Origin of the sequence: Agromyces seonyuensis (assembly GCF_009789225.1) — a bacterium.
GTDB classification, from domain to species: Bacteria; Actinomycetota; Actinomycetes; order Actinomycetales; family Microbacteriaceae; genus Agromyces; species Agromyces seonyuensis.
On record NZ_WSTA01000026.1, the window covers coordinates 1 to 43,466 of the forward strand.

A 43,466-nucleotide genomic window follows, 5' to 3' on the forward strand; every position below is an offset into this window, starting at 1 on the left:
CCGGGCGCCTACGCGCCCGGGCCTCAGGCGTCCCCTCCTCCGACCTCAGCAGCGCGCCGCGCGACGTGCGGCCCCGCCGACCGGTCCGGGGGCTCCCACCGGTCCCGGGACGCCGCAGCGACCCGCGGGCGGGCCTCCGCCGCGCACGACCGTCGTGCCCCCGGAGCGCACCCTCACCCGACGCGAGCTCCGTGCGATGCTCACGGGCGAAGACGACGGCGACGAGTTCGAGGACGAGCCGGCCGAGCCGACGGGTCCGGTCCGCGCCGCCGGGGCTCCGGTCGCCGCGCCGGTCGCGCCCGCTCCGGCGCGTGCCGAGCCGCGCACGATCACGCCCGTGACGACGACCGTCTCCACAGGGCACTGGGCCGACGGCCTCGCCGTCGACGACTCCGAGTCGCCGCAGCCGTTCGACCAGTTGCTGGCGCGCGGGGGACTGTCCGGCGTTCCGACCACCACGACGAGCGCGCTCATCCTGCCGGCCTTGCCCGACGGCGGACCGCTCACGACGCCGCATCCGTTGACGGGCGAGATCATCGTCACGGGTTCGATCGATCTGCCCCGCAGCTTCGGCGCCACCGGCGCCCACCCCGATCAGGTCGATTCCTCCGACATCGATCGGCTCTTCGACCAGGTCGAGGATTCGCCCGCGACCGGCGTCGCGCCGGTGGCGGCCAAGCGCGCCGTGTCGACGCAGGGTTCGACCCGCGACTACATCACGGCGCCCAAGAAGGAGGGGGCGAGCATGCCCCTCATCCTCGCGATCACCGCCGGCGTGCTCGCCCTCGGCGTCGTGGCGGCGCTCGTCGTGGGCGTCGTCGCGGGCCTCATCTGATTTCCGATACCGACCGCCTCGAGTTCCGCCGTCCGGCGGCTCGCGCGGGTTCCACGAAAGCGAGAACATGACCGCATCCGACCAGGCCCTCGAGCTGCTGGCCCTCGCCGCGCAGGCCGCGGACAAGACCGGCGGCGAGGAGTTCGTCGCCCTCGACGTCTCCGAGCACCTGCCGTTCGCCGACGTCTTCCTCCTCGTGACCGGCAACTCCGAGCGCAACGTCACGGCGATCGCGGACGCGATCGACCGCGCGCTCGGCGAGGCCGGCGCACCTGCGCCTCGCCGGGAAGGCCGCGCGGGCGGGCATTGGGAGCTGCTCGACTTCAACGGACTCGTCGTGCACGTCTTCCACAGCGAAGACCGCCTGTATTACGGCCTCGAGCGCCTCTGGCGCGACTGCCCCGTGCTCCCGGTGGAGCTCGCACCGGTCGCAGGCGAGAGCGACTGACGACTCGCGCCGCCGGCAGCCCCGGCGGGCGGAGGTGAGGCGCACTCGATTTCGTTTCACGGAATGCGTGCGCTAGATTGGATGAGTCGCCGCGAGAGCGGAGGACGAACCGGGCGAGAGCCCGAACGGGTCTGTGGCGCAGCTGGTAGCGCACCTGCATGGCATGCAGGGGGTCAGGGGTTCGAGTCCCCTCAGATCCACACCGAACCGACGATCATCCCGAAACGGGCGCGATTCTTCGCGTGCGCGACCGGATGTCGACGGCGAGGCCACCGGGTCGACCGAGGTCGTCCGGGAAGACGGTATACTCGTCTGGTTGCCCGGAGGAATGGGCGGCCGAACAACCGAATACGGGTCTGTGGCGCAGCTGGTAGCGCACCTGCATGGCATGCAGGGGGTCAGGGGTTCGAGTCCCCTCAGATCCACCGAGAGCCCCCGAACGAATCGGAAGATTCGTCGGGGGCTTTTCCGTTGCCGGTCCTGCTGATCGCCCTCGCTCCGGCTGTTGCGGACCGGAGCGCCCGCGACCTGTGCGATCGGCTCAGGTCGTTCCCCCCTGGATGATGCGGAGCTGCAGCGGGGGAGCCTCTGCACTCACCTCGGACGGCTGCTCCAGCACGGCGAGCGCCCAACGGCCGGCTCCCTCCGCGACCGTCGTCTGGTCGTACTCGATCGTCGTCAGGGGCGGCGAGGTGAGCTGTCCGAGCAGCAGGTGGTCCATGCCGATGATCGCGAGATCGTCGGGAACGGCCCAGTCGATCTCGCGCGCCGCCGCCAGGAGCGCGATGGCGACCTCGTCGTTGTAGCAGGCCACGCCGAAGCCGCGTGCGGGCAGCATCCGCAATGCCTCGACGGCATCGGGGAGGCCGAGGTCGAGGGAGAGCACCTCGGGAGCGGGCAGCCCCTCGGCGAGGCAGACGGCGGCGAACGCTTCCTCGCGGGCGCGACCGTAGAATTCCTGCCGCTCGTCGCGCAGGTGGGCGAAGGCGAGCCGGCGATGGCCGCGGTCGATGAGATGCCTCGCCTGGACCTTCGCGATGTCGTGGATCGGGCTTCCTCCCGTCGGTGCGGGGCTCTCGAGTCCGCGGATTCCGCGCTCCTCGAGCACCGCCCGCTCCTCGTCCGAGAACCCGGTGAGCGAGAGCACCGCCCGTGGCTTGATGCCCGTGAGCAGGTGGTCGAGCGAGGTCGTCGAGGTGCCCGAGAGGCGGAGGAGGAGGGTGAGTCCGTGGCCGGCGAACTCATCGGTCATGGACTCGAAGAGGTCCTGCAGGTTGCCGCCGAAGGTGGTGTCCGGAATGAGGGCGATCACGATGTCGCTCGAGCCCCGTGCCAATGCGCGGCCGGCCACCGAGGGGCGGTAGTCGAGTTCTGCCGCAGCCAGCTGCACCCGTTCGCGCGTGCCCGCGGAGAACCGAGCGCCACGTCCGTTGAGGATCTGGCTGACCGCTCCGCGCGACACTCCGGCGCGCCGCGCGACGTCTTCGCTCGTGGCGACCATCGAACTCCTCCAAGCCGCGTCAGGATTCGACGATCGGCTCCCGCGATCGTATCGCGAGGAGTTTTCGGTGGGGCATCGCCGCGCCCGCACGGCGCTTCGCCTCGGTATCCCGCGCTACCCCAGTGTCGAGGCGGAGCGCGGTCGGCTTGACAGCGAGCGCCGGTCGTGGTTCGATGCCTGTTATCGCGCGTTACGTAACGCGCGTTACCTAGCGCTTCGCCACCCTCAATGGAGAGACCATGCCGAACTCGAACCCCGCCGCCCCCGCCGAGGCTCCCGAGCCGCCGCTCACGACCGTCCTCGACGAGCGCGATGACGTGCGCGACGCCGCCAAGCTTCCTCCCGCGTTCTCGCTGAGGTTCTCCACGCGCGGCGTCTCGCTGGCGCTGAACGTCATCGTCGTGATGCAGCTGACGTTCTACGCGACCGACATCGTCGGTCTCCCGGCGGCCCTCGTCGGCGGGCTCTTCCTCGCGGCGAAGCTGTTCGACGGTCTCACCGACCTCGCCGTCGGCTTCGTCATCGACCGCACGAACTCCCGCTGGGGCCGCGCTCGCCCGTACGAGCTGTTCATCATCCCGCTCTGGGTGCTGACCGTCGCGATCTTCTCCACGCCCGAGATGAGCACGTTCTGGCAGGCGACCTACCTGTTCGTGCTCTACGTGCTCATCCAGTCGGTCTGCGCGACGTTCCTGAACGGTTCCGAGGCCCTGTACCTCAAGCGGGCGTTGCAGGGCGAGGAGCGCTACGCCAAGCTCCTCTCGCGTCAGGGCGTGATCATCATGATCGTCGCGGCCGTCGGCAGCGTGATGCTCCCGCAGCTGATGGCGAGCTGGGGCACGCAGCCCGGTGGATGGACGCTCATCGCCGCCGTGTACGCGGTGCCGATGATGGTCGTCGGCCTCATCCGGTTCTTCACGGTCAAGGAACTCTCGCCCGAAGAACTCGGCGACGCCCGCTCGCCCCGCGTGTCGGTGATGCCCGCGGTCCGTGCGGTGCTCCGCAATCGGTTCGTCCTGATCCTCAGCGTGATCGTGCTCCTGGCGAACATCGTCATCAACATGAACACGATCGTCGGCGCCTACTACTTCAAGTGGATCCTGGGCGACCTCGGCCTGCTCTCGCTCATCGCCGCCGCCGGCGCCGTCATCCCCTTCCTGTTCCTGCTGTTCCCCCTCGCGGTGCGCACGATCGGCGCGATCAACTTCGTGCGCATCGGCCTCGTGCTCGCCATCGTCGGCTTCGGCCTCGTGTTCCTCTTCCCGCAGAACCTCGCGCTCGTCGTCGGCGGCCAGATCCTCGGCTCGTTCACGACGATCATCACGATGCTGGTCGGGTACTTCGTCATCCAGACGATGACCTACAGCGAGTGGAAGAGCGGCCTGCGCGTCGACGCCGTCACGAACTCCGTCGTCTCCTTCAGCAGCAAGGTCGGCTCGGGCCTCGCCTCGGCGCTCGTCGGCATCGTCATGGGCATCGTCGGGTACAACGGCCTCGCCGAAGCCCAGACCGAAGCCGCATCGTCGACCATCGTGAGCCTGTACTCGATCGTGCCCCTCGCCCTGGCCGCAACCATGCTCGTGCTCACGTTCTTCTACAAGCTCGACAAGGTCGTGGCTCGCCTGCGCGACGACCTGAGCGAGGGCGTGCACGCCGACACGAGCTCGATCTCGATCTGAGCCCAGGGGCGAAAGCCCGGCCTCCCACCACCCGACCGCACGCGACCGACCGGAGCCCGCGATGACCACCTTCCCCGACGCCTTCCTCTGGGGTGCCGCCACGGCCCCCCACCAGATCGAGGGCAACAACCTCAACAGCGACTGGTGGGCCCGCGAGGGCATGATGCCCGGCATGGAGCCGAGCGGCGACGCCGTCGACAGCTATCACCGATACCGCGAGGACATGCGGCTCCTGGCGGATGCCGGGTTGAACGCCTACCGCTTCGGCGTCGAATGGGCGCGCATCGAGCCGCGACCGGGCCAGTTCTCGAACGCCGAACTCGCGCACTACCGCCGCATGATCGAGACGGCGTTCGAGTTCGGCCTCACGCCCGTCGTCACCCTGCATCACTTCACCTGCCCCGCCTGGTTCGCGCAGGAGGGCGGCTGGATGAGCCCGACCGCGACCGAGCGGTTCGTGGCGTACGTGACGAAGGTCGTCGAGATCCTCGACGGAGTCGAGTGGGTCGTCACGATCAACGAGCCGAACATGCTCGCGATGATGACGATGCTGCAGGAAGCCATGCGATCAGGGCAGCTCTCGCAGTGGCAGAGCCCGACGATCGACGGCGAGGCGGAGCGCGAGCGCATCGCGGCGAACCTGCCGGTGGCCACCGAGGAGTTCTCGCGCCCGTTCATCGCCGCGCATCATGCGGTGCGCGACCTCATCCGCGAGCGCACCGGCGCCAAGGTCGGCTGGTCGGTCGCGAACGGCGCCCTCGAGCCGACGCCGGGCGATGAGGAGAAGTTCGCCGAGGTGCAGCGGCTGCAGGAGAACCTGTACCTCGAGGCCGCGCGCGGCGACGACTTCATCGGCGTGCAGTCGTACTCCAGCCAGCGGGTCGACGCGAACGGACTCGTCCCGCACCCCGAGCACCCCGACAACACCCTGACGGGTGCCGCGTACCGGCCGGATGCGCTCGGCATCGCGGTACGGCACGCCACCGCGGTGACCGGCGCACCCGCGCTCGTCACCGAGAACGGCATCGCCACTGCCGACGACGAACGGCGCATCGCCTACACGCAGACGGCGCTCGCGCACCTCGCCGGGGCGATCGCCGACGGCGTCGACGTGCGGGGCTACTTGCACTGGTCGCTGCTCGACAACTACGAGTGGGGTCACTGGGATCCGACGTTCGGCCTCATCGCCGTCGACCGCGAGACGTTCGTGCGCACGCCGAAGCCGAGCCTCGCCTGGCTCGGATCGGTCGGCAGTTCGAACGGCGCGACGATCGAACCGGCCGGTCCGGACGACGCCGCCTCAGCGGCATCCGACCTCGCCGACCTCGGAACCACCCGCTAGGAGCATCACGACCATGACCACGACGCTGTTCACCGACGGCTGGACCTTCCACCGCGCCGGCGACGAGACCGGGGAGCCGGTCCGGTTGCCGCACGACGCGATGATCGCCGAGCCGCGCTCGGCCGATGCCGCCACCGGCAACCACGGCGGGTACTTCCCGGGCGGGGTGTACCGCTACGCCAAGACCTGGCAGGTGCCCGCCGACGCGGCCGGGCGTCGGTACCGGGTGTGCTTCGAGGGCGTGTACGGCGACACGGTCGTGACGGTCGACGGCGTCGAGGTCGCCGCGTGCAACAGCGGCTACCGCGCATTCGAGGCCCCGCTCGGCGACCTCGCACCCGGGCACCAGGTGCGCATCGAAGTCTCGGTCGACAACTCGAAGACCCCGAACAGCCGCTGGTACACGGGCTCCGGCATCTACCGGCAGGTCTGGCTCGACGAGGTCGGCCGTAGGTCGTTCGCACGCGACGGCGTGCGCTTCACGACCCGGTCGATCGCCCCCGAGGGCGTCGTCGACGTCGCACTCGCAGTCGAGGGGTCCGACTCCGGCGACATCGCCTCCATCGAGCTGGCCGATGCCTCGGGCGAGGTGGTCGCGTCGGTCGAGCTCGCCGTGCTCGACGGAACGGCCGCGGGCGAGCTGCGCATCCCGTCGCCGCAGACCTGGTCGGCGGAGCATCCGCACCTGTACCGCGCTCGCGTGCGCCTGCTCGATGCATCGGGCTCGCTGCTCGACGAGCGTCGGGTCCGACTCGGGCTGCGCACGCTCGACGTCGATCCGCGTCATGGGCTGCGGATCAACGGCGAGCAGGTGCTGCTCCGCGGGGCGTGCGTGCACCACGACAATGGTCTGCTGGGCGCGGTGACGCTGCCGGCGGCCGAGTACCGGCGCGCGCGCATCCTCAAGGAGAACGGCTACAACGCGATCCGCTCGTCGCACAACCCGCTCTCGCGGCCCTTCCTCGACGCGTGCGACGAGCTCGGCCTCTACGTCATGGACGAGCTGACCGACGTGTGGTTCAACCACAAGACCAAGCACGACGGTGCCGACCGATTCGAGGAGGTCTGGCGGGATGACGCGCGCGCGATGGTCGCCGAGGACCGCAACCGGCCCTCGGTGATCATGTACTCCATCGGCAACGAGATCGGCGAGACCGCGACCGAGCGGGGAGTGAAGACGGCGGGGGAGATCGACGCGTTCCTGCGAGAGCTGGATGCGACCCGGCCGACGACGCTGGCGACGAACCTCCTCGTGAGCATGATGGCCAGCCGCGGCAGCTCCCCGTTCGAGAGCGAGACGTACACGGCCGAGCCCGGCACCGCGAAGCCCGAGAAGAAGTCGAGCACCGCGGCCAATGCGATGACGGCGAAGCTCGGACGCATCATGGAGCTCGCCTCGCGTCTGCCCGCCGCCGACAAGGCGAGCCGCGACGCATTCGCCCAGGTCCGGATCGCCGGCTACAACTACGCCTACGGCCGGTATGCGGGCGACCGCAAGAAATACCCGGAACGCGTGATCGTCGGCAGCGAGTCGATGCCCGGCGACCTGCCCGCCATCTGGAAGCGCGTCGAAGCCGTGCCCGGCGTCATCGGCGACTTCATGTGGACCGGGTGGGACTACCTCGGTGAGGCCGGCATCGGCACGTGGTCGTACGGCCAGGCGGCCGGGGGCATCAACAAGCCGTTCCCCGCGCTCCTCGCGGGCACCGGCGCGATCGATATCACCGGACTCCCCGGTGCGCCGACGCTGCTGGCGCGCGCGGTCTGGGGCCGCCTCGAGGCCCCGGCCATCGCGGTGCGCCCCATGCAGCACGCCGGCGAGCGCGCCAACAAGACCCCGTGGCGCAGCAGCGATGCCGTGCAGAGCTGGTCGTGGCGAGGTCATGCGGGCAAAGCCGAGATCGAGGTCTACTCCGCGGACGACGAGGTCGAACTGCTCCTCAACGGCCGCTCGCTCGGTCGCAGGGCCGCCGGCGCGCGCGTCGGATTCGTCGCCCGCTTCACGGCGACCTACGAGCCCGGCGAACTCGTCGCGGTCGGCTACCGCGGCAAGCGAGAGCGCGGGCGCTCGTCCTTGCGCTCGGCGGATGCCGCGGCGCTGCGACTGCGGTCCGAGCAGACCGGTCTCGCCGGGCCCGACGACCTCGCGTACGTGTGGGTCGAACTCGCCGACGGAGCCGGCATCGTCGACGTGAGCGCCGAGGATCGGATCACGGTGCAGGTCGACGGTCCGGCGGAGCTCGCCGGTTTCGGCAACGCCGCACCCATCACCGAGGACGGGTACACGGGCCGCGTCGCCCGCACGCACGACGGCCGGGCGCTCGCGATCCTGCGGGGGACCGGCGAAGCCGGCACCGTCACGCTCACGGCGCGCAGCGAGCGCCACGGGGTCGACGTCCTGCAGTTCGATGCCGCGTCGACGGCGCTTCCGGAAGTCCCGACGGCTCCGCCGGCGGCCAGCGTCAGGTCCTGACCGGCCGGCGGCGCTGCACTCCCGGGCGGGTACTCGCGAGGTCGTCGTGCAACGCGTGCGGAATAGATTGAGTTCACTCAATGTTGAGCACGCTACACACAATCGAGCTCGAGGGAACGATCATGCAGGCATTCACGGTGGAGCAGTACGGCGGAGCGATCGGCAAGGCCGAAGTCGGTGCGCCGGCGGTCGGGGAGCACGACGTGCTCGTGCGCATCGAGGCATCCGGGCTGAATCAGCTCGACGAGCGCATCCGCACCGGCGACTTCAAGCTCATCCTGCCGTTCGAACTCCCGGTCGTCCTCGGCAACGATTTCGCCGGCACGGTGGTGGAGACCGGCCCCGCCGTCACGACGTTCGAGCCCGGCGATCGAGTCTGGGCCCGGCCGGATCTGCACCGTCCCGGCACGCTCGCCGAGCTGATCGCGGTCGACGAATCCGTGCTCGCCCGGATGCCGGAGACCCTCGGGTTCGCCGACGCGGCGGCATTGCCGCTCACGGCGCTGACCGCGTGGCAGGCCTTCGTCGAACTGGGCGACGTGCAGCCGGGGCAGCTCGTGCTGATCCACGGAGGTGCCGGCGCGGTCGGCACCGTGGCGATCCAGATCGCGAAGCACCTCGGCGCCCGTGTCGCCACGACCGCGAGTGCCGCGGATGCGGAGTTCCTGCGGGGACTCGGCGCGGACGTCGTGATCGACTATCGCACCGAGGACTTCACCGAACGGGTCCGCGACGTCGACCTCGTGCTCGACATCCTCGGCGGTGAGAACCTGCTGCGATCGTTGCGGGTGCTCCGCCCCGGCGGGCTCGCGGTCGGCATCGCGGGCCCGCCCGACCCGGCGTTCGCGCGGGCGATCGGTGCGAATCCGGCACTCCGGCTCGGGGTGGCCGCACTGAGCCGGAAGGTGCGCTCCGAGGCGAAGCGACACGGGGTGCGCTACTCCTTCCTCTTCGTCCGGGCCGACGGAGCGCAACTGGCGCGCATCGCCGAGCTGGTGGATGCCGGGGCACTGCGTCCCTTCGTCGGCAAGGCCTGGCCGTTCGAGGAGGCCGCTGCGGCACTCGACGCGATGGCGCGCGGCGCGCGCGGCAAGCAGATCGTCCTCGTGGGCTCCGCGGAGCGGGGCGAGCAGGGATGAGAGGATGGCGAAACGGGCGTGCGAGCGCCCGGTTCGCCCTCCGGGGCCGAGTTCGCTGCAGGATCGAATGTCCGGAGGTCGCGCATGCAGACACCGTCGTCGTCCACCGGGCGCCGTGAACGCAACCGGCTCGACAAGCTGGAGCGCATCACGGCGGCAGCCCGGGAGCTGTTCGCCGCGCGCGGCGTCGACGAGGTGACGACGCAGCAGGTCGCGGACCTCGCGGATGTCGGATCGGGCACCGTCTTCCTCTATGCGAGATCGAAGAGCGAGCTGCTCCTGCTCTCGCAGAACGCCGAGTACGCCGACGCGCTCGAACGCGGCCGTATCGACGAGGCCCGGGCTCTCGATCCGATCGACGCGATCGTGGCGATCCTCCGGCCCGTGGTGGAGTGCAATCGGAAGCACCCCGCCAACGGACGGGCGTATCTGCGCGAACTCGTCTTCGGCGATGCGAGCGAGCCCTTCCATCGGGCGGCACGCGAGCTCAGCGAGGCGACGGGCGACCTCGTCGTGGAGTCGCTGATCCGGCGAACGGCCCTGGAACGGCCGACGGCCGAAGCGACCGGGCGGATCGTCGCGGGCATCCAGCTGCACGCGATGGCCACGGCGGGACCCGACGCCGCCGCTGCGGACGTCGTCGAGGAGATCCGCGGCCAACTCGCGATCCTGTTGGGCTGATCCGCACGCGGTCCCGCGGCGGCGACCGCGGAGTCCGCCGCCGGCCCGGCAGGCTGCCGACCGCGATAGCCTCGATACGTGGCCCCCGACCTCGAACGACTGCTCGCCGACGCGCCCTATTCGGGCACCGAGCTGGCCGTGCGTTCCGGAGTCTCCCGCTCGACCCGCCACCGCATCCTCACCGGCGAGGTCGATCCGCGCCTCGGCACGCTCCGCGAACTGGCGATCGCCGCGGGCTACGACCTCGAGCTCTCGTTCGTGCCGCTCTCCGATCCGGATGCCGCGTGGGCGGCGCGAACCCTGATCGACCGCACGTTCCTCGTCGAACCGACGGCGGGCGTGGAGCAGTGGGTCTCGCGGCTGCGGCGGATCGTGCCCGACGGCGACGCCCTGCGGATCGCGCGAGCTGCGGGGGAGGCGTCGGCGTTGCTGCGTCGGCCCGGCACGCTGTTCCGCGCAGGGCGGGTCGCGGAGTCCGATCTCGCGGCGGCGGCGGAGCTCGTCGACGGGCGATGGGCGGCATCCGGCTCCGCGGTGCTCCAACGCCTCGACCCCGATGCGGCGATCGCGGGCCCGATCATCCTGTACACGGACGACCCGGTGGGCTTCGCGGAGCTCCTCCCGGAACTGCGCTCGTGCGAGCCCGAGGCGGCCGCCCTCGTCATCGCGCCCTACGCCGAGGAACTCGGCATCGACACGAGAACGGACGGTGCGTTGCGGCTCGTGGCGCCCGTCCAAGGACTCATCGACGCGTTCGGCGTCGGGGGAGCCCTCGGCGCTGCTGCTGCCGCCGTGGCCGGACGTTGGTAGGACCGGCGGGCGGCCGTCGCCCGTCATCCGATCGGCGACACCCCGTGATCGGCGCTTGACCCCCGTTTCGGGGACGCGTTCAATAGCGATGGCGTGCGATTTCGCGCGCCGACGCATCACGAAACGGAGCGCTTCATGTCCGACGCCGCCTACCGCCAGCCTGCCGATCTGCCGAGCGACGAGGTGGACGCCGTCATCGACGGACCGGGCGCGACGAAGCCGGCGAGCGGGTTCCGCATCAATCGGGATGCGCGCTTCCTCATCGTCGTGGGCCTGGCGTTGCTCATCCTCTTCCTCTGCTTCATCTTCCTCATCGCGTTCCGTCCCACGAGCGAGGCCGTGGTCGCCCTCGGCGTGGTCGTCGCGGCGATGACGGCGATCGTCGTCGTGCACTACACGGTCTCGGTGACGCTGCGTCAGGTCGCCGATGCGCGCTCGGCCGCCGAGGCCGCCGAGGAGCGCGCAGCGGCCGCGGAGTCGTCGCTGCGGGAGTCCGACGCCTGGGCCGCCCAGATGGAGTCGGGTCTCCGCGTCGCCGTGGCGAAGCTCGGTGCGGCCGGTGTGTCGACGACCGACGTCCAGCGCGCGGCGGGCACGCCCGACGGCTTCTTCTGATCCTCGCTCCGAGCAGCGAGACGACGGGCGTCCCTTCGGGGGCGCCCGTCGTCGCTGTCAGAGCTCCCAGTGGTCGAGCGCTGCAGCCGGACCGTCGCCGTCGAACTCGCGTACGAGCAGTCGCGAGCGCACGCCGGCGACCCCCGGCACGTCGTGCAGGTCCCGGAGGATCGCGATGCTCAGCAACTCCTGGTCCGGCGCGCTCACCGTCAGGATGATGTCGGGTTCGCCGGCCGTGAGCTGCGCACGCTCCACGAACGGCAGATCGGCGAGCGTCTTCGCGATCCCCTGCGGATCCGCGTCCTCGGCGACGTGGACGATGACGATGGCCGCCACCTCCAGCCCGAGCGCCGCCCGGTCGACCTGCGCGCCGAATCCCGTCAGCACGCCGCGGCGCACGAGCTGCTGCAGTCGATTGTGCGCCGCAGTGCGGGAAATATGCACCCGCTCCGCGATCGTGCGCACCGACAAGCGGCCGTCGCGGCTCAATTCCGCGACGATCCGACGGTCTATCCGATCGAGCGGCGGATGCGCCGCTCGAGCCCCCACATGTTCAGTCATGAACGTCCCCCACGTTCCACCTGCTTCAGCCTAGCGAAGTCGAGCCCGCCAGCGTCGGAGAGATCCGTGGACGGGGGCGTGGCGGATCCACGCCGGCGTGATCCGCTGCAGGATCCGCAACGTCCGCATCCACCCGTCGAAGGCGCGCTGCGCCCGCGGCGTCCACCGGATGCCGTAGTCGTCGCGGATCTTCGGCGGCAGCAGCCCGGCGGTCACGAGGCGCACGAGGGGCATGAGGCCGCTGGCGAGCGGAGCCGGGAGCGCCGTCGGGAAGAGCAGCGACCGGGCGACGTGCCGGGCCTCGTCGGTGACCTCGAGGCTCGCGAGCCGCTCCGCCCAGTAGGCGTCGAACGCGGCGGGGGAGTCGGGCCAGTCCTCGGCGGGCATCTGCAGCCGGGTGCCGAGCGCGGCGTAGCCCGCCAGCAGCGCCGCGCGGCCGGGCGCGTCGAGCGGGCGGATGACCCGTCCCTCGAGGTCGATCGCCACGGCGAAGAGCGTCGCGGCGACCCAGCGCTGCGCGTCGACGTCGAAGGCCCGGTAGGCGGGTGCGGCGTCTCCCTCGGCGCTCCGGACCGGGGCGTGGGCGCGGTTGACCCGGCGCGCCGCCGCGCGAACGATCTCGGCGTCGCCGAAGACGATCGCGTAGAGGTAGTCGAGGGTGCCGACGAGTCGGTCGAGCGGGCGCCCCGCGAAGTCGCTGTGCCGGGCGACCCCGGCGGCGACGCGCGGGTCGGCGAGTTGCAGCAGGATCGCCGCGCCGCCCCCGGCGAGCAGGATGCCTTCGGCGGCGTGCCGGCGCAGCAGCAGTTCATCGTCGCTCACCCTCCCAGTCGACCGCACTCCGCCGCTGGGGGCAACTCGACGATTCACCGGGAATTTCCATACGTGGGAATAGATTGCCGAGGCACGCGTTGTAGCGTGGTACGGCCGTTCGGCCCCCACGACGATGAAACGGAGTCATCCCTATGACCACGACCGCGAACACGATCGAGATCCCCGGCTACAAGGTCGGCACCTGGGTCGTCGACCCCTCCCACAGCGAGGTCGGCTTCCAGATCCGTCACCTCATGATCAGCAAGGTCAAGGGCAAGTTCGAGCGCTTCGACGCGACCTTCACGACCGCCGAGAACCCGCTCGAGTCCACGGTCACCGCCTCCGCCGAGGTCGCCTCGATCGACACGAACGACGCCAACCGCGACGGCCACCTCCGCACCGGCGACTTCTTCGACGCCGAGAACACCCCGACGATCGACTTCGTCTCCACCGGCGTGCGCGTGGAGAAGGGCGACTTCAAGGTGGACGGCGACCTGACCATCCGCGGCATCACCAAGCCCGTCACCTTCGACTTCGAGTTCGGCGGCTTCGGCCCCGACGCCTACGGCAACTACAAGGCCGGCTTCGAGGCGAAGACCGTCGTCAAGCGCGAGGACTTCGGCCTCACCTGGAACGCCGCCCTCGAGACCGGTGGCTTCCTCCTCGGCGACGACGTCACCATCACGCTCGACGTGCAGGCGGCCCTCCAGGCCTGACCTGCCCAGCAGCGCCCCCGGGGCGGCCTCCGATCCGTTCGGAGGCCGCCCCGTTCTCATTCCGGCGCGCCCATGATCTGCTCGCGGACCCGGCGCAGGTCTTCGAGCAGCGCGCCGATCAGGAGCCAGTGCTTCGGATGCGGCTCGGCGACGGCGATCGGCGCGGTCAGCACCGGGATCGCAGCCGTCTCCGTGGGCGACGGCTCGCCCGCGTGCTCCCGCAGCACGAGTCGCAGGTCGTGGGACGCCCGCTCGAGGTCCTGCGCGATCGCCGTCACGGTCGGCTCGGCGAGCAGCCCGACGTCCCAGTGGTCGTGGACCGTCCGCGTCATCCCGACGATCTGCGTGACGAGGGGGAGCACCCGGTCGTAGACGACGTGCTGATCGGCGAGGTCCTCCCGCTTGCCGCCGCGACGAGGGTTCAGCATGAGACTGTCGTCGGCCGTCTCGAGGGAAGCACGGGCCGTCTCGGCGAGGTCACGGCAGTGCCGCGCCGCGGCGAGCATCCCGTCGAGCTCGGGTCGCGTCTGGGGGTGCCGGAGCGAGTAGGCCAAGCGGTCGAGCGCGGAGGCGAGCTCGTCGCCGAGGGCGAGGATCGCGGCTCGGGCCGGACCGATCTCGACCGGCGGGACGATGGCCGTGTTCACGACCACGCCGATGGCGGCGCCGACGATCGTCTCGAGCACCCGGTCGACGGCGTAGATCGGGTCGGAGGCGCCGACGGAGAGCACGAGCATCGCGCTCACGACGATCTGCGTCGTCGTGCCCTGCGTGAGGCGCAGCGCCCACGAGAGGAAGATCGCGAGCACGATCGCCGAGAGCACGACCCACGTGTTCGCCTCGAACCAGATGTTGAGCAGGAACGCCAGGGTGACGCCGAGGATGACGCCGAGCGAGCGCTCGATCGCCTTGCCGAGCGACTGGTTCACGCTCGGCTGCACGACGAGCAGCGCGGCGATCGCACCGAAGACGGGCAGGCCCTGGCTGAACACGAGCCCGCACACCGCCCACGCGACGCTCGTCGCGATCGCGACCTTGGCCGTCTGGATGATCGGCAGTCGCTGGGCCGTCGTCAGCTTCGGTCGCCACGCCACGGGCTCAGGCTAGCCCGCAGCCACCCGGATGTCCCCGAGCGGCGTGCCCGTGAACCGGGCCCAGCGCGCGAGCGCGGGGCGGAAGCGCTCGGGCTTCGCGGCCGACCAGGACTCGAACGGCCGCAGCTCGACGTCGCCGGAGCGGGCGCTGCCGGCGCGCTTCCAGGTGCCGACGATCCGGCCGCCGTCGACGAGGACGGGCTGGAAGACGCCGTTGCCGCCGGGGATGACGCGGTCGTGGTGCGCCGGTTCGCACACGGGCGTGCGATCGCGATAGCCGAGGAAGTACTCGTCGAAGCCGGCCAGGGCGTGCGCCCCGGCGGGCGTGCGCGGCGGTTCGGGCGCGTCGGCCGCGGCGAAGCGACCGTCGGGGGCCGGCACGAGGGCGTCGCCCGCGAGCGCGACGGCCTCGCGTGCCAGCCCGAGCGTGAGTCCGGTCCACCACGCGAGATCCGCGGGGGTGACCGGGCCATGGCCGCGCGCGTACCCGACCGCGAGCTCGGCGAGCACCTGGTCGCGCTCGAGGGCCGGCGTCGGTCCGATCCAGTCGTCCAGGAGCGCGAAGCGCTGACCGTTCCCCTCGACCGGGCCGCAGCAGAGCCGCGCTTCGAGGGCGAGCCACCAGATGAGGTGGTACCCGCGGCCGGCGCCGGTGGCGATGCCCTCGGCTTCCCAGGCGGCGAGGAGTTCGGCGCGGGAGCGGGACGCGCCGCCGGCGAGCTCGCGCTCGGCGATCGCGTCGGCACGGGCGAGGATCGCGCCGTCGAGTTCGAGCTGCTCGTGCCGCCGTGCGGCGGATCGCAGGGTGCGCGCGGCCGTCAACGACAGGATGCCGCGCAGGAGGCGTGCCTCGACGAGGTGCAGGGTGCCGCGGAACGGCCACGACCGCACGATGCGACGCCGCTCGAGCGCGGCATCCACCTCGCCCGCCGTGCCGCCGGGCACGCGTGCTCCGAGGACCCAGCGCGCCTGCCCGAAGTCCTGCGCCTGCACGGCGACGAGCCGCGCGAGCACGGCTTCGGGATCGGCGAAGCCGCGAGCGGGGCCGGCGAGCCCGTGGGCTGCCAGGCGCCGGGCGCGCAACGAGGGATCAGCGACCATGCCGCCCAGCCTGGCGGCGACCCCGGACATCCGCGACCCAGGATGGGGTCGTAGAATGGGAGATCGTGCCCGTTCGGGCGCTCATCCCTTGGACTCCCGGAGGTTCCGCCGTGCTCGCCGTCACCGATCTCGAGATCCGCGTCGGCGCGCGCGTGCTCATGGAGCACGTCAACTTCCGCGTGAGCCCCGGGGAGAAGATCGGCCTCGTCGGCCGCAACGGCGCCGGCAAGACGACCCTCACCAAGACGCTCGCGGGCGAGACGATCCCGACCGGCGGTCACATCGCCCGCTCCGGCGAGATCGGCTACCTGCCGCAGGACCCGCGCTCCGGCGATCCCGAGATGCTCGCGCGCACGCGCATCCTGGATGCCCGCGGGCTCGGCACGATCGCGCTCGGCCTGCACGAGGCCTCGATGGCGATGACCTCCGACGACGAGGCCGTCGCCGCGAAGGCGATGAAGAAGTACGGCAACCTCACCGACCGATTCGAGGCGCTCGGCGGTTACGCCGCGGAGGCCGAAGCCGCCTCGATCGCCTCGAACCTCAACCTGCCCGACCGCATCCTCGACCAGCCGCTGAAGACGCTCTCGGGCGGCCAGCGCCGACGCATCGAGCTCGCCCGCATCCTCTTCAGCGCCGCCGAGACGATGATCCTCGACGAGCCGACGAACCACCTCGACGCCGACTCGGTCGTGTGGCTGCGCGAGTTCCTGAAGACCTATCAGGGCGGCGTCATCGTCATCAGCCACGACGTGGAGCTCGTCGGCGAGGTCGTCAACCGCGTCTTCTACCTCGATGCGAACCGTTCCGTCATCGACATCTACAACATGGGCTGGAAGCACTACCTGCGTCAGCGCGCCGCGGACGAGGAGCGTCGCAAGAAGGAGCGCGTCAACGCCGAGAAGAAGGCCGACGCCCTGAAGCTGCAGGCCGCGAAGTTCGGTGCGAAGGCCTCGAAGGCCGCCGCCGCCCATCAGATGGTCGCGCGTGCCGAGAAGCTGCTCGCGGGACTCGACGAGGTGCGGGCGGTCGACCGCGTCGCGAAGCTCCGCTTCCCGACGCCCGCACCGTGCGGTCGCACCCCGATCAGCGCCGCCGACCTGTCGAAGTCGTACGGCTCGCTCGAGATCTTCACCGCCGTCGACCTCGCGATCGATCGCGGCTCCAAGGTCGTCATCATCGGCTTCAACGGCGCCGGCAAGACCACGCTGCTGCGCATCCTCGCGGGCGTCGACGCACCCGACACCGGCACGGTGGAGCCCGGACACGGCTTGCGCGTCGGCTACTACGCGCAGGAGCACGAGACGATCGACGTCGCGCGCAGCGTGCTCGAGAACATGGTCTCCTCGTCGCCGAACCTCACCGAGACCGAGGCCCGCAAGGTGCTCGGCTCGTTCCTGTTCACGGGCGACGACGTGCACAAGCCCGCCGGCGTGCTCTCCGGCGGCGAGAAGACCCGGCTCGCCCTCGCGATGATCGTCGTCTCCGGCGCGAACGTGCTGCTGCTCGACGAGCCCACGAACAACCTCGACCCCGCTAGCCGTGCCGAGATCCTCGACGCGCTCGCCCACTACGAGGGTGCGGTCGTGCTCGTCTCGCACGACCCCGGCGCCGTCGAGGCGCTGAACCCCGAACGCGTGCTCATCCTCCCGGACGGCGTCGAGGACCACTGGAGCGCCGAGTACCAGGAGCTCATCGAGCTGGCCTGATCGCCCGCCGGGCAGCGATCGACGGGCGTTCGCCCGTCGGGGCCTATCGTCGGTCGAGGATCTCGTCCTCGAGGTCGGCGTCGGCGTCGCGTCGCTTCATCGCCTTCGGCGTGGAGCGGAGCGAGCGCGACGCACCGCGGCCGGCGAGCGGATCGACGAGCACCGTGCCGGTCGGTTCGCCCGACTCGGCCGCGAGCTCTTCGGCCAGGAGCCGCTCGCGGCGCGCGAACCACCAGATCGCCACGAAGCCCATGATCGCGTAGACGAACCACTGCAGCGCGTACGAGAGGTGGGGGCCTTCGTTGCGTTCCGGCCGGGGGAGCGCGAGGGGTGCGTCCGCGGACGCGTCGTCGGCGTCGGTGTGCACGAGGATGCCGTAGGCGGCCGTGTACGACGGGTCGGCGAAGCGCGAGGCCGCATCCTGGAGGTCGACGCTCGCGAGCGTCCGGTCGGTGCCGGAGCGGCCGCTGATGGCGCCCTCGTCGGCTTTCAGCCGTGCGGCGATGGTGACCGTGCCGGCAGGGGGATCGGGGATGACGCCGAGCACGCCGGACTCGTCGCGCGGGATCCACCCGCGGTCGACGAAGAAGACCGTGCCGTCGCTCGTGCGGAAGGGCGTGATGACCTCGTAGCCGACGGTGCCGCTGAGGGGACGGTTGCGCACCGCGAGCTGCTCGTCGGCGAGGTACTGCCCGGTCAGCTCGACCGGCAGCCACTTGGACGCCACGTCGAATGCCGCGGGGTCGGGCAGCACCTCGTCGACCGGCACGGGGTCGTGGTCGTAGTTCGCGTCGATCCGCGCGATCTCGGTGAGGGCTTCGACGCGGCGGTTGACCTGCCAGACGCCGAGGAAGCAGCAGGCGATGGCGAACACGACGACCGCGGCGAGCCACGGCAGCCAGCGGCGCGAGAAGACGGCGCGCACGTCGTCCATCAGACCTCCTCCGCTTCCGCTTCGAGTGCCTGGGCCGACACGGGGAACCCGCGGCTCGAGAGGAATCCCGTCAGGAACTCCAGGTGCTCCCCGCACGCGAGCCAGGTCTTCGTGCGGCCGTCGGTGTGGATCTTCGGGTTCGACCAGACCACGGCGTGCACCGCGGGCGCCGTGCACCCCGCGCGCGAGCACTGGCGGTAGCCGGGCTCGCCGGAACCGAGGCCGATCACCCGTCGCTCCCGTCGGGACGGCGCGCGTCGCCGTCCGCGGGCGCGCTCGGAGTCGCATCCTCATCGGGCTCGCCGACGCGACGGATGCCGCCGGGGCGCAGGACCGCGCCGCCGCGGGAGCCCCGCACGACGTTCGCGCTCACGACGGCGAAGTAGGGCAGGAAGACGGCGCCGAGCACCGGCAGGACCATCCACCAGCCTCGCAGGAACGGGAGCACGGCGATGCAGGCGACGCGGATGCCCATCATCACCAGGTACTGGATCATGCGTCCCCGTCGCTCCTCGTCGGGCGACGGCGGCAACGACGTGATCGTGCTGCGCTCGTGTCTCATGCTGCTGCCGGGTTCCTCGCGGCTCCTCCCGGCTCCAGCCTACGTCGCCGCAGGCTGAGCGGACGCCCGGGGAGCCGGGCGGCTCGACGGGCCGGGCGGCGGGCATACGGCCGCCTCTACACTGGGACGCGGCCCGCCGCAGGGCCGAGATCGAACCCGAAACGGAGCCACCGCATGACCCAGCCCCGCACCGTCCTCGTCACGGGAGGCAACCGCGGCATCGGCCGCGCGATCGCCGCCGAGTTCGTCCGCCAGGGCCACCGCGTCGCCGTGACCGCCCGTTCCGGCGAGGGCCCCGAAGGCACGCTCACGGTCCGCGCCGACGTCACGGACGCCGCGAGCGTCGACGCCGCGTTCACCGCGATCGAGGCCGAACTCGGCCCCGTCGAGGTCGTCGTCGCGAACGCCGGCATCACGCGCGACATGCTCCTGCTGCGCATGAGCGAGGACGACTTCGAGCAGGTGATCGACACCAACCTCACCGGCGCCTTCCGCGTCGTCAAGCGGGCCTCGAAGGGGATGCTGCGCGCCAAGTTCGGCCGCATCGTGCTGATCTCCAGCGTCGTCGGCCTCTACGGCGGCGCCGGCCAGGTCAACTACTCCGCGTCGAAGGCCGGGCTCGTCGGCATGGCGCGGTCGCTCACGCGCGAGCTCGGCTCCCGCGGGATCACCGCGAACGTCGTCGCTCCCGGCTTCATCGAGACCGACATGACCGACGAACTGCCCGCCGAACAGCAGGCCGACTACAAGAAGGCCATCCCGGCCGGCCGCTTCGCGACCCCGGACGAGGTCGCCCGGGTCGTCGCGTGGCTCGCCGGCGACGACGCCGCCTACATCTCCGGCGCGGTCATCCCCGTCGACGGCGGCCTCGGCATGGGCCACTGAGCCGCCTGCACGAATCGACGACGGCCGCCCCGGATCGGGGCGGCCGTCGTCGTGTCGTGTCGGGTCACGCGGCGGGCGGGAGCCCCAGCAGCGGCAGCACCTGCGCGAGGTCGCGGTCGGCGATCACGACGTCGGCCCGCTCGCGCACGAGCGGCTTCGCGCAGAAGGCGACGCCGAGCGCAGCCCGCTCGAGCATCCTGAGGTCGTTGGCGCCGTCGCCCACGGCCACCGTGCGTTCGATCGGGATGCCCGATGCGGCCGCCCATTCCTCGAGGGCCGTGCGCTTCGCCTCCGCATCGATGATCGGGCCGTCGACGGCGCCGGTGAGCGCGCCGTCGGCCGTGCCGAGCCGGTTGGCCCGGCAGTAGTCGAGACCGAGGCGTTCGGCGACGGGGTCGAGCAGTTCGTGGAAGCCGCCGGAGACGACGCCGACGGCCCCGCCCGCGGCCTGGACCGCGGCCACGAGCGCTGACGCGCCCTGCGTCGGCGTCATCTGCGAACGAGCCCGGTCGAGCACCTCGAGGGGGGTGCCGGCGAGCGTCGCGACGCGCTCCACGAGGCTCTCGGCGAAGTCGAGCTCGCCGCGCATGGCTCGCTCGGTGACGCGGGCGACGAGTTCCAGGCTGCCCGCCTCGGCGGCGAGCAGCTCGATCGCCTCCTGGTCGATGAGCGTGGAGTCGGCATCGAGCACGACGAGGAACCGCGGGCCCCCGGGCGCCGCTGTGCTCACGCCTGGGCCGCCGGCTCGGGCTCGGCGGGCTGGGCGGCCCGCACGCGCGACCCCTTGCCGACCACGGTGATGCCGGACTCCGTGACCATGTACCCGCGCGCGAGGTCCGCCGCGCGGTCGACGCCGATCTCGGCGCCCGCCTCGACGACGACCTCCTTGTCGAGGACCGCCCGGTGCACGGTCGCGCCGGCCTCGATGCGCGCACGGTCGAACAGGATGGAGTCGACGACCTTCGCGCCGGAGCCGATCGTCGACCAGGGGCCGACGACGCTGCGCTCGACGTGCGCGCCCGACACGACGGTGCCGAGCGAGACGATCGAATCGATGACCGTGCCGAGCGCTCCCTTCGCGTCGCGCGTGAACTTCGCGGGCGGCGAGTTGACCTGCTGGTTGTAGATGGGCCACTCGCGGTTGTACAGATTGAAGACGGGCAGCACCGAGATGAGGTCCTGGTGCGCGTCGAAGAACGAGTCGATCGTCCCCACGTCGCGCCAGTAGTAGCGGTCCCGGTCGGTCGAGCCCGGCACGATGTTGCGCTTGAGGTCGTAGACGCCGGCGGCGCCCTGCGCGACGAAGGCCGGGATGATGTCGCCGCCCATGTCGTGGCCCGAGTCGGTGCGCTCGCCGTCGCGCAGCACCGCGTCGATGAGCGCGGAGGCCGTGAAGACGTAGTTGCCCATCGACGCGAAGACCTCGCCGGGGGAGTCGGCGAGTCCTTGCGGGTTCGTGGGCTTCTCGAGGAAGCGGGCGATGCGCTCGGGCCGGGCCGGGTCGACCTCGATGACGCCGAATTGATCGGCGAGCCCGATCGGCTGGCGGATGGCCGCGACCGTGGCCTCGGCACCGGAGGCGATGTGCGCCTCGAGCATCTGGTCGAAGTCCATCCGGTACACGTGGTCGGCGCCGACGACGACGATGTAGTCGGGCTGCTCGTCGTAGATGAGGTTGAGCGACTGCAGGATCGCATCGGCGGAGCCCGAGAACCAGCGCTTGCCGAGACGCTGCTGGGCGGGCACCGAGGCGACGTACGAGCCGAGCAGGCCGCTCATGCGCCAGGTCTGGGAGACGTGGCGGTCGAGCGAGTGCGACTTGTACTGGGTCAGGACGACGATCTGGCGCAGGCCCGAATTGATGAGATTCGAGAGCGCGAAATCGATGAGCCGGTACTGGCCGCCGAAGGGGACCGCGGGCTTCGCCCGGTCCTCCGTGAGCGGCATGAGTCGCTTTCCCTCGCCACCGGCGAGGACGATTCCGAAGACTTTGCGCGGCGCCATGCGGACAGCGTAGCGACCGCGGATGCTCCGCTGCCGACGACTTCGAAACACGACGTGAACTGCGCTGCGCTAGCGTGTCGCCATGCGCGTCGACGTCCTCACCCGAGAGTATCCGCCGGAGGTCTACGGGGGTGCCGGCGTGCACGTCGCCGAGCTCGTCCGGGCCCTCCGAACCGACCTCGACGTGGTCGTGCGCTGTTTCGGCGCACCCCGATCCGAAGCCGGCACCGTCGCGTACGCCGCGCCCGCCGAGCTGGCCGACGCCAACGCGGCGCTCGCGACGATGGGCACCGACCTCCTGATGGCGCGCGACGCGATCGGCGCCGATCTCGTGCACTCGCACACCTGGTACGCGAACTTCGCGGGCCGCGTCGCCTCGCAGCTCCACGGCATCCCGCACATCGCGACGGCGCACTCGCTCGAACCGCTGCGTCCCTGGAAGGCCGAGCAGCTCGGCGGCGGCTACCGGCTCTCGTCGTGGATCGAGCGCGACGCGCTCGTCGGCGCCGACGCCGTCGTGGCGGTGAGCGACGGGATGCGCCGCGACCTCCTGCGCGCCTACCCCGACCTCGACCCGGCGCGCGTCGAGGTCGTCTACAACGGCATCGATCCGGAGGACTGGCAGCCCGTCGACGATCCCGACCTGGTGCGTTCGCTCGGCGTCGACCCCGATCGGCCGTCCGTCGTCTTCGTCGGACGCATCACCCGGCAGAAGGGCCTGCCCTATCTGCTCCGCGCCGCGGCGCTGCTCGATCCGGCCGTGCAGCTCGTGCTCTGCGCCGGCGCAGCCGACACCCCGGAGATCCTCGCCGAGGTCGAGGGGCTCGTCGCGGGGCTCCGCGAGCATCGCGACGGCGTCGTCTGGATCGACCGGCACCTGCCCCGGCGCGAGCTCTCGGCGCTGCTCACGTCCGCGACGACGTTCGTGTGCCCCTCGATCTACGAGCCCCTCGGCATCGTGAACCTCGAGGCCATGGCGTGCGGCGCCCCGGTGGTCGGCACGGGCACGGGCGGCATCCCCGAAGTCGTCCTCGACGGCGTCACGGGCGTCATCGTGCCCATCGAGCAGTTGCAGGACGGGACGGGCACCCCGCTGGACCCGGACCGCTTCGTGGCCGATCTGGCCGAGGCGATCTCGCAGGTCGTCGCCGATCCCGAGCGCGCCCGCGCCATGGGCGCGGCCGGTCGCACCCGCGCCGTCCGCGACTTCTCGTGGACGACGATCGGCGAGCGCACGCGCGACCTCTACGAGCGCGTGCTCGCCGCGCCGCGTCGATGACGGCGCGCCGCATCGCCGACCGTTCCCGCATCCCGAACGCTCGTCGGGCGTTGCCTGAACGTCCAGTCCGGACGGATAGCATGGTGAGCATGGCGAGTACCGTGCTGCAGTTCGACGACGTGTCCGTGGTCCGAGACGGATCGACGATCCTCGACTCGATCGACTGGACGGTGACGGACGACCAGCGCTGGGCCGTGCTCGGACCGAACGGGGCGGGCAAGACGACGCTCCTGCAGATGGCCGCCGCCGCGATGCACCCGAGCAGCGGCACCGTGCACGTGCTCGGCGAGCAGCTCGGCAAGGTCGACGTCTTCGAACTGCGCCCGATGATCGGCTTCGCCTCGACGACCATGGCCCGTCGCATCCCGGCCAACGAGACCGTGCTCGACTCGGTCCTCACCGCCGCGTACTCGGTCACCGGCCGCTGGCGCGAGGAGTACGAGACCATCGACGAGCGTCGCGCCAACCGGGTGCTCTCGGAGTGGGGCCTCGAGGGCTTCGCCGACCGCCGGTTCGGCAGCCTGAGCGACGGCGAGCAGAAGCGCGTCCAGATCGCCCGAGCGGTCATGACCGACCCGGAGCTCCTGCTCCTCGACGAGCCGGCTGCGAGCCTCGACCTCGGCGCCCGCGAAGAGCTCGTCGGCCTCCTGGGCGGCTACGCGGCCTCGCAGGCTTCCCCGGCGATCGTCATGGTCACCCACCACGTCGAGGAGATCCCGACGGGCTTCACGCACGCGCTGCTGCTCGCCGCGGGCAAGATCGTCGCGGCCGGCCCGTTCGCCGAGGCGCTCACGTCAGAGACGCTCACCGAGACCTTCGGACTGCCGATCGAGCTCACGGAGCAGAACGGGCGCTTCTCCGCGCGCGCCACGCGCTGAGCCACGCCGATCGAACGCACTTCCTGCCTTTCGGGCGGATCTGCTAAGATCGTTTGTCGGCCCCCGGGCCGTTCATGCTTTCGCGCGCGAAGAGCCGTGCCTGCCAGACTTCGGTCAAGGGGCGCTGTGCTGGCGAGGCGAATCCGTACATTTCCCGATCCACGACAGCACTCAGGAGTCTCCATGAAGACCGACATCCACCCCGCCTACGAAGCCGTCGTCTTCCGCGACCTCGCTTCGGGCGAGACGTTCCTGACGCGTTCGACGGTGTCCAGCGACAAGACCATCGAGCTCGACGGCGTCACCTACCCCGTCATCGACGTCGAGATCTCCTCGGCCTCGCACCCGTTCTACACGGGCAAGCAGCGCATCCTCGACTCGGCCGGCCGCGTCGAGAAGTTCAACCAGCGCTTCAAGGGCTTCGGCTCCAAGTAAGCCCGCGCCCCGTCAGGGGAACGATGCACGAAGGCCCCGCCGATTCGGCGGGGCCTTCGTCGTATCCGGAGCCGTCGCTCCCTCAACGTTCCGCTCGGAGCCGTCGTGCCGGAGTCGTTGTGCGCGGAGCCGCTCGGGACCGATCCGCTTGCAGGCGGCGGCCGCGGCGGCATCGCGCATCCGCTCGGCGCAGCCTGGTCGGGCGGATGCCTCGGCGGGCGTCAGCGCACCGGCCAGGTGCCCGAGGTCGTGAACGACGGCTCGGTGCGTCGGCGGAACTGCTGGTAGGACTCGGCCTGCTCACGCGCCCAGTCGATCTGGCGACGGTGCAGCTCGTCGGCCTCGACCTCGAGGAGCTGCGGGTACCGGTTGCCGATGGCCTGGGCGAGCCGGCCCGCCGCCACGGCGTCGGCGCCGGCGTCGTGGGCGGACTCGAGCGGGACGCCGTAGTGCTCGGTCGTCGCGGTGAGCGTGCGCTTGCCGCGACGGTAGCGCTCGACGGCCTTGTCGAGCACGAACGGGTCGATGATCGGGCCCGGCGTCTCGAGCGGCGGGATCGCATAGCGGATCGCCTCGCGGTCGATGACGCTGAAGTCGTAGGCCGCGTTGTAGGCGACGATCGGCAGTCCGGCCGCGAGCAGGGCGGCGAGCCGGTCGACGATCTCGGCGACGCCGACGTGCGCCGGAAGCCCCTCCGCGCGGGCGCGCTCGGTGCTGATGCCGTGGACCGCGGCCGCCCCGGCCGGGATCTCGACGCCGGGATCGATGAGCCACTCGTGGCGCTCGACGATCTCGCCGTCGGCGTCGAGGACGCCGAGGAACGCCGTCACGACGCGCGCGGTCTCGACGTCGACGCCCGTCGTCTCGAGGTCGAAGACCGCGAGCTTGGTCGCCCAGGAGTCGGTCGTCTCGGTGAAGTCGAAGAGCATCGGATCCGTCATGGCGTCCACGGTACGGGGCACCGGCGACACGGCCGGTCCGACGTGCCGTCCAGGCGCGGCTCGTAGACTGTGGGCGATGTCCGCGAACTCTCCCTACGACGCCCGACTGCGCCGCATCCCGACGCGCGAGCACCGCGCCGGGATCGCCGGCGCCGAGACCCGCTGGTGGGAGTACGGCGAGCCGGATTCGGACACGACGCTCGTCTTCGTGCACGGCTTCCGCGGCGACCACCACGGCCTCGAGCCGGTCATCGCGTTCCTGCCCGGCGTGCGGATCCTCGCGCCCGACCTGCCCGGCTTCGGCGCCTCCGGCGCGCTGCCCGTCGCCCACGACATCGACGGCTACGCGGGCTGGCTCGACGCGTTCATCGCCGCCCAGGCGCTGCCCGAGCCGCCCGTCGTGCTCGGCCACAGCTTCGGCTCCATCGTGGTCGCCGCGGCCGTCGCCGACGGTCTGCCGGCCGAGCGGGTCATCCTCGTCAACCCCATCGGTGCACCGGCGCTCGAGGGCCCGCGCGGCGTCATGACCCGCCTGGCCGTCCTCTACTACCGGGTCGCCGCGGCGCTGCCGGCGAAGGCGGGCTTCGCCCTGCTCCGCAGCCGGCTCATCGTGCGGGTCATGAGCGTCACCATGGCGAAGACGAAGGACCGCGAGCTGCTCGCCTTCATCCACGACCAGCACGACCGCTACTTCTCGGCGTTCGAGGACCGCTCCGTCGTGCTCGAGGCGTTCCGGGCGTCCGTGTCGAACGATGTTCGGGCGTCGGCGTCGAAGATCGCCCAGCCCGTCCTCCTCGTCGCCGCCGACCTCGACGACATCACGCCCATCGAAGCCGAACGCCGCCTCGCGACGATGTTCGCCGACGCGCGGCTCGTCGAGATCCCGGGCGTCGGCCACCTCATCCACTACGAGACCCCCGAACCGGCGGCCGCGGCGATCGCCGCCTTCCTCGGCGAGCGCGACGGGGCGCCGGGCGACGCCGGCGAAGCGGATGCTGCTGCCGACGCGAGCGAGCCGGGAGCCGCCCGGTGAAGCTCGTCGTCGACTGCCGCTACACGCGGATCGGGCAGCACGACGGCATCAGCCGCTTCACGGCGGGCATCGTCGAGGAGCTCGCGAAACTCCATCCGCTGACGATGCTCGTGAACGACCCCCGTCAGCTCGAACTGCTGCCCGCGCTGCCGCACGCGATCGTGAGCGGCCCGACCTCGGTGCGCGAACCGCTCGTCGCCCGCCAGGTGCGTCGGCTCGCCCCGGACGTCGTCTTCTCGCCCATGCAGACGATGGGCTCGTGGGGGCGCCGGTACGGCCTCGTGCTCACTCTGCACGACCTCATCTACTACGAGCACCCCGAGCCGCCGCGCGATCTGCCGGCCTTCGTCCGCGGCCTCTGGCGCCTCTACCACCTCGCGTGGTGGCCGCAGCGCACGCTGCTGAACCGCGCCGACGAAGTCGTGACGGTCTCCGAGACGACGGCGTCGCTCATGCGCGAGCACCGGCTCACGAAGCGCCCGGTCACGGTCGTGCCGAACGCCGCCGACGAACTCGCCGCGCCGGCGCTTCCCCGGGAGCGGCCGACCGGCGGGCGCCTGGTCTACATGGGCTCCTTCATGCCGTACAAGGGCGTCGAGACGCTCGTGCGCGCGGCCGCGCGCTTGCCGGAGCACGAACTGCACCTCTGCAGCCGCATCTCGGACGCCGAACGGCGCCGGCTCGTCGCCCTCGCGCCGGGCGCGCGGCTCGTCTTCCACGACGGGGTGTCGGATGCCGAGTACGCCGACCTCCTCACCGGCGCGACAGCGCTCGTGCATGCGTCGAAGGCCGAGGGCTTCGGCATCCCGCTCGTCGAGGCCATGCGCCTCGGCACTCCGGTCGTCGTGAGCGACATCCCGATCTTCCGCGAGATCGGCGGCGAAGCGGCGAGCTACTTCGCCCTCGATGACGACGCGGCGCTCGCCGCTGCCGTCGAGCGACTCGACGCGTCGGGGGAGTGGGAGCGTCGCTCCGCGGCAGCCATCGCGGCGGCGGGCCGCTTCACGTGGGCGCGGTCGGCCGCTCGGCTGCTCGAGGTGCTGCAGCGCACCGCCGCCCAGTACACCCGGCGCCGCCGCTGAGTCCGGTCGACGCCGACCGCGGCGAGCGCGTCAGACCCGCGAGGCGAGCTGCGCCTCGACGAGTCGGATCGCGCCGTCGTCGTGCACGTGCAGGGTCTGCACCGAGGCGTTGCCGGCGTACTGGCCGGGCGCGGGCACTGCGCCGCCGGTGAGCGAGCGCAGCAGTGCGCCGATGACGCCGCCGTGCGCGACCACGACGACACGGTCGCCGGCGTGCCGCGAGGCGATGCGCCGGAGAGCCGGCAGGGCGCGCTCGACGACCTCGGCATCGCTCTCGTAGCCGGGAACCGGCGCGCCGTGCGGGAAGCGGGCGAGCCGGTCGGGAGCGCGGAGCCCCTCCACCTCGCCGTGGGCGCGCTCGACGAGCGCCTGGTCGGTGCCGGCGAACCCGACGCCGAGGGCATCCGAGATGATGCGCGCGGTCTCCTCGGCGCGCCCGAGGGAACTCGAGTACGACGCCGCCCACGCCCCGCCGAGCGTCGCGGCGGCCGCGCGAGCCTGCGCCCGCCCGGTCTCGTTGAGCGGGATGTCCGTGCGGCCCTGGATGCGGCCCGTGCGGTTCCACTCCGTCTCGCCGTGCCGCACGAGTGCGATCTCGGTGACGCCGACGCCCACGGGTTCGGGCGACACCGGGCGCGTGGAACCCGCGCTCACGCCCCGAGGCCGGCGACGATCGCCTGGAGGGACTCGCTCGTGCCGCCCTCGATGCGCACCGTCGCACGCGTCTCGCCGCGGGTCGGACCGCGGTTGATGACGATGACGGGGAGCTTGCGGCGACGCGCGATCTCCAGCAGGCGGACGCCGGAGTTGACGACGAGCGAGGAGCCGGCGATGAGGAGCGCGTCGGCACCGCGCACGAGCGAGGCCGCGGTGTCGAAGACGCCCACCGGCACGAACTCGCCGAAGAAGACGACGTCGGGCTTCAGCATGCCGCCGCAGACGGTGCAGACGGGCACCTGCATGCCCGAGACGTCGGAGACCTCGACGTCGCCGTCGGGACGGCGCTCCGCGATGGCTTCCAGGTCCATGTCGGGGTTGAGTGACTCGAGCGTGTCGGCGACGGCCTCGCGGGCGAAGACCTGACCGCAGTCGAGGCAGACGACCCGGCCCATGCCGCCGTGGAGCTCGACGACGTGCCGGCTGCCGGCGCGGCTGTGCAGGCCGTCGACGTTCTGCGTCACGATGCCGTTCACCGCGCCGAACTCCTCCAGTCGCGCGAGCGACTCGTGGCCGGAGTTCGGTTGCGCCGCACCGAAGTGGCGCCAGCCGAGGTGGCTGCCGGCCCAGTAGCGGCGGCGCGCGTCCTCGCTGGAGACGAACTGCTGGTAGGTCATCGGGTTGCGCACTGGAGCGCCCTCGCCGCGGTAGTCGGGGATGCCCGAGTCGGTCGAGACGCCCGCCCCGGTGAGAACGGCGGTACGCGCGCCCTCCATGATCGAAACGGCCTCTGCGATGCGCAGGTCCGACTCGGTCGCGATGATGCTCGTCACAGGGCCTCCTCCGGCTTCTCAAAGTGTAAACACGCTGCTTTACCGGATTGTTTCCGGAGACTGGCAGTCTGGGCTGCGGCGGAACGCGAACGGCGGCCCCATGCAGGCCGGCACGGCCATCGGAAGGAGCGGCATGCGCATCGAGCGGCTGACGGACACGGCGGGCGACGAGGTCGCCGACTACGCCTCGCTGACGGACGTCAAGCTGCGCAGCGCGCTCGAGCCCGAGCGCGGCGTCTACCTCGCCGAGTCGGCCAAGGTCATCCGCCGGGCGATCGCCGCCGGGCATGCGCCCCGCTCGGTGCTGCTCGAGGAGAAGTGGCTGGCCGAGCTCGCTCCCGTGCTGGAGCCGTTCGACGTGCCGGTGCACCTGGCGTCGCCCGAGCAGCTCGAGGCGATCACCGGCTACCGCGTGCATCGCGGCGCCCTCGCCGCGATGCAGCGCCCCGAGCTCCCGTCGGTCGCCGAGGTGCTCGCCGGTTCCCGGCGCGTCGTCGTCCTCGACGACCTCGTCGACCACACCAACGTGGGAGCCGCGTTCCGCGGTGCCGCGGCGTTCGGCGCCGACGCCGTGCTCGTCACCCCGCGCTGCGCCGACCCGCTCTACCGTCGCAGCGTCCGGGTCTCGATGGGCACGGTGTTCCAGGTGCCGTGGACGCGGCTGCCCGAATGGGACGAGGCGCTGCCGCTCTTCCGCGAGGCGGGGTTCACCGTCGCCGCCCTGGCCCTCGCCGACGAGGCGGTCGCGCTCCGCGCCTTCGCCGCCGACCCGCCGGAGCGCGTGGCGCTCGTCTTCGGTTCCGAGGGCGACGGGCTCGGCCGCGCCGTCCTCGAGGGCGCCGACGTCGTCGTGACCATCCCGATGCGCGGCGGCGTCGACTCGCTCAACGTCGCCGCGACGGCGGCGGTCGCCATGTACGCCCTCGCGCCGGAAGCGGCGCCCGCCGCGGGCGCGGAGCCCGTCCGGTGAGCGCAGCGGCCGACGACCGGCAGCGACGGCGGCGACGACGGTACGTCGGCGCCCTCGCCTCGCTCCTCGTGCTGCTCGTGGTGCTCGGCGGCGCCGGCCTCTACGCGTCCTCGGCGCTCGGCGCAGCGGTGCCCGCCGCGGCGGCTGCGGTCGTCGATCCCGCTCCCATCGCCGGACCCGCGGCGCAGCTCTCGCTGCCCACGACCGGTCCGTACGCGCTCGACGCGGTCGGCTACGGGCGGCTCGCGGCGAGCGCCGACCAGTCCGCGGTGCCGATCGCGAGCATCTCCAAGGTCGTCACGGCGCTCGTGATCCTCGACGCGCATCCGCTCGCCGCCGGCGAAGCCGGCCCCGACATCGCCTACACGCAGGCGGACGTGGACGTCTACTGGGACGTCATCCGCCGGAACGGCACGAACGCACCGGTCGTCGCCGGCTCGACGCTGAGCCAGCGCGACAGCCTGATCGCGATGCTCCTGCCGTCGGCGAACAACTACGCGATCTCGCTGGCGACCTGGGCCTTCGGCTCGGTCGAGGGCTTCTCGGCCGCGGCCCGAACCTGGCTCGACGCCCACGGGTTCGCGAACACGAACCTCGTCGAGCCGAGCGGGTTGTCCGCCGAGAACGTGTCGACGCCGGGCGAACTCGTCCAGATCGGCGAACTCGCGCTCGAGCAGCCCGCCATCGCCGAGATCGTGCGGATGACCTCCGCGGACCTGCCGGTCGTCGGCCACGTCGAGAACACCAACGAACTGCTCGGCCACGGCGGCGTGGACGGCATCAAGACCGGCACGACGGAGGAGGCCGGCGCCTGCCTGCTCTTCTCCACGGACGTGATCGTCGGCACCGAGTCGATCACCGTGGTCGGCGTCGTCCTCGGCGGCCCGGACCACGACGCCATCGACGCCCAGATCGCGGCGCTCCTCGCGAGCGCGACGACCGGGTTCCACGAGATCACCGCGCTCGAGGCGAACACGGTGCTCGCCGAGTACACGACGCCGTGGGGCGAGAGCGCCCGCGCGCGCGCGGCATCCTCGGTCTCGCTCGTCGTCTGGGGCGACACGAGCGTCGACGTGTCGGTGAGCGCCGACCCGCTCGCACTCGCGACGCGCGGCGAGCAGGCGGGCACGGCGACGGTGACGACGTCCGCGGGAACCGTCGTCGAGGTCCCGCTCGTGCTCGACGCCGCGATCGAGGATCCCGGCTCGTGGTGGCGGCTGACGAACCCCGGGGCGCTCGAAGGCTGAGGTCCGAACGCCGAGTTCCGAGGACGGGGCTTCGAGGCGGCGGATGCCCGGGACCTCGGTCCGGGCATCCGCCGCGATCGCTACTCGGCGGCGTCGCCGAGGACCGGGCCGGCCGTCGGCCGCTTGGGCGCCACGGTGTCGCCGGAGGACTGGTGCCGGATGCGGCGCAGCACCCACGGGACGAGGTACTCGCGTGCCCAGGACAGGTCCTCCGAGCGCGCCTGGCGCCAGGTCGCCCCGTGGAGCGGTTCGGGCTGCTGCGGCGCGAGCGTGTTCGGCACGTTGAGCGCCGAGAGCACCATTCGGGCGACCTCGTGGTGCCCGAGCGCGTTGAGGTGCAGGCGGTCGGGCGCCCAGAAGCGCTGGTCCTGGATCTCGGCGAGCGCCCACTGGTCGGCGACGATGCAGTCGTGCTTCTGCGCGATCGCGCGCAGGTTCTCGTTGTAGATGGCGACCTTGCCGCGCAGGCTTCGGAACACGTTCGAGAAGCCGACGTCGACGCCGGTGAAGAGCACGATCGTCGCGTGGTCGCGGGAGAGCCGTTCGATGGCGTACTCGAAGCGGGCGGCGATCTCGTCGGGGTCGGTGCCGGGGCGGATGACGTCGTTGCCGCCCGCCGAGATGGTGATGAGGTCGGGACGCAGGTCGAGGGCGGGTTCGATCTGCTCGTCGATGATCTGCTGGATGAGGCGGCCGCGGATCGCGAGATTCGCGTAGGCGAAGTCCTCGGTGCCCGTCGCGAGCACCTCGGCGACGCGGTCCGCCCAGCCGCGCAGGCCGTTCGGCAGGCCGGGCTCGGGGTCGCCGACGCCCTCCGTGAACGAGTCGCCGATGGCGACGTAGCGCGACCAGGGATGCAACTGGGTGGTCATGCCCCCATTCTGCCCCGCAGGGCCGACGGGCGCCGTCGATGGCGACGCGCCCGGCGAGGCGCACCGGGTCAGCGTTGTCGGAGGCAGCGACTAACCTCCTACGAGTGACAGATGCGCTTCCCGCCGGCCACCGGCCGGGCACCTCGGCGGCCGAGCATCTCTCCCCGTCCTTCCCGGACCGCGCACCGTGGGGCACCGCCGGCAAGCTCCGCGCCTGGCAGGCCGAGGCCCTCGAGCAGTACCTCGCGACCGAACCGAAGGACTTCCTCGCCGCCGCGACGCCGGGCGCCGGCAAGACGACCTTCGCCCTCCGCATCGCGACCGAACTGCTCGCCAAGCGCACCGTCGACCGCGTGACCGTGGTCGCGCCGACCGACCACCTCAAGCGGCAGTGGGCCGACGCGGCGGCGCGCGTCGGCATCCGCCTCGACCCCGGGTTCCGCAACTCGCACGTCCGCGCCGCCCGGCACTACCACGGGGTGGCCGTCACCTACGCGCAGGTCGCCATGCGGCCCGCGCTGCACCGCGAATTGACGATCTCCGGCCGCTCGCTCGTCATCCTCGACGAGGTGCACCACGGCGGCGACGCGCTCATGTGGGGCGACGCGATCCGCGAGGCGTTCGAGCCCGCGACGAAGCGGCTCTCGCTCTCCGGCACGCCGTTCCGCAGCGACACGGCGCCCATCCCGTTCGTGATCTACGAGCCCGACCAGCAGGGCGTGCGGGTCTCCAAGACCGATTACAACTACGGCTACGGCCGTGCGCTGAAGGACGGCGTCGTCCGTCCGGTGCTCTTCATGGTCTACGCGGGTCAGATGCGCTGGCGCACCAAGGCCGGCGACGAGATGGAGGCGCGGCTCGGCGAGGACAACACGAAGGACGTCAACGCGTCCGCCTGGCGCTCCGCGCTCGAGCCGACGGGCGAGTGGATCCCCGCAGTGCTGCGCGCCGCCGATCGGCGGCTCACCCAGGTGCGCGAGACCATCCCGGACGCCGGCGGACTCGTGCTCGCGAGCGACCAGTCCACCGCCCGCGCCTATGCGGGCATCCTCGAGTCGATCTGCCGCGAGCCCGTCGCCGTCGTGCTCTCCGACGACAAGGAGGCCTCGGGCCGCATCGAGGACTTCGCGAAGAACGAGCGCCGCTGGATGGTCGCGGTGCGGATGGTCTCCGAGGGCGTCGACGTGCCGCGGCTCGCCGTCGGCGTCTACGCGACGAACTCCTCGACCCCGCTCTTCTTCGCGCAGGCCATCGGCCGTTTCGTGCGCGCCCGGCGCCGCGGCGAGACCGCCTCGGTGTTCCTGCCGAACGTGCCGCCGCTCATGGCCCTCGCCGCGACGATGGAGGCCGAGCGCGACCACGCCCTCGACCGGCGCACGGGCGACCGCGACGACGATCCCTCGATGGGCCTCGACGACGGACTGCTCGACGCCGCCAACCGCGAGGATCGTGCGAGCGAGGAGCTCGAGCTCGGCACCTTCGAGGTGCTCGGCTCGAGCGCGAACTTCGACCAGGTGCTCTTCGACGGCACCGGCTGGGGCACGCTCGCCGAGCCCGGCAGCGACGAGGAGCTCGACTTCATCGGCCTGCCCGGCCTGCTCGAGCCCGAGCAGGTGTCCGAGTTGCTCCGGCATCGCCAATCGCGCCAGGCCCGGCGCGCCGGCGAGAAGCGCAAGGCCGCCGAGCCCGACGAGCAGGCCGAGCCCGTCGCCCTCTACCGCACCCTCAAGGAGCAGCGCACGCTGCTCAACAGCCTCGTAGGGCTGTGGGCGCGTCAGAACGGCGAAGCCCATTCGCAGGTGCACGCCGAGCTCCGGCGCATCTGCGGCGGCCCGGCCGTCGCGCAGGCCACGGTCACCCAGATCCAGTCGCGCATCGACGTGCTGCGCAAGCGCCTCGGCCGGCACTGACCTTCTGTTCGGGCGACGCCGACCGTAGGCTCGCACCCATGCGGAATACGGCGCGGGTCCTCGTCGTCGCGATCCTGGTCTCGTTCGTGGCGTTCCTCGACGGCGCCATCATCAACGTCGCGGTACCGGCGATCTCCGAGGAACTCGGCGGCGGACTCGTGCTGCAGCAGTGGGCGGTCGACGCCTACCTGCTGACGCTCGGCGCGTTCATCCTGCTCGCGGGCTCGCTCTCCGACACCTTCGGGCGCAAACGGATGATCGACATCGGTCTCCTCGGCTTCGGCGTCGCCTCGGTGCTCTGCGCGGTCGCCCCGACCGGCCTCTTCTTCGTGATCGCCCGCGCGATCCAGGGCGCCGCGGGAGCGCTGCTGGTGCCGGCCTCGCTCGCCCTCATCATCGCGACCTTCCCGAAGGAACGGCAGGGACGGGCGATCGGCACGTGGACGGCCTGGACGACGGCCGCGTTCCTCGTCGGGCCACTGCTCGGCGGCGCCCTCGTCGATCTCGGAAGCTGGCGTTATGTCTTCTGGATCAACGTGCTGCCGATCGCGGTCGCGTTCGTGCTCTCGCGGGGGCTCCCCGCCGAGACCCGACCGGACGCGCGGGCGAGGATCGACTGGGCCGGCGCGATCCTCGGCGTCGTCGGACTCGGCGGCACGGTGTTCGCCCTCATCGAGCAGGGCGGCGCCGGCTGGAGTTCGCCGCTCGTCCTCGTGCCCCTCGTCGTCGGCATCCTCGCCCTCGTCGCGTTCCTCGTGCGCGAGTCGCGCACGCCGAACCCGATGCTCCCGCTCTCGCTGTTCCGCGCGCGCAACTTCGCGTGGGGCAATCTCGCGACGTTCTTCATCTACGCCGCCTTCTCGCTCGGTCCATTCGCGATGACGGTGTTCCTCCAGCAGTGGGTCGGCTTCTCGGCGACGCTCGCCGGGCTCGCGACGCTGCCGCCGAAGATCCTGCTCATCGCGCTCGGGTCGCTCTCGGGCCGCCTCGCCGACCGGTTCGGGCCGCGGATCTTCATGACCCTCGGGCCGATCCTCGTGGCGTGCGGCTTCGCCCTCAGCGCGACGGTGACGGAGCCGTTCGACTACTGGTGGCCGTTCTTCCCAGCGTCGCTCCTGCAGGGTCTCGGGATGGCGATCACGGTCGCTCCGCTCACCGCGGCGATCCTCGGGGCCGTCGATCCGGCTCGGGCGGGCGTCGGCTCGGCCGTCAACAACGCCGTGGCCCGCGTCGCCGGCCTCATCGCGATCGCGCTCATCGGCGTCGTCACCGCGACGATCGACCTCGAGGGCTACCGCGCGCTCGCCTCCGTCGCCGCCGGACTCCTCGTGGTCGGCGGACTCGTCTCGTTCGTCGGCATCCGGAACCGGCGATCGAGCGCGACGGACGACGCGACGGGCGACGCGGCGAGCGGATCCGGCCCCGGCACCGACGGCCTCGGCCTCCGCGGGGGGTCGGGCGCCGACGGCTAGGCTGGCCCCGGCGCCACCGCCCGCGCATCCCGTGCGTCGGCATCGGGCGCTCCCGTTCCCGGGACACGTTCCGATCCGCGAAGGAGACGGCATGGCCGCAGCCGAACTCGACCGCGTCGACCGTGCGCTCCTCGCCGCCCTCTCGCGCAACGCCCGGGCCTCCGGTTCGGCGCTCGCGGCGGAGATCGGCGTCGCCGAGTCGACCGTGTCGCTCCGCCTCCGCCGCCTCCACGCGGCCGGCCTCATCACGGGGTACCGGGTCGACCTCGACCTGCCGCGCATCGGCGTGTCCATCCAGGCGCTCATCTCGGTGCGGCTCGTGAAGCACGACCGCCGCGAGATCGACGCGTTCCGCACGGCCGCGCCGCACCTGCCGGGCGTCATCAGCCTGTTCCACATGGCGGGCGCCGAGGATTATCTGCTCCACGTCGCCGCACGCGACTCGTCCGAACTGCGCGAGTTCGTGCTGACGCACCTCACCGGGCATCCGGCCGTCGCCCACACCGAGACCAACCTCATCTTCGAGCACGCCGAGGGCGACGGCTGGTACGAGCTGATCGGCTGATGGCCGGGTCGCGCTCGTACGACTTCGAGTCCGAGTGGCTGATCCCAGCGGCGCCGGATGCCGTGTGGCGCGCGATCCTCGGGATCGGGCGGTCGGAGCAGGTGTGGCCCGGCGTGACGATCGGGATGCCCTCGGTCCCGGTCGTCGGCGACGACGTGCCGATCGACGTCCGCAGCGGCGTCGGGTACCGGCTGCGCCTCGTCGCGCGGCTGACGGCGGTGGAGCCGGCGCGGCGGCTCGCCGCCGAGGCATCCGGCGATCTCGCCGGCCGCGGCGAGGCCCGCCTCGCCGCAGCCGGCCCGAACGCCACGCTGGTCGTCGTGGACTGGTCGACGACGACCGAACGACCGTGGATGAACGCGCTCGGCGGGCCGCTCGGGCCGCTCTTCCGCATCGCGCACGAGCGGGTCATGCGCGCCGGCGAACGCGCGCTCGTGGACGCGGTGCGCGACCGCCCGGCCGACACGCCCGAGTAGGCGGCGCTTCGGCGCGCCGAAGAAGGTTCGGCTCTCCGAAATCCTGTCGATCTGGGCTTTTCCGCCGATTCCGGCCGTTCCGGCGGCTAGCCTGACGGACGGCCCGCACGGGCCGGACGCGATGAGGCGGGCAGCCGATCACCGCCGGCGACGCCCGCGGAACGGATGCTGCATGGACACCCGCGAACGACGCGACGAGGCTGCCAAGCGCGCCAAGTGGCGCCGCTATCTCGCCGACGAGCGCGCCGAGGGCGCCGTCTACCGTCAGCTCGCCGCGCGGCGCGAGGGTGAGGAGCGCGAGATCCTGCTCGCCCTCGCCGCGGCCGAGCAGCGCCACGAGGCGCACTGGCTCGCCCTGCTGGACGGCGACGACTCGGGCATCCCGAAGGCGGATCTCCGCACCCGCATCCTCGGCGGCCTCGCCAAGGGCTTCGGGTCGATCTTCGTGCTCGCCCTGGCTCAGCGGGCCGAGGGTCGCTCGCCCTACGGCGAGGATCCGGACGCGACGCCGGCGATGGCGGCGGACGAGCGCATCCACGGGGAGGTCGTGCGCGGCCTCGCCGCCCGCGGCCGGCGGCGGCTCGCCGGCACCTTCCGCGCCGCGGTGTTCGGCGCCAACGACGGACTCGTGTCCAACCTCGCCCTCGTGCTCGGCATCGGTGCGACGGGCGTCGCGAACTCGGTCGTGCTCTTCACGGGCATCGCCGGCCTCCTCGCGGGTGCGCTGTCGATGGGCGCGGGGGAGTACGTCTCGGTGCGCTCCTCCCGCGAGCTGCTCGAGGCCTCGAGCCCCGATCCGGATGCCGAGGGCGCGCTGCCCGACCTCGACTTCGACGCGAACGAGCTCGCGCTCGTCTACCGCGCCCGCGGTCTCGACCAGTCGGAGGCCGAGGAGCGGGCGGCGCTCGCCCTCGCGCAGGTGCGCTCGGTCGGCCGCGCCGAGACCGGGGTCATCCCCGTGGCCGGCGACGTCGACGACGAGGCGGTCGGCACGGGACTCGCGGCGGCGCTCTCGAGCTTCTGCTTCTTCGCCGGCGGGGCGCTCATCCCCGTGCTGCCCTACCTGTTCGGCATGACGGGCATCGCCGCCGTGGCGCTCTCGGTCGGTCTCGTGAGCATCGCGCTCCTCGCGACCGGTTCGGTCGTCGGCATCCTCTCGGGCGCGTCGCCGCTGAGGCGCGCGCTGCGCCAGCTCGCGATCGGCCTCGGGGCGGCGGCGGTCACGTACGTCCTGGGTCTCGCCTTCGGCACGTCGATCGCCTGATCCCGACCGCCACCGGCCGGCAGGATGCTCCGCGGAGCATCCTGCCGGCCGGTTCAGTCTTCGGGGGCCGTGACGAAGTCGATGAGCTCCTCGACGCGGCCGAGCAGTGCCGGTTCGAGATCGCCGTAGCCGCGGACCTGCCCGAGGATGCGCTGCCAGGCGCGCGCGATGTCGGCCTGGTCGGCGTGCGGCCAGCCGAACGCCTCGCAGACGCCGTGCTTCCACTCGGTGCCGCGCGGGATCACCGGCCACGTCTCGCGGCCGATGCGGGCGGGCTTCACGCCCTGCCAGACGTCGATGAACGGATGCCCGACGACGAGCGTGTGGGCGCGATGCGGACCGCGGGCGACGGCCTCGGCGATGCGCGCCTCCTTCGAGCCGGGCACGAGGTGGTCGACGAGCACGCCGACCCGGCGACCCTTCCCGGGGCGGAACTCGTCGAGCAGCTCGGCGAGGTTGTCGACGCCCTCGAGGTACTCGACGACGACCCCCTCGACGCGCAGGTCGGCGCCCCAGATCTTCTCGACGAGCTCGGCGTCGTGGCGGCCCTCGACGAAGATGCGGCTCGGCAGTGCGACCTTCGCGCCCCGGTCCTCGACGGCGAAGGAGCCCGACGCGGTGCGGAGCCGCCCGGTCGGTGCGGCGGCCGCGGCCCGCACGAGCTGCACGTGCTCGCCGTCGATGAGGAACCCGGGCCCGTAGGGGAACATCCGCGTCTTCCCGAAGCGGTCTTCGAGGGTGAGCGTCGTCGCGTCGCTGTCGACCACCGCCCCGACGTAGCCGTCGCGCGCGAGTTCGACGACGAGCCCGCGCTCGGCGGGCACCGCGGTGACGGTCTTGCCCTTCGGGCGGTCTCGCTTCTTCCAATCGCCCGCGAGCACGTCGCTGCCGTATCGGTCCCAGTCCTCGCTCACCCGCTCGACGGTAGCGGACGCCGCCGCCCCGGCCGGGCGTGTCGGGCGGCTCAGCGGAAGTCCCGCGAGCGCACGGGGGCCGTGAGCGTCAACGGCTCGAACCGGTCGGCGACGAGGTTCGTGACGCCCTCCTTCGTGCGTTCGAGGATGCCCCGCACGATGAGCGCGGGCGACTCCCGGGCGATGCGCCGGTAGCGCTGCCAGACGCCCTGGCTCGCGATGACGTTGAGGATGCCCGATTCGTCCTCGAGGTTGAGGAACGTCACCCCGCCCGCCGTCGCCGGCCGCTGCCGGTGCGTGACGACCCCGCCGACCTCGATGCGCCGACCGGACTCGGCGGTCGGCAGCAGGTCGATGCGCCACGCGCCCCGGCCGTCGAGGCCGTCGCGCGCGTAGCGGATGGGGTGGTCGTCGGGGGAGAGCCCCGTCGTCCAGAGGTCGTAGACGAGCTGCTCCTGCGGGGTGAGCATCGGCAGCAGCGGCGGCTGCACGGCGACGACGGTGCCCGGCAGGTACTCCTCGCGGTCGAGGGCGGCCTCGCCCGCGAGCCACAGCGCCGAGCGCCGTTCGAGACCGAGCCCCTCGAACGCCCCGGCCGCCGCGAGCGCCTCGAGCTGCTCGGCGTTCAGCTCGGCGCGGCGCGAGAGATCGTGCAGGTCGCGGTACGGCCCGCGCACCTCGCGTTCGGCGACGATGCGCTCGGCGACGGCGCGGCCGATCTTCGCCACCGCGGCGAGGCCCTGGCGCACGGCGAAGGCGCCGTCGCGGCGGTGGGTCTTCGTGGGATCCGGCGTCGATTCGTCGAACTTGCCCACGGGGGGCTGCTCGCCGAGGCACGCGTCGATGCCGGTCGCCCCCGTGACGGACGGGTCGTCCGCCTCGAGCCCCGCGTCGACGCCCGAGCGGTGCAGATCCGGCCGCAGCACCCGCACGCCATGGCGCCGGGCGTCCGCGACGAGGGTGCGCGGCGAGTAGAAGCCCATGGGCTGCGCGCGCAGCAGCCCCGCGAGGAACGCCGCCGGGTAGTGCAGCTTCAGCCACGACGACGCGTAGACGAGCAGGGCGAAGGCGATCGCGTGGCTCTCGGCGAAGCCGAAGTTCGCGAACGCCTGGATGCGGTGGTAGATCCCGTCGGCGTCCTCGCCCGTGATGCCGTGGCCCGCCATGCCCGCGTAGAGCTGCTCGCGGAGGGTCTCGATCCGCTCGATGCCGCGCTTGGAGCCCATCGCGCGGCGGAGCCGGTCGGCCTGCTCGGCGTCGAAATCGCCGACCGCGACGGCCATCTGCATGAGCTGCTCCTGGAACAGCGGCACGCCGAGCGTGCGCTCGAGCACGGGCTGCAGCTTCGGGTGCAGGTAGGTGACCTCCTCCTCGCCCGTGCGGCGGCGGATGTACGGGTGCACCGCGCCGCCCTGCACGGGACCTGGGCGGATGAGGGCGATCTCGACGGCGAGCTCGTAGAAGCTGCGCGGGCGCAGGCGCGGCAGCGTCGCCATCTGGGCGCGGCTCTCCACCTGGAACACGCCGATCGAGTCGGCCCGCGCGAGCATGTCGTACACGCCCGGCTCCTCCTTCGGGATCGTCGCGAGCTCCCACTCCTCGCCCGTCGCGTCGCGCACGAGGTCGAACGTATGCTGCAGCGCCGCGAGCATCCCGAGCCCGAGCAGGTCGAACTTCACGAGCCCCATCCACGCGCAATCGTCCTTGTCCCATTGCAGGACGGTGCGGCGCTCCATGCGCGCGTGCTCGATGGGGCATACCTCGCCGACGGGCCGGTCGGTGAGCACCATGCCGCCGGAGTGGATGCCGAGGTGGCGCGGGAAGGTCAGCAGCTCCTCGGCGAGGGCGATGACGGGCGCGGGGATGTCGTGGTCGCCGCTCTCGACGGTCGCGCCCCAGCGTTCGACCTGGCGCGACCAGGCATCCTGCTGCCCGGGCGAGTACCCGAGCGCCTTCGCCATGTCGCGCACCGCGCCCTTGGGCCGGTAGCTGATGACGTTGGCGACCTGCGCCGCGTTGTGCCGGCCGTACTTGCCGTAGACGTACTGGATGATCTCCTCGCGGCGGTCGGAGTCGAAGTCGACGTCGATGTCCGGCGGCTCGTCGCGCAGGCTCGAGAGGAACCGCTCGAACGGCAGCCCGTAGAAGATCGAGTCGACGGCCGTGATGTCGAGCACGAAGCACACGGCGCTGGCCGCCGCCGAACCGCGCCCCTGGCAGAGGATGCCCCGGCGCCGTGCCTCCTGGACGATGTCGTGCACGATGAGGAAGTAGCCGGGGAAATCGAGCTGCTCGATGACCTGCAGCTCCCGTTCGAGGCGCTCCCGGTGCCCCGCGGGCATGGGGTCGCCGTAGCGGTGCGCCGCGCCGCGCCAGGTGAGCTCGCGCAGCCACGACATGGGCGTGTGCCCGGCGGGCACCTCCTGCTTGGGCAGCTTCGGCCGGGCGCTGCGGAGGGCGAAGGCGTGCGAGTCGGCGATCTCGACGGTGCGTGCGACGGCGCCCGGGTGGCGCCGGAACCGGGCGGCCGTCTCGGCGCCGGAGCGCAGGTGGGCCGTCGGGGTCGCGGGCAGCCAGCCGTCGAGTTCGTCGAGGCTGCGGCGGGCGCGCACCGCGGCGAGCGCCGAGGCCATGCGGTGCTTGCGCGGGGTCGCGTAGTGCACGGCGTTCGTCGCGACGGTCGGCAGCCGGGCGGCCGCGGCGAGGGCGGCGAGCCGGTCGTTGCGCACCTGATCGGTCGGGTCGCCGTGGTCGGTGAGCTCGACGACGACGTGCTCGGGGCCGAAGCGGTCGACGAGTCCCGCGAGGGCGCGGGCGCCCGCGTCGTCGCCGCCGATCGCCAGTGCGCTGCGGACGTGCCCCTTGCGGCAGCCGGTCAGGATCGTCCAGTCGCCGCCCGCCCGATCGGCGAGCTCGTCGAGGTCGTAGACGGGGCGCCCCTTCTCGCCGCCGGCGAGCTGCCCCGCGGTGATGGCGCCCGCGAGCGAGTGGTAGCCGGCCTCGCCGCGCGCGAGCACGAGGAGGTGCGCTCCCTCGGGGTCGGCGGCGCCCATCTGGGGCTCGGCGAGCCCGAGGGAGAGCTCGGCGCCGTAGATCGTGCGAAGGTTCGGCTGCGTCTCGGCCGCCTCCGCGAAGCGGACGATGCCGTAGAAGCCGTCGTGGTCGGTGACGGCGAGGCCGTGGAGTCCGAGCCGGGCGGCCTCCTCGACGAGCTGCTCGGGCTGCGAGGCGCCGTCGAGGAAGCTGAAGTTCGTGTGGGCGTGCAGCTCGGCGTACGGCACGAGCGGTTCGTCGGGTCGTTCGGGTTCCTCGGCAGGGGGCCGGTACGGATGCCGCTTGCGGCTCCAGGCGGGGGAGTCGCCGCCGTCGGCGTCGCCGTCCGGACCGCCCGGCCGACGTCGGCCTGAGAGGGTGCGCTCGAGCTCGGACCAGGGCACCGGCGGGTTGTTCCAGCCCATGTCGTCGCTCCTCTCGCGTGTTCATGTCCCGCGCACGGGACGCTGTTTGTCCCGGAAGCGGGACGATTCGGGCATCCGGATCAGTCGTATTCGGCTTCGATCCACCACCCGGTCTCGTCGAGCAGCAGCAGCCAGGCCTGCCCGCCGTCGTCGACGAGCTGCACGCGATGCAGCCGCCGTGCGCGCTCGGCGTCCCACCAACGCTCCACGAGCGGCCACGGGCCGGCCCACGCGCGGACCGCCCGAGCCGAGGATCGGTGCACGAACCGCGACGGCGTGCCCGAGAGCGCCCCGCGCTCGTCGACGGCCACCGCCGCCCCGCCGCCGTCGAGCAGCGACACGGCGACCCGTTCGCGGTACACGCTCGCGGGCGCGAGCCCGGGCAGGCTGCCGGGCCAGGGCCGGTCCGCCGTCGACTCGGGCGCGCGATCGCCCCAGGGCACGAGCACGGCGCGCTCGGCGAGCGTGCGGCCGCCGCCGAGCGACGGGGTGACGACGGCGTCGTGGCCGAGCATGCTCTGCACGCGCGTGAGGCCGTGGTGCACCCGCTCGTCGGGGCCGCCGCCCCACAGCCCCGACTCGTGCGCCCCGGTGCCCTCGACGCGCTCGGGCAGCACCTGCACGCGCACCACCGCGGCGCCGAGGCCGCGGTCGGCCGGCCCGTCGCCCTGCAGTTGCCAGCGCACCCGGTCGACGACGTCGGCGGCCGTGAACCAGCGCGGATGCGACCACAGCCGGCTCGAGCGGCCCCCGCGGTCGTCGTCGAGCTCGACGCGGATCGACGTCGCGACGAGCCGGCGCTCCCGGAGGCGGTCGACGAACTCGTCGGCACGGGTGCGGAACGCGAACGCGAGCTGGTCGACGCGCTCCAACGGCGGCTCGAAGACCGTCTCGACGTCGAACTCGGGCGGCGGGGTGCGGGCCGACGTGCGCGCGCCCTCGCGGCCCGCGGCGCGTTCGTGCGCCGCTGCGCCGACCGCCCCGAAGCGGCGCAGCACGTCGTCGACGGGCAGCGCGGCGAACTCGCCGAGCCGCCGGATGCCGAGCCGTTGCAGCAGCGTCGCCGTCTTCGTCTCGACGACGAGCCCGACGGGCATCGGGGCGAGGAAGGCCGCCGAGCCGCCGACCGGCACGGCGAACACCGCGGAAGCTCCGCCCGGCGCCGCCGGCGGCGAAGCCGGGAGCGACGGGCCGGGCGCCCCCGCCGCATCCGGGTCTGCCGCATCCTGGCGCGCCGTCGGACGACCCGGCCGCGCCGCGCGTGCCGCCTGCTCGGCG

The 43,466-nt window shown here is 72.2% G+C and carries 42 protein-coding genes and 2 tRNA genes; 27 read left to right on the forward strand and 17 right to left on the reverse strand.

The window, feature by feature from the left end:
- Positions 1-196 precede the first annotated feature (196 nt).
- The 4 genes from GB864_RS07585 to GB864_RS07600 all read left to right on the forward strand — a co-directional run bounded on the left by GB864_RS07585 (position 197) and on the right by GB864_RS07600 (position 1,708).
- Entirely contained in the window at positions 197-835 is a 639-nt protein-coding gene (locus GB864_RS07585) for a hypothetical protein (RefSeq protein ID WP_160423746.1), read from the forward strand.
- Positions 836-902: 67 nt separating this feature from the next.
- A complete protein-coding gene (gene rsfS / locus GB864_RS07590; protein ID WP_160423747.1) occupies positions 903-1,283 on the forward strand; it encodes a ribosome silencing factor in 381 nt (126 codons plus the stop codon).
- Positions 1,284-1,410: 127 nt separating this feature from the next.
- Positions 1,411-1,483, forward strand: a tRNA-Ala gene (locus GB864_RS07595).
- Between the two features lie 152 nt (positions 1,484-1,635).
- A tRNA-Ala gene (locus GB864_RS07600) sits at positions 1,636-1,708 on the forward strand.
- 116 nt (positions 1,709-1,824) lie between these two features.
- Here GB864_RS07600 and GB864_RS07605 read toward each other — a convergent pair.
- On the reverse strand, positions 1,825-2,784 hold the full coding sequence (locus GB864_RS07605; RefSeq protein WP_160423748.1) for a LacI family DNA-binding transcriptional regulator: 960 nt from the start codon (positions 2,782-2,784) through the stop codon (positions 1,825-1,827).
- Positions 2,785-3,023: 239 nt separating this feature from the next.
- On the opposite strand from GB864_RS07605, the gene GB864_RS07610 reads away from it, so the two are divergent.
- From GB864_RS07610 to GB864_RS07640, 7 genes are all read left to right on the forward strand, one after another.
- The gene (locus GB864_RS07610) at positions 3,024-4,463 is read left to right on the forward strand and encodes an MFS transporter (RefSeq protein WP_160423749.1); all 1,440 of its coding nucleotides are present in this window, start codon (positions 3,024-3,026) and stop codon (positions 4,461-4,463) included.
- 61 nt (positions 4,464-4,524) lie between these two features.
- The gene (locus GB864_RS07615; protein WP_160423750.1) at positions 4,525-5,805 is read left to right on the forward strand and encodes a glycoside hydrolase family 1 protein; all 1,281 of its coding nucleotides are present in this window, start codon (positions 4,525-4,527) and stop codon (positions 5,803-5,805) included.
- A 13-nt stretch (positions 5,806-5,818) separates the two neighbouring features.
- Positions 5,819-8,278, forward strand: a complete 2,460-nt coding sequence (locus GB864_RS07620) for a glycoside hydrolase family 2 TIM barrel-domain containing protein (protein ID WP_160423751.1) — start codon at positions 5,819-5,821, stop codon at positions 8,276-8,278.
- A gap of 122 nt (positions 8,279-8,400) precedes the next feature.
- Positions 8,401-9,417 carry an NADP-dependent oxidoreductase gene (locus GB864_RS07625; RefSeq protein ID WP_160423752.1) on the forward strand — a complete coding sequence of 339 codons (1,017 nt, stop codon included), beginning with the start codon at positions 8,401-8,403 and terminating at the stop codon, positions 9,415-9,417.
- A gap of 84 nt (positions 9,418-9,501) precedes the next feature.
- Positions 9,502-10,098 (forward strand): TetR/AcrR family transcriptional regulator, encoded by a 597-nt coding sequence (locus GB864_RS07630; protein ID WP_160423753.1) that lies wholly within the window; start codon positions 9,502-9,504, stop codon positions 10,096-10,098.
- 78 nt (positions 10,099-10,176) lie between these two features.
- A complete protein-coding gene (locus GB864_RS07635; RefSeq protein ID WP_160423754.1) occupies positions 10,177-10,908 on the forward strand; it encodes a helix-turn-helix domain-containing protein in 732 nt (243 codons plus the stop codon).
- A 135-nt stretch (positions 10,909-11,043) separates the two neighbouring features.
- Positions 11,044-11,523 (forward strand): hypothetical protein, encoded by a 480-nt coding sequence (locus GB864_RS07640; protein WP_160423755.1) that lies wholly within the window; start codon positions 11,044-11,046, stop codon positions 11,521-11,523.
- 57 nt (positions 11,524-11,580) lie between these two features.
- On the opposite strand, the gene GB864_RS07645 is transcribed toward GB864_RS07640, so the two are convergent.
- Complete coding sequence (locus GB864_RS07645; RefSeq protein WP_160423756.1) at positions 11,581-12,084, reverse strand: Lrp/AsnC family transcriptional regulator; 504 nt, start codon at positions 12,082-12,084, stop codon at positions 11,581-11,583.
- 30 nt (positions 12,085-12,114) lie between these two features.
- Entirely contained in the window at positions 12,115-12,906 is a 792-nt protein-coding gene (locus tag GB864_RS07650; protein WP_160423757.1) for an oxygenase MpaB family protein, read from the reverse strand.
- Between the two features lie 143 nt (positions 12,907-13,049).
- Here GB864_RS07650 and GB864_RS07655 point away from each other — a divergent pair, with 143 nt between their 5' ends.
- The gene (locus tag GB864_RS07655) at positions 13,050-13,613 is read left to right on the forward strand and encodes a YceI family protein (RefSeq protein ID WP_160423758.1); all 564 of its coding nucleotides are present in this window, start codon (positions 13,050-13,052) and stop codon (positions 13,611-13,613) included.
- 56 nt (positions 13,614-13,669) lie between these two features.
- On the opposite strand, the gene GB864_RS07660 is transcribed toward GB864_RS07655, so the two are convergent.
- Both GB864_RS07660 and GB864_RS07665 read right to left on the reverse strand, forming a co-directional pair.
- Positions 13,670-14,707: an FUSC family protein gene (locus GB864_RS07660; protein WP_160423759.1), complete on the reverse strand. Its 1,038-nt coding sequence runs from the start codon at positions 14,705-14,707 to the stop codon at positions 13,670-13,672.
- A gap of 9 nt (positions 14,708-14,716) precedes the next feature.
- The gene (locus tag GB864_RS07665; RefSeq protein ID WP_160423760.1) at positions 14,717-15,808 is read right to left on the reverse strand and encodes a winged helix DNA-binding domain-containing protein; all 1,092 of its coding nucleotides are present in this window, start codon (positions 15,806-15,808) and stop codon (positions 14,717-14,719) included.
- A gap of 110 nt (positions 15,809-15,918) precedes the next feature.
- On the opposite strand from GB864_RS07665, the gene GB864_RS07670 reads away from it, so the two are divergent.
- Complete coding sequence (locus tag GB864_RS07670) at positions 15,919-17,517, forward strand: ATP-binding cassette domain-containing protein (RefSeq protein WP_160423761.1); 1,599 nt, start codon at positions 15,919-15,921, stop codon at positions 17,515-17,517.
- Between the two features lie 43 nt (positions 17,518-17,560).
- On the opposite strand, the gene GB864_RS07675 is transcribed toward GB864_RS07670, so the two are convergent.
- The 3 genes from GB864_RS07675 to GB864_RS07685 are packed head-to-tail and all read right to left on the reverse strand — an operon-like array spanning position 17,561 to position 18,947.
- Positions 17,561-18,451, reverse strand: coding sequence for an SURF1 family cytochrome oxidase biogenesis protein (locus GB864_RS07675; protein ID WP_160423762.1), 891 nt, complete (start codon positions 18,449-18,451; stop codon positions 17,561-17,563).
- Positions 18,451-18,681: a hypothetical protein gene (locus GB864_RS07680; protein WP_336603916.1), complete on the reverse strand. Its 231-nt coding sequence runs from the start codon at positions 18,679-18,681 to the stop codon at positions 18,451-18,453. Before GB864_RS07680 ends, GB864_RS07675 begins: the two co-directional genes overlap by 1 nt.
- The gene (locus GB864_RS07685; protein ID WP_236778967.1) at positions 18,678-18,947 is read right to left on the reverse strand and encodes a DUF3099 domain-containing protein; all 270 of its coding nucleotides are present in this window, start codon (positions 18,945-18,947) and stop codon (positions 18,678-18,680) included. The genes GB864_RS07680 and GB864_RS07685 overlap by 4 nt, the downstream gene beginning before the upstream one ends.
- Here GB864_RS07685 and GB864_RS18755 point away from each other — a divergent pair.
- Positions 18,946-19,071: a hypothetical protein gene (locus GB864_RS18755; protein ID WP_272898174.1), complete on the forward strand. Its 126-nt coding sequence runs from the start codon at positions 18,946-18,948 to the stop codon at positions 19,069-19,071. The two genes, GB864_RS07685 and GB864_RS18755, sit on opposite strands and share 2 nt — an antisense overlap.
- Before the next feature lie 116 nt (positions 19,072-19,187).
- Complete coding sequence (locus GB864_RS07690) at positions 19,188-19,898, forward strand: beta-ketoacyl-ACP reductase (RefSeq protein ID WP_160423764.1); 711 nt, start codon at positions 19,188-19,190, stop codon at positions 19,896-19,898.
- 64 nt (positions 19,899-19,962) lie between these two features.
- Here the strand turns inward: GB864_RS07690 and serB are convergent, their stop codons facing one another.
- A complete protein-coding gene (gene serB, locus GB864_RS07695) occupies positions 19,963-20,628 on the reverse strand; it encodes a phosphoserine phosphatase SerB (RefSeq protein ID WP_336603917.1) in 666 nt (221 codons plus the stop codon).
- Positions 20,625-21,902 carry a glucose-1-phosphate adenylyltransferase gene (locus GB864_RS07700; protein ID WP_160423765.1) on the reverse strand — a complete coding sequence of 426 codons (1,278 nt, stop codon included), beginning with the start codon at positions 21,900-21,902 and terminating at the stop codon, positions 20,625-20,627. The genes serB and GB864_RS07700 overlap by 4 nt, the downstream gene beginning before the upstream one ends.
- 82 nt (positions 21,903-21,984) lie before the next feature.
- On the opposite strand from GB864_RS07700, the gene glgA reads away from it, so the two are divergent.
- The 3 genes from glgA to GB864_RS07715 all read left to right on the forward strand — a co-directional run bounded on the left by glgA (position 21,985) and on the right by GB864_RS07715 (position 24,494).
- Entirely contained in the window at positions 21,985-23,181 is a 1,197-nt protein-coding gene (glgA, locus tag GB864_RS07705) for a glycogen synthase (RefSeq protein WP_160423766.1), read from the forward strand.
- 89 nt (positions 23,182-23,270) lie between these two features.
- Positions 23,271-24,059 (forward strand): ABC transporter ATP-binding protein, encoded by a 789-nt coding sequence (locus GB864_RS07710; protein WP_160423767.1) that lies wholly within the window; start codon positions 23,271-23,273, stop codon positions 24,057-24,059.
- A 183-nt stretch (positions 24,060-24,242) separates the two neighbouring features.
- Complete coding sequence (locus tag GB864_RS07715) at positions 24,243-24,494, forward strand: type B 50S ribosomal protein L31 (protein WP_160423768.1); 252 nt, start codon at positions 24,243-24,245, stop codon at positions 24,492-24,494.
- 221 nt (positions 24,495-24,715) lie between these two features.
- Here the strand turns inward: GB864_RS07715 and GB864_RS07720 are convergent, their stop codons facing one another.
- Entirely contained in the window at positions 24,716-25,435 is a 720-nt protein-coding gene (locus GB864_RS07720; RefSeq protein WP_236778968.1) for an exonuclease domain-containing protein, read from the reverse strand.
- Between the two features lie 76 nt (positions 25,436-25,511).
- On the opposite strand from GB864_RS07720, the gene GB864_RS07725 reads away from it, so the two are divergent.
- Together GB864_RS07725 and GB864_RS07730 are read left to right on the forward strand one after the other, a co-directional pair.
- Positions 25,512-26,468 carry an alpha/beta fold hydrolase gene (locus tag GB864_RS07725; protein ID WP_160423769.1) on the forward strand — a complete coding sequence of 319 codons (957 nt, stop codon included), beginning with the start codon at positions 25,512-25,514 and terminating at the stop codon, positions 26,466-26,468.
- Positions 26,465-27,550: a glycosyltransferase gene (locus tag GB864_RS07730; protein WP_160423770.1), complete on the forward strand. Its 1,086-nt coding sequence runs from the start codon at positions 26,465-26,467 to the stop codon at positions 27,548-27,550. The genes GB864_RS07725 and GB864_RS07730 overlap by 4 nt, the downstream gene beginning before the upstream one ends.
- Positions 27,551-27,580: 30 nt before the next feature.
- Here GB864_RS07730 and GB864_RS07735 read toward each other — a convergent pair whose 3' ends face one another.
- Together GB864_RS07735 and GB864_RS07740 are read right to left on the reverse strand one after the other, a co-directional pair.
- Positions 27,581-28,204, reverse strand: coding sequence for a histidine phosphatase family protein (locus GB864_RS07735; RefSeq protein WP_160423771.1), 624 nt, complete (start codon positions 28,202-28,204; stop codon positions 27,581-27,583).
- Complete coding sequence (locus tag GB864_RS07740) at positions 28,201-28,983, reverse strand: Sir2 family NAD-dependent protein deacetylase (RefSeq protein ID WP_160423786.1); 783 nt, start codon at positions 28,981-28,983, stop codon at positions 28,201-28,203. The genes GB864_RS07735 and GB864_RS07740 overlap by 4 nt, the downstream gene beginning before the upstream one ends.
- Before the next feature lie 190 nt (positions 28,984-29,173).
- On the opposite strand from GB864_RS07740, the gene GB864_RS07745 reads away from it, so the two are divergent.
- Positions 29,174-30,010: a TrmH family RNA methyltransferase gene (locus GB864_RS07745; RefSeq protein ID WP_160423772.1), complete on the forward strand. Its 837-nt coding sequence runs from the start codon at positions 29,174-29,176 to the stop codon at positions 30,008-30,010.
- Positions 30,007-31,257, forward strand: a complete 1,251-nt coding sequence (locus tag GB864_RS07750) for a D-alanyl-D-alanine carboxypeptidase (RefSeq protein ID WP_160423773.1) — start codon at positions 30,007-30,009, stop codon at positions 31,255-31,257. The genes GB864_RS07745 and GB864_RS07750 overlap by 4 nt, the downstream gene beginning before the upstream one ends.
- 80 nt (positions 31,258-31,337) lie before the next feature.
- Here GB864_RS07750 and GB864_RS07755 read toward each other — a convergent pair whose 3' ends face one another.
- On the reverse strand, positions 31,338-32,129 hold the full coding sequence (locus GB864_RS07755) for an SGNH/GDSL hydrolase family protein (protein WP_160423774.1): 792 nt from the start codon (positions 32,127-32,129) through the stop codon (positions 31,338-31,340).
- A 38-nt stretch (positions 32,130-32,167) separates the two neighbouring features.
- Between GB864_RS07755 and GB864_RS07760 the strand changes: the two genes are divergently transcribed.
- From GB864_RS07760 to GB864_RS07780, 5 genes are all read left to right on the forward strand, one after another.
- A complete protein-coding gene (locus GB864_RS07760; protein ID WP_160423775.1) occupies positions 32,168-34,039 on the forward strand; it encodes a DEAD/DEAH box helicase in 1,872 nt (623 codons plus the stop codon).
- 38 nt (positions 34,040-34,077) lie between these two features.
- A complete protein-coding gene (locus tag GB864_RS07765; protein WP_160423776.1) occupies positions 34,078-35,511 on the forward strand; it encodes a DHA2 family efflux MFS transporter permease subunit in 1,434 nt (477 codons plus the stop codon).
- 91 nt (positions 35,512-35,602) lie between these two features.
- Positions 35,603-36,076, forward strand: coding sequence for an Lrp/AsnC family transcriptional regulator (locus GB864_RS07770; protein ID WP_160423777.1), 474 nt, complete (start codon positions 35,603-35,605; stop codon positions 36,074-36,076).
- A complete protein-coding gene (locus GB864_RS07775; protein WP_160423778.1) occupies positions 36,076-36,552 on the forward strand; it encodes an SRPBCC family protein in 477 nt (158 codons plus the stop codon). Before GB864_RS07770 ends, GB864_RS07775 begins: the two co-directional genes overlap by 1 nt.
- A 172-nt stretch (positions 36,553-36,724) precedes the next feature.
- Complete coding sequence (locus GB864_RS07780; protein ID WP_160423779.1) at positions 36,725-37,816, forward strand: VIT1/CCC1 transporter family protein; 1,092 nt, start codon at positions 36,725-36,727, stop codon at positions 37,814-37,816.
- A gap of 53 nt (positions 37,817-37,869) precedes the next feature.
- On the opposite strand, the gene GB864_RS07785 is transcribed toward GB864_RS07780, so the two are convergent.
- From GB864_RS07785 to GB864_RS07795, 3 genes are all read right to left on the reverse strand, one after another.
- Positions 37,870-38,730, reverse strand: coding sequence for a DUF3097 family protein (locus tag GB864_RS07785; protein ID WP_160423780.1), 861 nt, complete (start codon positions 38,728-38,730; stop codon positions 37,870-37,872).
- Between the two features lie 50 nt (positions 38,731-38,780).
- Positions 38,781-42,188, reverse strand: a complete 3,408-nt coding sequence (locus tag GB864_RS07790; RefSeq protein WP_160423781.1) for an error-prone DNA polymerase — start codon at positions 42,186-42,188, stop codon at positions 38,781-38,783.
- Between the two features lie 80 nt (positions 42,189-42,268).
- A partial coding sequence (locus GB864_RS07795) for a DNA polymerase Y subunit UmuC family protein (RefSeq protein ID WP_236778969.1) occupies positions 42,269-43,466 on the reverse strand: 1,198 nt, incomplete at its 5' end.

Bases quoted from the DNA above. Each gene is read 5' to 3' on its own strand.
- GB864_RS07585 (WP_160423746.1), top strand. From the start codon at position 197: ATGCTCACGGGCGAAGACGACGGCGACGAGTTCGAGGACGAGCCGGCC.
- rsfS (WP_160423747.1), top strand. From the start codon at position 903: ATGACCGCATCCGACCAGGCCCTCGAGCTGCTGGCCCTCGCCGCGCAG.
- GB864_RS07605 (WP_160423748.1), bottom strand. From the start codon at position 2,784: ATGGTCGCCACGAGCGAAGACGTCGCGCGGCGCGCCGGAGTGTCGCGC.
- GB864_RS07610 (WP_160423749.1), top strand. From the start codon at position 3,024: ATGCCGAACTCGAACCCCGCCGCCCCCGCCGAGGCTCCCGAGCCGCCG.
- GB864_RS07615 (WP_160423750.1), top strand. From the start codon at position 4,525: ATGACCACCTTCCCCGACGCCTTCCTCTGGGGTGCCGCCACGGCCCCC.
- GB864_RS07620 (WP_160423751.1), top strand. From the start codon at position 5,819: ATGACCACGACGCTGTTCACCGACGGCTGGACCTTCCACCGCGCCGGC.
- GB864_RS07625 (WP_160423752.1), top strand. From the start codon at position 8,401: ATGCAGGCATTCACGGTGGAGCAGTACGGCGGAGCGATCGGCAAGGCC.
- GB864_RS07630 (WP_160423753.1), top strand. From the start codon at position 9,502: ATGCAGACACCGTCGTCGTCCACCGGGCGCCGTGAACGCAACCGGCTC.
- GB864_RS07640 (WP_160423755.1), top strand. From the start codon at position 11,044: ATGTCCGACGCCGCCTACCGCCAGCCTGCCGATCTGCCGAGCGACGAG.
- GB864_RS07645 (WP_160423756.1), bottom strand. From the start codon at position 12,084: ATGACTGAACATGTGGGGGCTCGAGCGGCGCATCCGCCGCTCGATCGG.
- GB864_RS07655 (WP_160423758.1), top strand. From the start codon at position 13,050: ATGACCACGACCGCGAACACGATCGAGATCCCCGGCTACAAGGTCGGC.
- GB864_RS07665 (WP_160423760.1), bottom strand. From the start codon at position 15,808: ATGGTCGCTGATCCCTCGTTGCGCGCCCGGCGCCTGGCAGCCCACGGG.
- GB864_RS07675 (WP_160423762.1), bottom strand. From the start codon at position 18,451: ATGGACGACGTGCGCGCCGTCTTCTCGCGCCGCTGGCTGCCGTGGCTC.
- GB864_RS18755 (WP_272898174.1), top strand. From the start codon at position 18,946: ATGCGTCCCCGTCGCTCCTCGTCGGGCGACGGCGGCAACGACGTGATC.
- GB864_RS07685 (WP_236778967.1), bottom strand. From the start codon at position 18,947: ATGATCCAGTACCTGGTGATGATGGGCATCCGCGTCGCCTGCATCGCC.
- GB864_RS07690 (WP_160423764.1), top strand. From the start codon at position 19,188: ATGACCCAGCCCCGCACCGTCCTCGTCACGGGAGGCAACCGCGGCATC.
- GB864_RS07700 (WP_160423765.1), bottom strand. From the start codon at position 21,902: ATGGCGCCGCGCAAAGTCTTCGGAATCGTCCTCGCCGGTGGCGAGGGA.
- glgA (WP_160423766.1), top strand. From the start codon at position 21,985: ATGCGCGTCGACGTCCTCACCCGAGAGTATCCGCCGGAGGTCTACGGG.
- GB864_RS07710 (WP_160423767.1), top strand. From the start codon at position 23,271: ATGGCGAGTACCGTGCTGCAGTTCGACGACGTGTCCGTGGTCCGAGAC.
- GB864_RS07715 (WP_160423768.1), top strand. From the start codon at position 24,243: ATGAAGACCGACATCCACCCCGCCTACGAAGCCGTCGTCTTCCGCGAC.
- GB864_RS07720 (WP_236778968.1), bottom strand. From the start codon at position 25,435: ATGACGGATCCGATGCTCTTCGACTTCACCGAGACGACCGACTCCTGG.
- GB864_RS07725 (WP_160423769.1), top strand. From the start codon at position 25,512: ATGTCCGCGAACTCTCCCTACGACGCCCGACTGCGCCGCATCCCGACG.
- GB864_RS07740 (WP_160423786.1), bottom strand. From the start codon at position 28,983: ATGGAGGGCGCGCGTACCGCCGTTCTCACCGGGGCGGGCGTCTCGACC.
- GB864_RS07745 (WP_160423772.1), top strand. From the start codon at position 29,174: ATGCGCATCGAGCGGCTGACGGACACGGCGGGCGACGAGGTCGCCGAC.
- GB864_RS07755 (WP_160423774.1), bottom strand. From the start codon at position 32,129: ATGACCACCCAGTTGCATCCCTGGTCGCGCTACGTCGCCATCGGCGAC.
- GB864_RS07760 (WP_160423775.1), top strand. From the start codon at position 32,168: ATGGCGACGCGCCCGGCGAGGCGCACCGGGTCAGCGTTGTCGGAGGCA.
- GB864_RS07765 (WP_160423776.1), top strand. From the start codon at position 34,078: ATGCGGAATACGGCGCGGGTCCTCGTCGTCGCGATCCTGGTCTCGTTC.
- GB864_RS07770 (WP_160423777.1), top strand. From the start codon at position 35,603: ATGGCCGCAGCCGAACTCGACCGCGTCGACCGTGCGCTCCTCGCCGCC.
- GB864_RS07775 (WP_160423778.1), top strand. From the start codon at position 36,076: ATGGCCGGGTCGCGCTCGTACGACTTCGAGTCCGAGTGGCTGATCCCA.
- GB864_RS07780 (WP_160423779.1), top strand. From the start codon at position 36,725: ATGGACACCCGCGAACGACGCGACGAGGCTGCCAAGCGCGCCAAGTGG.
- GB864_RS07790 (WP_160423781.1), bottom strand. From the start codon at position 42,188: ATGGGCTGGAACAACCCGCCGGTGCCCTGGTCCGAGCTCGAGCGCACC.